This window comes from Planctomycetota bacterium (assembly GCA_018242585.1).
Lineage (GTDB): Bacteria > Planctomycetota > Planctomycetia > Pirellulales > PNKZ01 > JAFEBQ01.
Map to the genome: position 1 here is coordinate 181,033 of JAFEBQ010000009.1, position 51,080 is coordinate 232,112.

Annotated in this window: 43 protein-coding genes and 1 pseudogene (1 of these 44 running past the window's edge); 18 read left to right on the top strand and 26 right to left on the bottom strand. The window is 61.8% G+C overall.

All coding sequences use genetic code 11. From position 1 onward, the window contains the following. The 3 genes from JSS27_05030 to JSS27_05040 form a co-directional block, all read right to left on the bottom strand. Window positions 1-616 carry the 5' portion of an alpha/beta hydrolase gene (locus tag JSS27_05030; protein ID MBS0208299.1) on the bottom strand. The gene continues 296 nt to the left of window position 1, outside the view, so the window shows 616 of its 912 coding nt (coding positions 1-616); the start codon lies at window positions 614-616; its stop codon lies off the left edge, out of view. 133 nt (window positions 617-749) lie between these two features. Further along, on the bottom strand, window positions 750-1,910 hold the full coding sequence (locus JSS27_05035; GenBank protein MBS0208300.1) for a GNAT family N-acetyltransferase: 1,161 nt from the start codon (window positions 1,908-1,910) through the stop codon (window positions 750-752). Window positions 1,911-2,643: 733 nt separating this feature from the next. Beyond that, on the bottom strand, window positions 2,644-4,059 hold the full coding sequence (locus JSS27_05040; GenBank protein ID MBS0208301.1) for a DUF1501 domain-containing protein: 1,416 nt from the start codon (window positions 4,057-4,059) through the stop codon (window positions 2,644-2,646). A gap of 242 nt (window positions 4,060-4,301) precedes the next feature. Here JSS27_05040 and JSS27_05045 point away from each other — a divergent pair, with 242 nt between their 5' ends. Continuing rightward, window positions 4,302-5,393 (top strand): Gfo/Idh/MocA family oxidoreductase, encoded by a 1,092-nt coding sequence (locus JSS27_05045; protein MBS0208302.1) that lies wholly within the window; start codon window positions 4,302-4,304, stop codon window positions 5,391-5,393. 196 nt (window positions 5,394-5,589) lie between these two features. On the opposite strand, the gene JSS27_05050 is transcribed toward JSS27_05045, so the two are convergent. The 5 genes from JSS27_05050 to JSS27_05070 form a co-directional block, all read right to left on the bottom strand. Continuing rightward, a complete protein-coding gene (locus JSS27_05050) occupies window positions 5,590-6,606 on the bottom strand; it encodes an alpha/beta hydrolase (GenBank protein ID MBS0208303.1) in 1,017 nt (338 codons plus the stop codon). A 103-nt stretch (window positions 6,607-6,709) separates the two neighbouring features. Beyond that, window positions 6,710-6,955: a hypothetical protein gene (locus JSS27_05055; protein ID MBS0208304.1), complete on the bottom strand. Its 246-nt coding sequence runs from the start codon at window positions 6,953-6,955 to the stop codon at window positions 6,710-6,712. A 49-nt stretch (window positions 6,956-7,004) separates the two neighbouring features. Next, window positions 7,005-7,577: a class I SAM-dependent methyltransferase gene (locus JSS27_05060; protein MBS0208305.1), complete on the bottom strand. Its 573-nt coding sequence runs from the start codon at window positions 7,575-7,577 to the stop codon at window positions 7,005-7,007. A gap of 257 nt (window positions 7,578-7,834) precedes the next feature. Beyond that, window positions 7,835-9,163, bottom strand: coding sequence for a Gfo/Idh/MocA family oxidoreductase (locus tag JSS27_05065; protein MBS0208306.1), 1,329 nt, complete (start codon window positions 9,161-9,163; stop codon window positions 7,835-7,837). A gap of 190 nt (window positions 9,164-9,353) precedes the next feature. Beyond that, on the bottom strand, window positions 9,354-10,202 hold the full coding sequence (locus JSS27_05070; protein MBS0208307.1) for a hypothetical protein: 849 nt from the start codon (window positions 10,200-10,202) through the stop codon (window positions 9,354-9,356). A gap of 287 nt (window positions 10,203-10,489) precedes the next feature. Here JSS27_05070 and JSS27_05075 point away from each other — a divergent pair, with 287 nt between their 5' ends. Then, window positions 10,490-11,029, top strand: a complete 540-nt coding sequence (locus JSS27_05075) for a metallophosphoesterase (GenBank protein MBS0208308.1) — start codon at window positions 10,490-10,492, stop codon at window positions 11,027-11,029. 90 nt (window positions 11,030-11,119) lie between these two features. Here the strand turns inward: JSS27_05075 and JSS27_05080 are convergent, their stop codons facing one another. Further along, a complete protein-coding gene (locus JSS27_05080) occupies window positions 11,120-11,731 on the bottom strand; it encodes a superoxide dismutase (GenBank protein ID MBS0208309.1) in 612 nt (203 codons plus the stop codon). Between the two features lie 333 nt (window positions 11,732-12,064). Continuing rightward, window positions 12,065-12,463: a hypothetical protein gene (locus tag JSS27_05085; protein MBS0208310.1), complete on the bottom strand. Its 399-nt coding sequence runs from the start codon at window positions 12,461-12,463 to the stop codon at window positions 12,065-12,067. A 377-nt stretch (window positions 12,464-12,840) separates the two neighbouring features. Here JSS27_05085 and JSS27_05090 point away from each other — a divergent pair, with 377 nt between their 5' ends. The 6 genes from JSS27_05090 to JSS27_05115 all read left to right on the top strand — a co-directional run bounded on the left by JSS27_05090 (window position 12,841) and on the right by JSS27_05115 (window position 18,531). Then, window positions 12,841-13,179, top strand: coding sequence for a hypothetical protein (locus JSS27_05090; protein MBS0208311.1), 339 nt, complete (start codon window positions 12,841-12,843; stop codon window positions 13,177-13,179). Window positions 13,180-13,231: 52 nt separating this feature from the next. Then, window positions 13,232-13,531, top strand: coding sequence for a hypothetical protein (locus JSS27_05095; protein MBS0208312.1), 300 nt, complete (start codon window positions 13,232-13,234; stop codon window positions 13,529-13,531). A gap of 358 nt (window positions 13,532-13,889) precedes the next feature. Then, a complete protein-coding gene (locus JSS27_05100) occupies window positions 13,890-15,182 on the top strand; it encodes a diphosphate--fructose-6-phosphate 1-phosphotransferase (protein MBS0208313.1) in 1,293 nt (430 codons plus the stop codon). A gap of 117 nt (window positions 15,183-15,299) precedes the next feature. Further along, complete coding sequence (locus JSS27_05105; protein MBS0208314.1) at window positions 15,300-16,169, top strand: HAD hydrolase-like protein; 870 nt, start codon at window positions 15,300-15,302, stop codon at window positions 16,167-16,169. A 72-nt stretch (window positions 16,170-16,241) separates the two neighbouring features. Further along, window positions 16,242-17,702, top strand: a complete 1,461-nt coding sequence (gene gnd / locus JSS27_05110; protein ID MBS0208315.1) for a decarboxylating NADP(+)-dependent phosphogluconate dehydrogenase — start codon at window positions 16,242-16,244, stop codon at window positions 17,700-17,702. 46 nt (window positions 17,703-17,748) lie between these two features. Next, a complete protein-coding gene (locus JSS27_05115; protein ID MBS0208316.1) occupies window positions 17,749-18,531 on the top strand; it encodes an SDR family oxidoreductase in 783 nt (260 codons plus the stop codon). A gap of 123 nt (window positions 18,532-18,654) precedes the next feature. Here JSS27_05115 and JSS27_05120 read toward each other — a convergent pair whose 3' ends face one another. The 3 genes from JSS27_05120 to JSS27_05130 all read right to left on the bottom strand — a co-directional run bounded on the left by JSS27_05120 (window position 18,655) and on the right by JSS27_05130 (window position 21,032). After that, window positions 18,655-19,227, bottom strand: a complete 573-nt coding sequence (locus JSS27_05120; GenBank protein MBS0208317.1) for an RNA polymerase sigma factor — start codon at window positions 19,225-19,227, stop codon at window positions 18,655-18,657. Window positions 19,228-19,276: 49 nt separating this feature from the next. After that, window positions 19,277-20,338, bottom strand: a complete 1,062-nt coding sequence (locus JSS27_05125; protein MBS0208318.1) for a twin-arginine translocation signal domain-containing protein — start codon at window positions 20,336-20,338, stop codon at window positions 19,277-19,279. 235 nt (window positions 20,339-20,573) lie between these two features. Beyond that, window positions 20,574-21,032, bottom strand: a complete 459-nt coding sequence (locus JSS27_05130; protein MBS0208319.1) for a YhcH/YjgK/YiaL family protein — start codon at window positions 21,030-21,032, stop codon at window positions 20,574-20,576. Between the two features lie 259 nt (window positions 21,033-21,291). Between JSS27_05130 and JSS27_05135 the strand changes: the two genes are divergently transcribed. The 4 genes from JSS27_05135 to JSS27_05150 all read left to right on the top strand — a co-directional run bounded on the left by JSS27_05135 (window position 21,292) and on the right by JSS27_05150 (window position 26,921). Beyond that, window positions 21,292-22,014: a class I SAM-dependent methyltransferase gene (locus JSS27_05135; protein MBS0208320.1), complete on the top strand. Its 723-nt coding sequence runs from the start codon at window positions 21,292-21,294 to the stop codon at window positions 22,012-22,014. A 365-nt stretch (window positions 22,015-22,379) separates the two neighbouring features. Then, entirely contained in the window at window positions 22,380-23,681 is a 1,302-nt protein-coding gene (locus JSS27_05140) for a homoserine dehydrogenase (protein MBS0208321.1), read from the top strand. Between the two features lie 54 nt (window positions 23,682-23,735). Further along, window positions 23,736-24,947 (top strand): cofactor-independent phosphoglycerate mutase, encoded by a 1,212-nt coding sequence (locus JSS27_05145; protein ID MBS0208322.1) that lies wholly within the window; start codon window positions 23,736-23,738, stop codon window positions 24,945-24,947. Between the two features lie 192 nt (window positions 24,948-25,139). Next, window positions 25,140-26,921 (top strand): aspartate kinase, encoded by a 1,782-nt coding sequence (locus JSS27_05150; GenBank protein ID MBS0208323.1) that lies wholly within the window; start codon window positions 25,140-25,142, stop codon window positions 26,919-26,921. A gap of 23 nt (window positions 26,922-26,944) precedes the next feature. Here the strand turns inward: JSS27_05150 and JSS27_05155 are convergent, their stop codons facing one another. The 7 genes and pseudogenes from JSS27_05155 to JSS27_05185 all read right to left on the bottom strand — a co-directional run bounded on the left by JSS27_05155 (window position 26,945) and on the right by JSS27_05185 (window position 33,945). Further along, window positions 26,945-27,352 carry a bifunctional nuclease family protein gene (locus JSS27_05155; protein MBS0208324.1) on the bottom strand — a complete coding sequence of 136 codons (408 nt, stop codon included), beginning with the start codon at window positions 27,350-27,352 and terminating at the stop codon, window positions 26,945-26,947. Window positions 27,353-27,611: 259 nt separating this feature from the next. Continuing rightward, on the bottom strand, window positions 27,612-29,195 hold the full coding sequence (locus JSS27_05160; protein ID MBS0208325.1) for a class I tRNA ligase family protein: 1,584 nt from the start codon (window positions 29,193-29,195) through the stop codon (window positions 27,612-27,614). Next, window positions 29,187-30,974 (bottom strand): annotated as a pseudogene (locus tag JSS27_05165) (class I tRNA ligase family protein). The gene JSS27_05160 and the pseudogene JSS27_05165 overlap by 9 nt, the downstream one beginning before the upstream one ends. A gap of 47 nt (window positions 30,975-31,021) precedes the next feature. Continuing rightward, a complete protein-coding gene (locus JSS27_05170) occupies window positions 31,022-31,393 on the bottom strand; it encodes a four helix bundle protein (protein MBS0208326.1) in 372 nt (123 codons plus the stop codon). 27 nt (window positions 31,394-31,420) lie between these two features. Beyond that, a complete protein-coding gene (locus tag JSS27_05175) occupies window positions 31,421-33,013 on the bottom strand; it encodes a citramalate synthase (protein MBS0208327.1) in 1,593 nt (530 codons plus the stop codon). Between the two features lie 399 nt (window positions 33,014-33,412). Continuing rightward, window positions 33,413-33,694, bottom strand: a complete 282-nt coding sequence (locus JSS27_05180; protein MBS0208328.1) for a twin-arginine translocase TatA/TatE family subunit — start codon at window positions 33,692-33,694, stop codon at window positions 33,413-33,415. Between the two features lie 59 nt (window positions 33,695-33,753). Beyond that, entirely contained in the window at window positions 33,754-33,945 is a 192-nt protein-coding gene (locus JSS27_05185) for a twin-arginine translocase TatA/TatE family subunit (GenBank protein ID MBS0208329.1), read from the bottom strand. Between the two features lie 515 nt (window positions 33,946-34,460). On the opposite strand from JSS27_05185, the gene JSS27_05190 reads away from it, so the two are divergent. From JSS27_05190 to uvrB, 3 genes are all read left to right on the top strand, one after another. After that, window positions 34,461-35,468: a ThuA domain-containing protein gene (locus JSS27_05190; GenBank protein MBS0208330.1), complete on the top strand. Its 1,008-nt coding sequence runs from the start codon at window positions 34,461-34,463 to the stop codon at window positions 35,466-35,468. 141 nt (window positions 35,469-35,609) lie between these two features. Beyond that, entirely contained in the window at window positions 35,610-35,978 is a 369-nt protein-coding gene (locus tag JSS27_05195; protein MBS0208331.1) for a helix-hairpin-helix domain-containing protein, read from the top strand. Window positions 35,979-36,093: 115 nt separating this feature from the next. Then, window positions 36,094-38,166 carry an excinuclease ABC subunit UvrB gene (gene uvrB, locus JSS27_05200; GenBank protein MBS0208332.1) on the top strand — a complete coding sequence of 691 codons (2,073 nt, stop codon included), beginning with the start codon at window positions 36,094-36,096 and terminating at the stop codon, window positions 38,164-38,166. Window positions 38,167-38,387: 221 nt separating this feature from the next. Here uvrB and JSS27_05205 read toward each other — a convergent pair whose 3' ends face one another. The 3 genes from JSS27_05205 to JSS27_05215 form a co-directional block, all read right to left on the bottom strand. Then, a complete protein-coding gene (locus tag JSS27_05205; GenBank protein MBS0208333.1) occupies window positions 38,388-39,845 on the bottom strand; it encodes a leucyl aminopeptidase in 1,458 nt (485 codons plus the stop codon). Between the two features lie 99 nt (window positions 39,846-39,944). Beyond that, window positions 39,945-42,212 (bottom strand): DUF1080 domain-containing protein, encoded by a 2,268-nt coding sequence (locus JSS27_05210; GenBank protein ID MBS0208334.1) that lies wholly within the window; start codon window positions 42,210-42,212, stop codon window positions 39,945-39,947. A gap of 261 nt (window positions 42,213-42,473) precedes the next feature. After that, a complete protein-coding gene (locus JSS27_05215; GenBank protein MBS0208335.1) occupies window positions 42,474-44,144 on the bottom strand; it encodes a gamma-glutamyltransferase in 1,671 nt (556 codons plus the stop codon). 229 nt (window positions 44,145-44,373) lie between these two features. On the opposite strand from JSS27_05215, the gene sucC reads away from it, so the two are divergent. The 3 genes from sucC (at window position 44,374) to JSS27_05230 (ending at window position 48,377) form a co-directional block, all read left to right on the top strand. Next, the gene (gene sucC, locus JSS27_05220; GenBank protein ID MBS0208336.1) at window positions 44,374-45,558 is read left to right on the top strand and encodes an ADP-forming succinate--CoA ligase subunit beta; all 1,185 of its coding nucleotides are present in this window, start codon (window positions 44,374-44,376) and stop codon (window positions 45,556-45,558) included. A gap of 55 nt (window positions 45,559-45,613) precedes the next feature. Further along, window positions 45,614-46,495: a succinate--CoA ligase subunit alpha gene (gene sucD, locus JSS27_05225; protein MBS0208337.1), complete on the top strand. Its 882-nt coding sequence runs from the start codon at window positions 45,614-45,616 to the stop codon at window positions 46,493-46,495. Window positions 46,496-46,730: 235 nt separating this feature from the next. After that, window positions 46,731-48,377 carry an N-6 DNA methylase gene (locus JSS27_05230; protein MBS0208338.1) on the top strand — a complete coding sequence of 549 codons (1,647 nt, stop codon included), beginning with the start codon at window positions 46,731-46,733 and terminating at the stop codon, window positions 48,375-48,377. Here JSS27_05230 and JSS27_05235 read toward each other — a convergent pair. From JSS27_05235 to JSS27_05245, 3 genes are all read right to left on the bottom strand, one after another. Beyond that, window positions 48,374-49,168 carry a hypothetical protein gene (locus tag JSS27_05235; GenBank protein ID MBS0208339.1) on the bottom strand — a complete coding sequence of 265 codons (795 nt, stop codon included), beginning with the start codon at window positions 49,166-49,168 and terminating at the stop codon, window positions 48,374-48,376. The two genes, JSS27_05230 and JSS27_05235, sit on opposite strands and share 4 nt — an antisense overlap. A gap of 169 nt (window positions 49,169-49,337) precedes the next feature. After that, window positions 49,338-49,838: a hypothetical protein gene (locus JSS27_05240; protein MBS0208340.1), complete on the bottom strand. Its 501-nt coding sequence runs from the start codon at window positions 49,836-49,838 to the stop codon at window positions 49,338-49,340. 57 nt (window positions 49,839-49,895) lie between these two features. Further along, on the bottom strand, window positions 49,896-50,891 hold the full coding sequence (locus tag JSS27_05245; GenBank protein ID MBS0208341.1) for an IS630 family transposase: 996 nt from the start codon (window positions 50,889-50,891) through the stop codon (window positions 49,896-49,898). Window positions 50,892-51,080 lie beyond the last annotated feature (189 nt).

A 51,080-nucleotide genomic window follows, 5' to 3' on the forward strand; every position in this document is an offset into this window, starting at 1 on the left:
TCAGCAACGAGAAATCGGGGCGACAGTTCACCACGTCGGCCGCGTCAACCGTGGGATAGGTGCGCTGGTCATAGTTGTTCGATGCCGCCGCCGCCAGATGTCCCCCCGCCGAGAAACCAAGAATGCCGATTCGATTCGGATCGAGGCCCCACTCGCTGGCCCGTTGACGGACCAGGCCGATGGCGCGCTGGGCGTCCTGTAGCGGTGCCGCGTGACGTTCCAATCCCTTGCGCGCCGGCACGCGGTACTTGAGCACCATGCCGGTCACGCCAATCGAATTGAGCCACTCGGCGACTTCGGTTCCTTCTTTGTTGAAGGCTAGAATGTTATAGCCACCACCAGGACAGATGATCACGGTCGCGCCGGTGTCCTTGTCCTTGGCCGGGCGAAAGATCGTCAGCGTCGGTCGCGTGACATTGGCAACGCGAATCGTATTGTCGTTCGGCTTCAGCGGCTGCTCGTGCTCGTCGCCGACGTCCCCTTTCTCGCCCGGCACGTCCGCCGGCCAGACAGGAATCACCTGCGGCGCTTCGGCCGCCATGCCAAACAACGGCGCGAGCGCCAACAGGGCCGAGACCAACAGGGTATGGCGCACAAATCGCAGCGAACAGAGCATGATGATCATCCAAGTGAGCGCGATTGGGATGGCAACAGGCGGGGCAACGTGCAGCCAATGGTAACCGCACGCACCAACCAATGCCACCAACTGGGCCGGGTCGTCGGATCGACGCCGGCATACGCTCGTCAGATTACTCGGCGATGGCGGGCTCGGGCGTCTGGGACGTTGTCACGCTTGGCTGCCGCAACCGACTGGCCGCGAAGCGCCAGGCCGACTGGGCCGTTCCCTCGGCCGCGTAGCGCAGCCGCGACGAAGCGTCACGCCCAATGACCTGCACACGCATCAGCGGGCGCGGCTGCGCCTGCCACAACGCCTTGTACGGCTCGTCGCCGCGCAAGAAGTCATACGTTGTGCAGCCGGCATCGATCGATCCCCGGATGCTGGCCATGAATTGCAGCCAGCCGGGGTTCTCGTCGGCCGCCGCCGGGTCGAAGCCCCCTTGATAGTAATACATCTCGCTCGGCGAGCGCAAGCAATACTCAATGGCGATCGGCCGCCGGTTGTGTTCGATCCAGGCCAGCCGCAACCCTCCCTTGCCGAGCAGTTGCCGCATGATGTCGGCGTGGAACGAGGTAAAGCGCGCCGAGGCAAAGCAGCCCGGCTCGCCCAGGAACTCGCGCCGCTTCTGGTGCAGCTCGACCAGAATGTTGAACCCGCGGTAGAAGTCATCCATCGACTTCACTTCGCACAATTGAAAGCCGCCGTCAGCTTCCATCCGCCGTTCCAGCTTGCGGACCTTGGACCGCGGCGACCGGCCCAGACTGGCCACGTACGCGGCCCAATCACTCGGCAACGTCACGCGCCAGGTGTTGCCTTGCTGCTCGATTTCGACGGCATGGTGGCGGCGGCGCATGGCCTCGGCCAGCGCGAGCCCGGCCAGATCGTCGGCGGACTGGCCATCGAGATCGAGCCGGTCCCAGTGCGGTCGTCCCGGCCCATCGAGCCAGTCGGCGAAATTGTCGGCCACCTGTTGCTCGGCACCCGGCGCGGCGAGCAACGACGTGTAATCGGAACAGACTTCGCCGGAGCCCAGAAAGCGAACCCGCCGCCCGCGCAGCATGCTCCGCTCGACAAAGCAGGGGGCAATGCCCACGAGTTGCCGCTGGGCATCGTGCGCCAACAGGACGAACAGTTGCCGCTGGCGATCGGCGTAATGCCGCCACCAGGTGGAGTTCCATTCCCAACCGCGAAACGGCATGCCCCCGGCCAGCGCATTCCAGCGATCGGCCAACGGCCGCAGTGTTTCGAGCGAGGTAGCGCAGGTAACTTTGAGACGCCGAGAACGAGCCATCAGTCTTGCCCCGAAGCCAAACGAGAATCCAAAGTGGTCATTGACACCGCGAACGCAGGACGCGCGATCGTGCCTACGCCTGTCGGGCGGTGCGCGCTGGTTTCGCCGCCCAGCGCAATCGGCCACAATGGAACGCGGTAAATGCGAGTGGCGTGCCGATTGAACTGACCAGCGAGTCAGATTCGGCGGCTGAAGACGATTTGCCGATATTCCCGCGGTTTTCTCGGCCAATCTGGTGATCGGAATGCGATGCTAAGGTTCACGCCGTTCGCGCGGCGTGTTGCTTTTCCGCATCGCCGTCGCTAAAAGGCGACAGCAACATTTCATCAAGGTGCATTGTTCAGGGGGTAAGCATCGCCCCCCGACAGTTCGTCGATCTTTCATCCTGCAAGTGCAAAGCGCAAACTGAGGCCGGACTCACGAAGCGCTATTGGAATGCCGAAAAGATAATCCGTCATCAAAGAAAAGCGTCTGCTCGAGCAATCGAGCGGATGGCGGCCGTCGCAGGGTCCTGCCCCACCTGCGGCGGCTTTTTTTTCGCCATGCGATCGTCACGGATGACACGACCACGAATCGAGTGCCATGCCATTGCGCAAGCCGCGCAGCGGTGCGGCTGTCTTCGGCCAGAATCAAATCAGCAAGAGCATTGCTCGCTCACGCGGCGCGCAATGCAAAATGAGTTCCCATCAGAGGGGGCTGCCCGACATCTCATTCAGACATACACCTGAATGATCTACGCCTGAGCGCGGCATTCGGCAATCGGCTCGCCAAACGGCAATAGCGGCATCGGCCGACCGGTGTGATCGGGGAAGGCATGCTCGCGATCGATTCCCAAGTGGGCGAGCACCGTGGCCCACAGATCGTTCGGCGTGAACGGCCGCTCAGTCGGATACTCTCCCTTGGCATTCGTTGCGCCGATCACCTGGCCGGTGCGCATGCCGCCGCCGCTGACGATCATCGACATCGCGCCGGGCCAATGATCCCGGCCGGGCTGCATCACGCCGCTGGAAGTCCCCTTCTGGTAGCTAAGCCGCGGCGTACGGCCAAATTCACCCGTCACAACCAAGAGCACGCGCTTGTCGAGCCCGCGCGCGTACAAGTCCTCAATCAAGGCCGTCACTGCCTGGTCATAGCGCGGAAATCGCACTCGCGCGTCGTCGAACAGGTGACAGTTGACCGCGTGCGAGTCCCAGTTGTAGCTGACGTAATTCGGCAATTGCTCGCCCGGCATCGGGTTTTCCATCACCATCGTGACAAACGTGCAACCGGCCTCGACCAGCCGGCGGGCCATCAGAGCCCGCTGGCCATAGGCGTGCTGTCCGTAGCGCTCGCGGACGGCTTCGGGCTCGGCCGATAGATCGAACGCGCGGCGAGCCTTTTCGCTGGTCACCAGTTCGAGCGCGCGGCGGTTGAACTCATCAAGGCCGTCGAACACGCCGGTCTTCTCGGCGCGGCGTTGCCAATTGTCGAATTGATTGAGTAACGCCACTCGGTCTTCGAGTCGCCCCTCCAAGGCCGGCAACGGCGCCAGGTTCTCGATCTTGAAGTCCTTCGCCGCCGGGTTGCCGGCGACCATGAACGGATGCGTCGAGTTCCCCAGGTACGCGCTGCCGAACGAAAAGACGTCGATTCCTTGGCGACCGTTGTCGGCGCCGCAGACGTAATTCGGCAAGCCGCGCCGACGGCCGGCGACCATCTTGGCGATCATCGACGGGACTGCTGGATAATCGTTGACGAAGCCAGTCGGCTCTTTCGGGTCGCGGCCGGTCATGAATCGCTTGTGCCCGCCGCCGTGATCGGCGAACTTGTGGGCGACCGAGCGGATGATGTTGTATTTGTCGGCCACCTTGGCGTGCAGCGGCAACAGCTCGCCGACTTGCATGCCCGAGACGTTCGTGTTGATCGGCCGGAACTCGCCCCGGTACTCGCTGGGGGCGTTCGGCTTCAGATCGTACATCTCCATGTGGGGCGGCCCGCCGGGCATCCACACAAAGATCACCGCACGATCCGCGGCCACGGTCGACATCAAGGCCTGAGCCTGTAGGCGGAAGAAGTCCCCCATGCCCAGCCCGCCCAGAGCGGCGGTGCCGAACATCAAGGCCGAGCGTCGCGTGATCGGGCCGGCGCAGCGTTGCGGAGCACGACTCATCGGTGGGTGGTTCCTGAGCGGGAAGTTCGCACGGCCACGAGGGCCGGCACAGACCGGTCGGTGAGATGGTTCGGGCAGTCGCGGCGGGACTCTGGTATTGTGTCAGAATTGGCCAAACGGATCAAGCTTTTCCGATGCTTGGCAGAGGAAGGATTCGGTCTATAGTAGCGGTCGACCTGAGCTATTTTTCTGCCGCGAAGTCGCGGTTTTCGTGGCTTTTTGCTTTCCCAACAGGTGACACGATGATCGACCGTCGCACGTTTCAGAATTGTCTGGTGGGGGCTGCTGCCGCGGCGGCGGTGACCAGCATTGCGCCGCATGTGTCGCACGCCGCGAGCAAGAACGGCAAGATTCGCATCGGGCAAATCGGCACGTCACACGCCCACGCGGCCGGCAAACTGGAATCGTATCGCTCGATGAGCGACGTGTACGAAGTGGTCGGGGTCGTCGAGCCTGACGCGGCGCAGCGCGAGCGCGTGCAAAAGCAACGAGCTTATGCCGACTTGCCCTGGTTGACCGAAGAGCAGTTGCTGAACACGTCGGGCCTGCAAGCGGTGGCCGTCGAGACCGAAGTTTGCGACCTGGTGCCCAAGGCCACGCGATGCGTGCAGGCCGGGCTGCACGTCCACGTTGATAAGCCGGCCGGGGAATCGATGTCGGCGGTGCGGACGCTGCACGAGGAAGCCAGCCGCCGCAAGTTGACAGTGCAGATGGGCTACATGTTTCGCTATAATCCGGCGTTTCAATTCTTGTTCCAGGCGGCGCGCGACGGCTGGTTGGGAGAGGTGTTTGAAGTTCACGCCACGATGAGCAAAAAGCTCGGCGAGCGCGAACGCAAGGAGTTGCTGCCGTACAAGGGGGGCTCGATGTTCGAGCTAGGCTGTCACGTGGTCGACCAGTTGGTCACCCTGCTGGGTCCGCCCCAAAAGGTGACGCCCTATCCGCGACAGGTGCGCCCTGACTTAGACACGCTGGTCGACAATCAGCTCGCGGTGTTCGAGTACCCCAAGGCGACCGCCACGGTGCGCAGCGCCATGGTCGAACACGACGGGGGCCGGCGACGGCAGTTCGTCGCGTGCGGCACCGAAGGGACGATCGAAATCCTGCCGATCGAAGCGCCGAAGCTGATGGCCACATTCTCGAAGAAGCGTGGCGAATATGCCGCGGGTCACCGCGAAATACCGCTCCCCAAGATGACCGGCCGCTACGACGGCGAGTTTCAGGACCTGGCCGCGGTCATCCGCGGCGAGAAGCAGTTCGCCTGGAGCGCCGCCCACGACTTGGCGACGCATGAATCGATTCTTCGCGCCAGTAGCTTGCCGCTGGATACGTGAGCGATGGAAGTGATGAGTGATGAGTGATGAGTGATGAGCGATGAGCGATGAGCGCGCGGGCCTTTGGCCCTGCGGCTAAACCGCAAGCGTGCATCGAAGCGTAAACAGCGGCAAAATGTTGAACACTTCTTCCCCTGCCCTCTATTCATCAATCATCACTCAGCATTCATCACTTCCCCCTCACTCCGTGCCGTGGCTATCTTTCTTGAACGGGCATCCCGAAGTGCTTGCGGAAGAAGTTCAGCATTTCGAGCGATACGTTCCGCCGCGGCGTCTCTTCGGTGTGGACGTAGACATTCTCGATTCCTAGCTGATCCATTTCTTTCTTCAGCAGTTTGCCGAATTTCGGATGGTGGATTCCCTGCCCAAGTCGCGCGTCGGCCGGCAATGGGGCATCGGGCTCGCTATAGACCATGAACAACGGCGGATCGTCCTTGGTCAGGTGCGTGATCGCCGACGATTCGTCGTACAGCTTCTGCTTCTCGGGCGTCGGGTGAAGCGCCTCCTCGGCGCTGGTGACGCCATAGACTTTGAAGATCGACGGGTGCTCCCAGGCCCGGCCGCCGACCAGTTCCTTGATCTTGATGGGGTCGTACATCGCTTGCCCGCCCATCGTGCCGATGGCCGTGATACGCGTGGACTGTCGTAGCACCGGGTCGGAACCGCGGAGGTCGGCCAGGTCGTCGTGAAAACCGATCCACATCGAAATGCCCGCCCCCGCCGAACCGCCATAACAGGCGACACGTTTTGGGTCGATGTTCCAATCGCTGGCCTTGCTGCGCAGGAACTGCACGGCCCGCGCGCCGTCGAGTTGCGGCGCCGGGAAGATCACCTCTTTGCCGTTAACAAATCGATAGTTGATGGCCGCAATGCTGATGCCGCCACGGGTCGCCGCTTGCACCATGCCTGGCGCGATCGACGATTTATCACCAGCTACGAAGCCGCCGCCGTGAATGTAAACGATCAGCGGCGTCGGCATGTCGGACGGGGCTTGCCAGAAGTCGAGCACATTCCGCTCGGCCGGCCCGTAGGGGACGTTGGCAAACGTCGGCTTCGCGGCATCGGCCCGCTTGGCCGAAGCTTTGGTCTGGGCGCTGGCCGGGGATGCGCAGAGCAACGCTGCGATCAACACCAGCGACATCGAAATGCGATGAGTCATCAATGTTTGTCCTGATGATTTGAATGTCGTGAATGGAATGGTATTCGTGGCCATCACCCCACGGTTCGAATCTGCCCTTCTCCCCTTGTAGGGGTTTTGCCTGCAAAGCTCCGGTTTTAGATAACTTTGTGGGCAAGCAACAATTCTGCCGACAAAGTTATTTGGCCTGAAGTACCAGTTTGAACTGGGAAAGGTTACTTTGCTGGAGTGCCGACAATCCTTTGACGAAGTTCTGCCGGGCGACATTCATATTCGGCCTGCGGAACTCTTTACCGCAGCCAGGACAATTCAGGGCCGCTGTAGCAAGGCGATCCAACGAGACTTCGACTGAAGTATCGCAGTCGGCACATGCCTGCTGGAACAACGTGGCCTCGGCTGCGGGTACTCGGAGTAGCTTTCCCATGTTCGGCATTATACGAGAAGAGTACGCCGCACGGATAATCCACTTCAATTCAGACTCGCTCGAAAACGTAGCCATAATGGTAGGGCGGCAGATCGATGAGACCGGGCGGCAACGTCGCGAACCCCGCCGACTCTGCCCACGCACCACATTGTTCAGGGCGTGGCCTGATTCCTATGGTCGGTCCTCTTGGCGTATGGGCATCGTAATTCCAATGAATCACGGCGAGCTTGCCGCCCACGGTTAGCACTCGCCACGCTTCTCTCAACAACGTCATCCGTTCTTCGGCGTGAAGAATGTTGAACAACATGGCGTAGTCCATCGAACTATCGGGCAAACCTGAACCATCGGCCACGAAGTCTCGGTGATGGGCTTCGACGTTGTCAAGATCGGCGGCCGCGGCTTTGGTGTTCGTCGCCGCCACCATCTCCGGTTCAATGTCCAGGGCATACACCTTGCCGCCGATTATCTTGGCTGCGGGGATGGTGAACGTCCCATAGCCACACCCGAAGTCCACGACGGCTCGGATGTCCTTGGTAAGGCCCAATTTCTCCAATGTGGTTTTGGGGTCGAAGAAGCCTGCCCATGCTTCCTCCGGAGGCATTCCACTTTCTCTGGTTTTCATTTCTGCTTGCGAGGGTCGTCCTGCGGATTGAAGTTAGAAGCAGACTTCAGCCTTTCGAGGCAGAATCGGAGTTTGGAGGCAAAGCCCCTTGTGGGAGAAGTTGTCCGCAGGGCGGATGGTGGGAAATAAAGTTGACGATCGCGCAAGCCTGAGTCACACCCCTCCTGTTCCCTTGTAAGGGAACAGGAGGGGGCTCACCCGGTTCGCGATGCGAACCACCTTCTCCAACAAGGGGCGAGGGTTGAAGTCTCGCATGCTCACACCAACGGCGTCACGCCGGGCACGGCCACGTCGGCGTTCATGCCGGGGCCCCATTCGTACTTGGCCGGCGTCAGGTTTTCTTTCGAGTTGAATGCCTGGTCCCAGGTTAGCTTCTGGCCCGTGTAGGTCGCCATCCGGCCCATGATCGCCAACATGGTCGTGTGGGCCATGTATTCGCCGTCGGTCACTTGCTTGCCGGCGCGGAGGGCCGCGAACAGCTCATCGTGCTCGGTCTGGTGCATCACGTTCTTGGGGCCGCGGTAACGCCACAGCGACTCGCCACCGCGCGAGCGAATGGCCCCCTTCTCGATGACGGCGACTCCCTTGGTGCCGCGAACCGTTACCGAGACATCGCGCACGGTGCCGACCTGCTGCGTGCAATTGAAATGCACGCCGACGCCTGACGCGTATTCAAAGTTGACCGCGTGGTGGTCGAAGATTTGCCCGCGATCGGGGGCCGTGCGAGCCTGCAAGCCGCCGACGCCGATACACGTCTCGGGCGCGACATCGCGCAGAATCCACGAGGCTTTGTCGACGCTGTGGACCGCCTGCTCGACGATGTGATCGCCCGACAACCAGGTGAACCAGTACCAGTTGCGAATCTGGTACTCCATGTCCGACCACGCGGGATCGCGCGGCATGGGCCAAGCCTTGCCCGGCGGGGACGAATAGTAATTCGCTTCGATGGCGATCACATCGCCGATCAGCCCTTCGTTGATCTGGGCAATCGTGGCCCGGGCGGTGTTTTCATAGCGCCAGCACAGACCCGAGCAGATCGACAATCCTTTCTCTTTGGCTTGTCGTACGGTAGCGAGCACCTTACGCACGCCTTGCGCGTCGACCGCCACGGGCTTTTCGGCAAAGACGTGCTTGCCGGCGTCAACGGCCGCTTGCAGGTGCAACGGCCGGAAGTGAGGCGGCGTGCCCAGAAGAATCACGTCGACCCCTGAGTCGATCACTTTCTGGTACGCGTCGAAGCCCGAGAACTGCCGCTCCTCGGGCACATCGACCCGATCGGCGACTTCTTGCTGATCTTTCAACAGCTTCGCGGCCCGCGTGAGCTGCTCGGGAAATAAGTCCCCCATTGCCGTCAACCGCGTGTATTTGTCGGCCTTTAAAGCCTGCACGGCGGCGCCATTGCCGCGCCCGCCGCAACCGATCAAGCCAAGCCGTAACACATCGCCACCGGCCGCGTGCGCCGAGCGCGCGATCGTCAGCGGCGAACTGATGGCACCGGCGACCGCGGCGGCCGTGGTCCCCTTCAGGAAGTTGCGGCGTGAATTCTGGGGACTGGTGACGGGGTGATTCGAGGGGGCGTCCGACATAGCGAAAAACTCCAGCACAAGAATGGGCGCGCGAAAGTCGAGAGGGGTGCGTCGCGACGGGCGGGGATGTTCAGCAAGCTGCCGACACTATAACCAAGCGCTGCCGACATTCGCAAATTGCCGGCGAAAATGAGACAGAGCGGCGGTTGAATCCACCGGCTACGGAGAGGGCGTCTGGCGACGCGCGGCTTTACAGCCCTTGCACTTGCGGCTGTTGTTGCAGGCTGTTGCCGGTTCGCTCGTTGTAGAAGAATCGCTGGTTGTTGTACTGCTGCAGCCGGTCGCGCATCGGATTCGGCACTCGCAACGTCACCGCATTGGTCGAAGCGTCGAACGTGCCGTGCCCCGGTGCGACCAAGCGCGCGTGGACCAGGCCGAACATGCCCAGCCGTTGATCGAAGTCGGGTGGAATGGTCTGAAAGTCGAATCGGTACTGGTATGACTGGGGACCGAACTCACCCGCGCGCACCTGGCGCACCCAGCGACCCAAAACGGGGAATGTGCGCAACAGAGCGGTGCTCCCTTGCCCTTCGCCAATCAGTTCGACATCGATCGAGCCGTCGATCGGTACAACCTGCCCCGCGCGGTCAATGGCGTAAAGCGTGAGTAGAATCCCGTCGGCTTCGACATCGGCGTCCCAGTTAGCCACAATGGCTTCAACGGCAATCGAGGCAATGGGCAGCGTCGGCTCGGGCGCGATTATTGATTGCAGTTCGGGCCGCGGAAGTGGAGGCCCTGCTAGCTTGAACACCCGAATTGGTTGTGCCCCAGTTGCCGGAGGTACGGTTTCCACCTTGTCGATTTCCGCGCGCGCGAAGGAGCGGACGAGCGTGATGCCCGGCCGCTCGACACGCAGCCAGAGGGTTTGCTCGTCGCTGCGGCTGTCAAGTTCGCCGGTGATGCCATGCCCATTGCGCGTGTAGACGGTAACCGTTTCAGCCTGGACTGGCGCGAATGACGACCAAAGCCAAACCCCGAGCGCCGCGGTGGCGGCCCAGGGCGTGACGCGGCGACAGCGATAGCGCGCGGAGGTGCTCACAACTTGCCATGATTGGCAAACGGCGAGCCCGATCGCAACAGGCCACCGGCGCGAAATTGGGCGGGAAGTCGCTAACTGGCGGGCCGTCTTGCGCTTAATGGCGCAACAGGCTGCCGATCGTAAGTGGCCCAGCGAGACGCGATGTTGCGTTTTGGCAACACCAATGGTGGCGAAATGACAACAACGACGCGAATAGCGGGGCTCGCGCGATCTGCTGCCTGGGGCCAACGTCGGTTATGATCGAAGGCGACACCGCCGCTCATTACCTACCGGCCAAGAAGCCCACCATGCAAATTGGCATTTTCGCCGATATTCACGATCACCTCGACAACGCCCGGGCCGCGGTTGACGAGTTCAATCGTCGCGGCTGCGGGTTGGTTATCTTCGCCGGCGACTTCGTATCGACGTTCACGATTCCGGTGCTGCGGGGGCTCAACTGCCCGCTGCTCGGTTGCTTTGGCGACAACGAAGGGAACAAGCTGGGGCTGACCGGCGGGCTGCGCATTGTCGGCCAAGTCGGCGAGCCGCCGCTCGGTTTTCGCACCGCGGAAGGCTTGAAGTTCCTGGTGACGCACCAGTACGAACTGCTGCGCGGCGACTTGGACGGCGCCAACGTGGTCGTGTTTGGGCACACGCACAAGCCGAGCGTCGTACGCGACGGCGACGACCGACTGCTGATCAATCCGGGCGAAACGAGCGGCTGGACGTATCGCCGACCGACGGTGGCGGTGCTCGACACGGCGACGATGTCGGTCGAGATCGTCGAACTTCCCGGCATGCCGGCAGCCCCACCGCGTCAGATCAATCGCTCGTCCAAGGCTCGCTAGCGCGTAAAAAAACCGGGGACTTGCGTCCCCGGCTCTTGTACCTATTCCAATTCCTCGCGGCATTTCGCGAAGGATCGCAATGCCGCCGCGTTACTTGATCGCGGCGGCGTAGTATTCGGCGACCTTTGGCCAGTTGATGACGCTGAAGAACGCCTCCACGTACTTCGGCCGCAGGTTCTGATAGAGCAAATAGTACGCATGTTCCCAAACGTCGAGGCCCAGGATCGGCGTGTTGCCATGCATCAACGGGCTGTCCTGGTTCGGCGTGCTCTCGACGACCAGCTTCTTGCTCTTGTTGACGCTCAGCCAGGCCCAGCCGCTGCCAAAGCGCCCGGTAGCCGCCTTGGTCAACTCTTCCTTGAACTTGTCATAGCCGCCAATGTCGCGCTGGATGGCTTCGCCCAACGCACCGGTCGGAGCGCCACCGCCGCCGTGGGCCAGGACGGTCCAGAACAACGAGTGGTTGGCGTGGCCGCCGCCGTTGTTGCGAACGGCGGTGCGAATGTTTTCGGGCACGCTGTCGATCTTGGCGACCAGGGCTTCGATCGGCTGGTCGCCCAGGTTCGTTCCCTCGATGGCCTTGTTCAGATTGGTGATGTAGGCCTGGTGGTGCTTGTCGTGGTGAATCTCCATGGTCCGCGCGTCGATGTGCGGCTCCAAGGCGTTGAACGGATAAGCGAGTGGTGGAAGCGTGTATGCCATGGATCGATCCTCCCAAAGCCGGTCAATGATGTGTGAACGGTGACTTGCCTGCGCAAGATACCCGATGCCCCACCGACAGGCAATCGTACGGAAGCTGACGGGAAAAAGCCAAACACTTTCCCCCTTTGCCCGCTGGAAGTGGTTGCCATGAGCGCTGGCCAGCGAGAGTGTAAGCGCAAGGGGGCCGCCAACTAATCACGCCCCGAATGACCGTGGCCGCCGATCGATCAATGGCCGCCGCCCACGCAACAGCCACGGTCAATCGCCGGCCACTTGCATTGCCAGCGGCGCAATGCGACTTGCGCCGCTGGCATCGCTTTACCAACGCCGAGATTACTTCGCGTCGGAATCCTTTGGCGCGTCGGCCATTTTCCTGGCAGCTTTACGTTTGGCTTTGGCTTCGGCAAGCAATTGTTTGAGACGCTCCTTTTGCTCGGGGCGCAGCAAGGCCTCGATTTCGCCATCGCGCTTTTCGATGAGCTCTTTCAGCCGAGCCTCAAGCTCGGCGATCTTGGGACGATATGATTCCTGGATCTTATACGCTTGCTCTCGCTGCAATCCGTCGACCAGATCGCGATAGTGATCCGGCAACGGCCCGCGCGGATCAACACGCTGTTTTTTGTCCCCCTTCTCGGCCGAAGCGGCGGCGGGCTTTTCATCGGCGGCGCGCACCGAAACAGTCGAGGCCAAGAGCCCGATGCCAATCACAGCCACCAGCGTGCGAATCGTCAACAGCGCGAAACGTCGTTTCATGGATCCTGCTCCTCGGGGATAGATGGGGCGATGTTCTGCCCAGTTAGTTTGTGGCGAATCGCCATGCCAGCATTGCTGCCGTGGCCTCATCGTATCTCGTGGAAAATTGGTAAGCCAGAAAAATCCGCAAGTAGCTCCATTTGCCCAGCGTGCCATTGGGTTGTCACTGCTGGCGGCCTCAAGCAGCGTGAATCATCCCGACCTCAGGGGGCGAGCAAGCGTTTGGTTTAAGTTCGCGGCGGCCGTGATTCGATGTTTGGAAAAGGAGTTGTGCGCCAAAGCGCTGGGGTGAAAACACCAGCTATCGTCGCCGGCTCCTGACGGGGCCCCTCGGCATCAGCGGAGAACTTTGAACCATGTCGCTCCTCGGTTGGTTTTCCAAAGGGAACAGCACGCTCGACTGGATGCGGATCGCTCAAGAGTTGGCCATCACGGCCAGCGCCCTGCTGCGATCATCGATCGACGCCAGCCATTTGCCCAGCGCACGGGCCGAGGTCCGCGGCTATTTACGTGCCAAGAGCACACCGCTAGTTCGCCGCGCGTTGAACCTGCACGCCGCCACGAGCAACCGGGGCTACACCGAAGCGCAGTTGCAGTGGCTGCAAGACGAAGCCACCGAACGCACCGTCCGCATGTCGATCGACGACATGATGCGTCGGCACTTGCGCCCGGCCACCGCTCGAATCGCGGCCTAGGGCCCGCGCTGATTTTCTTGTGAGCGAACTGCCGCCGTGGTAAGGTGAAAGCATGTCACACGGGCTTTCCCCTCATAACGAGCAGTACCTCGAACAGGTCGTCTCGGCCGGCCGGTTTCCTTCGGTCGAGGCGGCCATCGACGCGGCGGTCGAAGCATTGCGCGAACGGGACCAGGGAGTGGAATACGTGCCTGACGAGCACGCGGCCCTGGTCGACGAAGCATTCGAGGCATCAGCGGCCGGTAACTCGCGTCCCATGACCAGCGAAGACTGGGCCAGCCTGCATCGATTAGTTGACGAAATAGCGGCACGCAAGGCTAAGGGCGGCCACGCTCTCTCGACAACTAATTGATTTACTTCTGCCGCAGCGATGACGGTTTTTGAGATCGTTCGCGTAACGCACGGTGCTCGGAGTCAACGTCGACTGATCTAAGCCGGTTCACAACCATCGGCTGACTGGCACGACGGCGCTGCAACCTCCCAAAACACGGCAAATTCAGCCACTTTCGCCCCGCTTTTCCGATCACGCCCAGCCATTTGCGGGGGCTGCCCAGCACCGTTACAATCGCAAGTTCTTGCAGCGCAAGCAGGCAGAATCGTCGTTCTGACCGCCCTTTCCGGCGCGGTCTCGGGGGTTGCGATCTGCCAATCGCGCAGTCGCCGACCCACCGGCTTTGCATCGACAACCATTTGACGGAAGTTAGCGCACCATGACTAAGCCTCGCAACATGATTGTTGCTCAAAGCGGCGGCCCCAGCCCGGTGATCAACAACAGCCTTCGCGGCATTCTGGACATGTCCCGCGAGATGCCCGAGATCGGCACCGTCTACGGCGGCTATCACGGCATCGAGGGCGTGTTGAAGGAAGAGCTGCTCGAGCTGTCGAGCCAGGATGCCGAAGAGATCGCCCTGCTCCGCTTTACACCGGCCGCTGGTTCGATCGGCACCTGCCGGTACAAGCTCAAGCCAAACCAGACCGAGGACTTCGAGCGTTGCATCGAGGTCTTCAAGGCCCACAACATCGGCTATCTGCTCTATATCGGCGGCAACGACTCGATGGACACCGCCCACAAGATTTCACAACTGGCCCATCAGCGCGGGCTCGACTTGGTGGCCGTCGGCGTGCCCAAGACCATCGACAACGACGTCGGCGACAGCGAGTTCAAGTTGGTCGACCACACGCCGGGCTACGGCTCGACGGCTAAGTACTGGATGCACATGGTCCAGAACGCCAACGAAGAGAATATGGGCTCGTGCCCGGCCGACCCGGTGCTGGTGCTGCAAGCCATGGGTCGCAAGATCGGCTTCATTCCGGCGGCGGCGCGACTGGCCGACCCGGAGCGCGAAATGCCGCTGCAAATCTACCTGGCCGAAAGCCCCTGCACGATCGAGCAACTGACCGACCAGGTCAACGATCAGCTCAAGCGCGACGGCCGCTGCGTCGTCGTAATCAGCGAAGGGTTCAACGTCGGCAGCCTGGGCGAGGTGAAAGACTCGTTCGGCCACACGTCGTTCAGCTCGAGCCAACAGACCGTAGCCCAGATTGTCGTCAACCACCTGAACAAGGTCGGCCTGGCAGCCAAGGGGGCCGCGCGGGGCAACGTCTCGGGAACCGATCAACGTCACTCGATGGCCTATGCCTCGACGGTCGACCTGGAAGAAGCCTACCGCAGCGGGCAAAAGGCCGCACTGCTCGCCGGCCGCAACGAAAGCGGCTTCATGTCGACCATCTTGCGCGAGTCGGGGCCGATCTATTCGGCCCGCTACGACCGGGTGCCGCTAGAAAAGGTGGCCGCCGCCGATCGCTCGTTCCCCAGCCAGTGGATCGCCAAGAACGGCTTCGACGTGACCGACGACTTTGTCCGCTATTGCCGGCCGTTGGTCGGCGAAGACATGGTGACGTTGCCGATGATCGACGGCCGCCAGCGACTCACTCGGTTCAAGCCGCTGTTCGCCCAGCAGAAGCTGGCCAAGTACGTGCCGCAGGCTGACCGCAAGAAGTAATCGACAGTAAGTAATTGCACCAGTAAGAAATCGCGCCTGCCGTCAATCGACGTGCGGCGCGCGAATTAGAATCTGAACCAATTCATCTCATCACTCTTCTCAAGCTGAATAGGACCGATGGACTACACGCCTAAGCACGAGTTTCTGGTCGGCATCGATTCCGATGGTTGCGTGTTCGATACGATGGAGATCAAGCACAAAGAGTGCTTCATCCCGAACATCATCAATCACTACAACCTGCAGGCCATCAGCAAGTACGCCCGCGAGGCGGCCGAATTCGTCAACCTGTACTCCAAGAGCCGCGGCATCAACCGCTTTCCGGCGCTGATCGAGGCGCTTGAATGGCTCGAGCGCCGCCCCGAAGTGGCCGCGCGTGGTGTGAAGATCACCCTTCCGCCCGGGCTGCTGCAATGGTTGAAGACCGAAACCAAGCTCGGCAACCCGGCGCTGAAGAAGGCTGTCGAATCGTCGGGCGACCCGGACCTGAAGCAAGCGCTCAAGTGGTCCGAAGCCGTCAATCAGATGGTCGAAGACGTGGTCCGCAACGTGCCGCCGTTCCCGTTCGTACGCCAGTCACTCGAAAAGCTAGCCGGCAAGGCGGACTGTCTAGTCGTGTCGGCCACGCCGAACGATGCTTTGAATCGCGAGTGGGAAGAGCATGACTTGCGCAAGTTCGTTGCCGCCATTTGCGGCCAGGAAGTCGGCACCAAGAAAGAAGTGCTTGGCCTGGCCAAGAAGTACAAGCCGGACCACACACTGATGATCGGCGACGCCCCCGGCGATCACCAGGCCGCCGTGGCGAACAAGGCTCTCTTCTTCCCGATCAATCCTGGCGCCGAAGAAGCGAGTTGGAAGCGATTCTTCGACGAAGGGGTCGATCGTTTCCTAAAGGGCACCTTCGCCGGCGAGTATCAGGCCAAACTGCTGGCCGAGTTCGACAAGTATCTGCCCGCCACGCCCCCCTGGCCCGTCACCGCCAAAGCCTGACGCACCCTATTCACCCGCGGCGCTAGGCGCCGCGCCTGACCGATTTTCCACACGCTTCAAGGAATATGCACCATGTCGCCACAACCGACCTCCGCCCAGGGGACTTGTGATTTTGGCCTGATTGGCCTGGCCGTGATGGGCGAGAACCTGGCTCTGAACATCGAAAGCCGCGGCTACCGCGTGGCGGTGTTCAACCGCACAACCAGCGTCGTCGACGAGTTCATCAAGGGGCGCGCCGCCGGCAAGAAGTTCGTCGGCTGTCACACGGTCGAAGACCTGGTCGAGTCGCTGGCCAAGCCGCGCAAGGTCATGCTGATGGTCAAGGCCGGCCCAGCGGTCGACGCGCTGATCGATCAGTTGATCCCGTTGCTCTCGCCGGGCGATGTGATCATCGACGGCGGCAACACCTATTACCCCGACACCGAGCGGCGGACGCAATACGTCGAGTCGAAGGGCTTGTTGTTCATCGGCACCGGCGTCTCGGGTGGTGAAGAAGGGGCGCTCAAAGGCCCCAGCATGATGCCCGGCGGCTCTCCGGCTGGCTGGCCGCTCGTGAAGCCGATCTTCCAGGCCATTGCCGCCAAGGTTGGACCGAACAACGACATTCCCTGCTGCGAGTGGGTCGGCCCGCGCGGCGCCGGACACTACGTCAAGATGGTTCACAACGGCATCGAGTACGGCGACATGCAGTTGATCTGCGAAGCCTACTACATGCTGAAGCACGCGCTCGGCTTGTCGAACGCCGAGTTGTACGACGTCTTTGCCCAATGGAACCAGGGTGAACTGGACAGCTACCTGATCGAAATCACTCGCGACATTTTCAGCGTCAAGGACGAGTTGACCGGCAAGGAGATGGTCGATGTCATCCTCGACAAGGCCGGCGCCAAGGGAACTGGCAAGTGGATGAGCCAGTTGGCGCTCGACTTGGGCGTGCCCAGCACGCTGGTCACCGAGGCCGTCTATGCTCGCTGTTTGTCGGCCCTGAAGGACGCGCGCGTCCGGGCCAGCAAAGTCCTGGCTGGCCCGCAGGAAAAATACACCGGCGACAAAAAGCAGTTTATCGAAGCCGTGCGGCACGCGCTGTACGCCTCGAAGATCTGCAGCTACGCCCAGGGCTTTGTGCAGATGCAAGCCGCCGCCGTCGAGCACAAGTGGCCGCTCGATTTCGGCAACATTGCCTTGCTGTGGCGCGGGGGGTGCATTATCCGCGCTCGGTTCCTGGAACGGATCAAGGACGCCTTCGACGCCCAGAAGGACCTGGAGAACTTGTTGCTCGCCCCGTACTTCACCAAGGCGCTGCAAGAAGCCCAGCCGGCCTGGCGGCACGTAGTGGCCACGGCGGTCCAGCTTGGGCTGCCGGTGCCGGCCTTCTCGACCGCGTTGACCTACTTTGACGGCTACCGAACCGCTTCGCTGCCGGCCAACCTGCTACAGGCCCAGCGCGACTACTTTGGCGCGCACACCTACGAGCGAACCGATCGGGCTGGCGCGTTCCACACCGATTGGCTCAAGCTGCGCCGCGAGCCGAAGTAAGCCCTCACCTTTGAAGCCCTCCCACCGCGAGACAGGCGTCTTGAACATGGCGAACGGTTATCTGGAAGAACTCTTCGGCCTTAAGGGCCAGGTGGCCGTCGTCATCGGCGGCACGGGCGTCCTGTGCGGCGCGCTGGCCGAAGGGTTGGCCAAGGCCGGCGCAACGGTGGTCGTGGCGGGGCGCGGCGAAGAAGCCGGTGCCAAGCGCGTGGCCTCGATCGAGGCGGCCGGCGGTAAGGCCTGCTTCATGACCGTGGATGTCAAGTCGCGCGAGAGCATCATGGCCCTCAAGGACGCCGTCGTGGCCAAGTTCGGCCGCGTCGACGTATTGATCAACGGCGCTGGCGTCAACTCGGCCAGCCCGTACTTCGAGGCCAAGGACGAAGACTGGAACCATGTGCTGACTTGCAACCTGACGGCCGTGCAGATCGGTTGCCAGGTCTTTGGCAAGCAGATGTCCGACCAGGGGGGCGGCTCGATCCTGAACATCGGCAGCGTGTCGAGCGACAAGCCGCTGTCGCGAGTCTATGCCTATTCGGCGTCGAAGGCCGCGGTCATTAACTTGACCCAAAACGTGGCCCGCGAGCTGGCGCCATTGAAGGTCCGCGTGAATGCGATCTGTCCTGGCTTCTTTCCGGCCGAACAGAACCGCAAGATTCTCGATCCCGAGCGCGTGACCAAGATCATGGCGCAAACGCCGATGAACCGCTTCGGCGAGCCGGAAGAACTGGTCGGCTGCGCGCTGTTGCTGTTATCGCGCAAAGGGGGCAGCTTCATCACCGGCGCGGCCTACTACGTCGACGGCGGCTTTACGGGGATGAGGCTGTAGTTGGTCAGTTGCCAGTAGTCCGTGGTCAGTTGCAGGGAACGCCTCTCGACATTTCCGTCCCCCTTGCTCCCCCTCGCCCTGTTCCGCCTCCGTGCTCAACTCCGTGTCTCAGTGCCTCCGTGGCTAGTCTTCCTTGCTATCGAGCATGCCCCGGAGCTTCTTCAGCGCCAGTTGCATTCGGGTCAGCACCGTTCCCAGCGGCAGCTTCAACTCGGCGGCGATTTCGACGAACTTCTGCTGCTCGTAGATGCGAAGCTCGACCACGCGCCGCTGATCCGGCGGCAACTGGGCCAGCGCCTCGCGCACCCGAGTGACGTCCTCCCAGCGCAGCAGCGGCACCTCCGGCGCAATCGACGTTCGCTGTTCGCTGTTAGCCAGTGCGTCGGTCGCCCGCTGATGCACCCCTTGCTTGCGACGGACAACAATCGCCTCGTGATAGGCCACGCGGAACAGCCATCCCTTGAGCGATTCCTGCCGGGCGGTGTGCCCTTGCTCGATCGCTTTGACGAAGGTGACCTGCAATGTGTCGTTGACGTGCTCGTTGTTGCGCAGCACACCGTAGAGGAACCGCTTGAGCTCGTCCCCATGCTGCACGAAGAGCGACGCCACCAGCGCCGGCGCGATGCGCTCGGGCGCAGCGCTCGGCTCGCCCAAGCTCTGCTCGGGCGTCGGCTCTGGCACGCTTGGGTCGCTCACGATCGGCTCCCACCGTCGGCCGGGCGGCTATTGCAGGACCGCCCCTGGCTCATGCCGAGGGAGTGTGACGGAACTTGCGGACGCGGCCGTAGTCGATCCACTCGACGATGTAGAAGTTCCCCTGGGAATCGACGGTCATCGCGTGGGGCGTGGTGAACTTGTCGGCCGGGATTTCTTCCTTCTTGATCCCCTTGCCGTCGCCCAGATGGGCCACCACCTTGTCGTTCGCGTCGATGATCGTCACGCGGCTGCCCAACTCGGGAATGTAGAGATGGCCGGCGTGCTGATAGAAGCAGCACGGCGCCCGCATGTCGGGAATCGTCCGCTTGTAGTCCAAATCGAGCGAGTAAACTTCCAGCCGCCCGTTCGTCCGGTCGGCGATGTAGACCTCGGGCTCTTTGCCCAACGTGCTGATCCAGACGCCGTGACAGGTCTTGAACTTACCGTGCTCGGTGCCGGGGCCACCCATCGTCTTGATCAGCTTGAAGTTCTTGTCAAAGCGGTGAACAAGTTGGCTGCCATAGCCGTCGACGACGTAGATGTCGCCGTTCGGCGCCACCGCCACGTCGGTCGGATTGACAAATTCGAACGGGGCCGAGGCCGATCCCTGCTTGACCTCCTTGCCAATCTCGTACAACACCTTGCCGCTCAGGTCGGTCTTATAGACGCGGCTGCCGGGCTTGTTCTCGGTGAAGTAGAAGAACTCGCCGTCGGGCTCCTTGCTCCAATACAAGCCGTGGGCCGTCGAGGCCACTTGCTGTGCGGTGTACCCGACCTTCTCGGCGAAATCGTTGCTCCACGTTTCGAGCAGCTTGCCGTCCCGATCGAAAATCGCCACGCAAGGGTTCACCGACCGCGAGGTGACGTAGACCCGGTCCTGGCTATCGACCACCACGGCGCAGCCCAGGCCGTACTTCATGCCGGCTGGCAGTTGCCCCCAAGTCGGGTCAAGCGTGTAGGTCCATTTCCCTTCGCCAATCTTCACCGGCTCGGCGGTGCCGTCGGCAGCATGGGCCAAGTTCGACAGCGACCAAGCCGCGCCGGCCGCGGCGCTAGTCTGCAAAAAGTCGCGACGGGTCAGGCGGCGCGGGAACAAATACTTGTCCGACATGGCTGGTGGTCCTTCGTTGGCGGGGAATGCGGAGGGCTGGCAACCGGGAAGCGAAACGCCATTTAGACTAGACCAATTGCGCGTGGGTGGCAAATTGTTTTGGGGAAGCGACTAGCGGTTAGCAATGAGCGATTAGATGCGGAAAAAGCCGTAATCTCGTAGATTCTAGCGCTCGTCATGCCGCGCGTCCCCCTTCATCACTCATCATTCATCACTCAGCATTTCCCTTCCGCGCTTATCGTTTCTCCTCGACCGCGATCTTCAGCACGACTTTCCGCACCGCCCCGTCTGTGGCCAGCGGAGCGTGGCCGTCGCAGGGCCAGAAGATGGTGAACGTCCCGGCCGGCATCACCAGCCAGGTCTCGGACGCGTCGCCGTACAGCAACAAGTCGCGCGACGCGTCATAGGCCAGCTCCACCTGCCGGCACTCGGCCGCCGGCAGCCAGCCGATCAGCTCGTCGCCGCGCACCACGTATTGAATGTCGATGTACTTGCGGTGCGATTCGAGCTTGGCTCCGGCGCGCGTCCGCCCCTGGTCATCGGAGACCAAGGCGTAAAGCCGATCGCCGCTGAGCTCATACTTCCCCGGCGCGAGCGCGTTCAGATCATTGGCCCGCAGCCAGGCGAACGCCTGGGCAAACAGCGGATGCAACGCTTCGTACTTCGCAGACTCGGTCAGTCGATCTAGAATCATCGCAGCGAACCTCGTGGGGTTGAAATTGTCATCTGGTTGAACTGTTAGTCATCGGCCAGCGTCTGGCAACGCAAACGCCCCTCCCTGCCAGGGAGGGGTTGGGGGAGGGTAGCAACGTCGCTCCAGATTGAAACGTGGCCCTCATCCGGCGGCTAGCGCCGCCACCTTCTCCCGGGGGGAGAAGGGTTGTTGGTGCGCCGCGCCAGACTGTATCGCACCCAATCTACTCGTGCTGAGTCCGGAACCCAAGGCGCTTCAAATGTCCCAACGTAAAGCCACCGTCGATGAGATTCGCCAGCGGTTCGACAACGACGTCGAGCGGTTCTCGAATCTCGAAACTGGCCAGACCGCCGCCGTCGATTCGCGCTTGGCCATCGAGCTGATCACCGAAGCCGCCGCCCTGAGCACGCCACACGCCACTCGGTTGCTCGACGTCGGCTGCGGAGCGGGCAACTTCACGCTGGCCATGCTCGACCGGCTGCCAAAACTCGCCAGCACGCTGCTCGATCTCAGCGGGCCGATGCTCGATCGAGCGCGCGAGCGCGTGTCCGCCGCCAGCGCTGCCCAGGTCGCTACCTTGCAAGCTGACATTCGCGCGCTCGACCTGGGCGTCGGGCAGTTCGACGTCATCGTCGCTGCCGCGGTGTTGCACCACCTGCGAACCGAAGCCGAGTGGCGGCAGGTTTACCGCAACTTCTACCGGGCCCTCGCGCCGGGCGGCTCGGTCTGGGTCTATGACCTGGTCGAGAGCCCGACGCCGGCGCTGCACGATCAGATGTGGCGAGCCTACGGCGAATACCTGATCGGCCTGGGGGGTGAAGCGCTGCGCGACAAGGTGTTCGCGTACGTCGATTTCGAAGACACGCCGCAAACCTTGCCGAACCAACTGCACTGGCTCCGCGAAGCCGGCTTCACAGCGATCGAAGTCCTGCACAAGCGCACGTGCTTCGCAGCGTTCGGAGCGATTAAGGACGGGAAGTGATGAATACGAAATGATGACTGATGAATGGGGCAATTCGCTCGGGCCTATGGCCCTGCGGCTAAACCGCAAGCGTTCCTCCGTCCACTTTCTACTTTCTATTTTCTCCGCTCGCGTCCCCTTTGCTTCCCATCCTTCGGTCTTCCCTTTGCGTCTTTGCGGTTCAAACTCCCCTGTATTTGGTGCTAACCAGGGGCGTTCCACCACCTTGACGGCCCCCGGCAATGCCGACTAGGCTGCATGGTTTATCGCGACCGGCCACGCTAACCCATTGGCGCAGATAGCCTTTAAGCCCTCGTCAGTGAGCCCCGGTCGGCACTCGTCGTCCCTGAAAAACATCCCGGAACCCTTGGCCCGCGCAACCTGACATGGAAAAAGTCAAAGTCGCCATCGTTGGCATGGGAACCGTGGGGACCGGCGTGGCCCGGCTGCTGTTGGATCACGGCGACCGGACGGCCCGGCATGCCGGCCGCATTCTCTGGCTCGAGGAAGTGGTCGTCGCCGATCTGAAGAAGGCCCGGCAGATCGATCTGCCCAAGGGCCTCCTGTCGGACGACTTGTCGCGCATTTGCCGCAATCCCGAGATCAAGGCCGTCGCCCATCTGGTCGGTGGTCTGGAGCCGGCCCGCACGATCATGCTCAGGCTGCTGGAAAGTGGCAAGGACGTCATCACCGCCAATAAAGCCCTGCTGGCCGAGCACGGCCCCGAGCTATTCGATCGCGCCCGCGAGTTGGGCCGCTCGATCGCTTTCGAGGCCAGCGTGGCGGGCGGCATTCCCATTGTCGCCAACGTCAGCCAGTGTCTGACGGCCAACCAGTTGCAGTCGCTGACCGCCATTCTGAACGGCACCAGCAACTACATCCTGACCCAGATGGAAGAGCAGGAGATGAGCTACGCCGAGGCGCTGGCCGAGGCCCAGCGACTGGGCTACGCCGAAGCCGACCCAACGATGGATGTCGACGGGTCCGACACGGCGCAAAAGTTGGCCATCCTGGCTCACCTGGCCTTTGGCTCGCGGACGCCGTGGCGCGAAATCTCGAAGCGCGGCATCGACACGCTCGACGTCGCCGACCTGCGCTATGCCCGCGAGCTGGGCTACCGGATCAAGCTGCTGGCCGTCGCCCAGTTGACGGGCGATGATCTGGAGCTGCACGTTTCGCCGACGCTGGTCAAGGTCGGCACGCCGTTGGCCGAGGTGCGTGGGGCGTTCAACGCGATTCAACTCGTGGGCGACGCGGTCGGTCCGCTGTTCTATCACGGCCTTGGCGCCGGCCAGATGCCCACCGCATCGGCCGTGGTGGCTGACCTGATCGATAGCGTCGTCGGCCGCACGGCGATCACGTTCAAGCTGTTGAAGCTTTGGTCGGCCGATGCGGTACACGGCGTTGCCGCCCGCGATCACGCCAAGGTCCGCTCGCGGTATTACCTACGATTCTCGGTCGACGATCGCCCAGGCGTGTTGTCGGAGATTACCGGCGTGTTGGGGAACCACGGCATCTCGATCGCCTCGGTCATCCAGCACGAGCCCAGCCCCAGCGACGCCGCGGTGGTACCGCTAGTCATCATCACGCACACCACGACCGAAGGGGCCACGCAGCAAGCCCTGGCCGAGATCGACCGGCTGAATTGCGTCCGCTCGAGCAGCGTGCGGATGGGCATTCGCCAGTAACAACGCGATCCGGCGCAACCGCCGTCGCCGATCAAACAAGTAAAAGCCACGATCATGAAATACGCCATCATCATTCCCGACGGTTGCGCCGACGAGCCGCAAGAATCGCTCGGCGGCAAGACACCGCTCGAGGCCGCCAAGACCCCCCATATGGACACCATTGCCGCGTCGGGCGTGGTGGGCCGCGCGAACCATGTGCCCCCGTCGCTACCGGCGGGATCGGATGTTGCGAATCTGAGTCTGCTGGGCTATGACCCGATGGCTCACTTCACGGGGCGCGCGCCGCTCGAAGCAGCCGCCCAGGGGATCAAGCTCGGTCCTGAAGATTGGGCCATTCGCTGCAATCTGGTCACCGTCGAAGATCAGAAGATGTGCAGTTTCACGGCCGATCATGTGACGACCGAAGAGGCTACGAAGCTGCTCGCCGCGGCGCAGGAGAAATTGGGCAGCGACCGCTTGCAGTTCATGCCCGGCGTCAGTTACCGCAACCTGCTGATCTATCGCGGCGCCGGCGTGCAGTGCCCGTTCTCGACCGACACTCGGGCCACGCCGCCGCACGATCTGACCGATAAGTCGGTGCTCGACGATTTTCCCCGCGGCCCCGGGAGCGACCTGCTGCACCAGTTGATGGACGCCAGCGTCGAACTGTTTGCCGAGCACCCGGTCAACAAAGCGCGGATCAAGGCGGGCAAATTGCCGGCCACGAACGTCTGGCTGTGGGGGCTGGGGCGCACGCCCAAGCTCGAACCGTTTCAACAGCGTTACGGCCGCCGTGGCACGATGATTACCGAAGTCGACCTGTTGCGCGGGCTGGCCGCGCTGATCGGCTGGAATCGGATCGAGGTGCCCGGCGCGACGGGCTATTACGACACTGATTACGCTGCGATGGGGCGGTATGCCATCGACGCCCTGCCCACGACCGATGTGATTTGCGTTCACGTCGAGGCGACCGACGAAGCCTCGCACGAAGGGAACGCCGTCGCGAAGATGAAGGCCCTGGAAGACATCGATCAGCACATTGTCGGGCCGCTGCACGAGGCGCTGCGCCGCTCGGGCGAGGACTACCGCATTCTCGTCACCCCGGACCATCCGACCCCACTAAGAACGAAGACCCACAGTCACGGGCTGGTGCCGTGGGCGATGAGCGGCGCCGGCGTGACGGCCGACAAGGCCCGGACCTATGACGAACCCACTGCGGCGACCGCGCCGTTGAACTTCATGGAAGGCTGGAAGCTGATGCGGTACTTCATTGATTTGAAGCAATGAGACAAAGGCACACGCCGCGAGGCGTCAACGATAAACACCCCTCCCTTACAGGGAGGGGCTGGGGGAGGGTAAGAACGTCGCGCTAGATTGAAGCGGGCCCCTCATCCGGCGGCTATCGCCGCCACCTTCTCCCGGAGGGAGAAGGGTAACGCCAGGACCACAAGATGATTCTCAGAAGCTGAAGACAAATCCATGCCCCTCATCGTGCAAAAGTTCGGCGGCACTAGCGTCGCCAACAGCGAAAAGATCCTGGCGGCCGCGCGCAAGGCGATCCGCGCTCACCAGAACGGCAACCAGGTCGTGATGGTTGTTAGCGCCATGGGGCACAGCACCGACGTGCTGGTCGATCTGGCCAACGCGATCAACGACAACCCGCCGGCGCGGGAGATGGACATGCTGCTGTCGACCGGCGAGCAGGTGAGCGTGGCATTGATGGCCATGGCCATTCACTCGCTCGGCTACCAGGCTGTCAGCATGACCGGCGCGCAAATCGGCATCGAAACCGACAGCACTCACACCAAGGCCCGCATTCGCAAGATTTCGACCGATCGGATGCGCGCGGCCCTGAACGACGGCAAGATCGTCATCGCCGCCGGCTTCCAAGGGATCGACGAGAACTACAACATCACCACGCTGGGCCGCGGCGGCAGCGACACCACGGCCGTGGCGCTGGCCGCGGTGCTGGGGGCCGACGCCTGTGAAATCTACACCGACGTCGATGGCGTCTACACCACCGATCCGCGTGTGCTGCCCGAGGCGCGAATGACGCCTCAAGTGAGCTACGACGAGATGCTCGAACTGGCCAGTCTGGGGGCCGGCGTCATGCACAGTCGGTCGATCGAGTTCGGCAAGAAGTTCAACGTGCCGATCCACGTTCGTAATAGCGCCGCCGACATTCCCGGCTCGATGATCGTGGCCGAGCCCGAGTCGCCAGATCAGCCGGTGTGCGGTTGCACGCTGGTCAAGCAAGAAGCGCGGATCACGCTGCTGGGCGTGCCCGACCGGCCGGGGACGAGTCTGACGTTGTTCTCGAAGATCGCCGCCCGCAACATCTCGGTCGACATGATCGTGCAGAACGTCGGCGCCGACTCGAAGGCGGACATTTCGTTCACCGTGTTGCACGACGACCTGAAGCCCACGCTCAAGGCGGTCGAGGAAGCGGCCAAGGAATTGGGCGCCGAGGGATTCACCTACGACGAGAACGTATCGAAGGTCTCGGTTGTGGGCCTGGGCATGGCCACTCAGACCGGCGTGGCCGAAACCATGTTCCGCGCACTGGCCGACGCCGGTATCAACATTCTGATGATCACGACCAGCGAGATCAAAATCTCGGTGCTGGTCGCCAAGGACGCCGGCTTGCAAGCCCTGCGAACGGTGCATCGCGTGTTTTCGCTCGACAAGGCCCCGCCGCAACGGACGCCCCTGGCGGCGCCGGCCAAGCACGCCGACGGCGACGCGGCCGCGGTCGTGGCCCGGCTGCAACGCCTACACGCGATGGAAGACCTGACGATCGACGACGTCGACCTGGACGAATCGCAAGCCCGAGTCACCGTGAACGACATTCCCGACACGCCCGGCCTGGCCGCGGCGGTGTTCGAAGGAGTGGCCAGCGAGCGGATCTTCGTCGATATGATCGTCCAAAGTTTCAGCGTCGAAGGCCGCGCCACGCTCAGCTTTACCGTGCCGCGCAGCGAGCTGAAGCGGGCCGTCGAAGTGGCGGGCAGGTTGTCCGCCAACTTGAAATGCGGCGCGGTCACCTCGGCCCCCAAGGTCGCCAAACTGTCGGTCTCGGGCATTGGCATGCGCAGCCACACCGGCGTGGCGATTCGGATGTTCAAGTCGCTGGCCGAGGCGGGGATCAACGTCGAGATGATCAACACCAGCGAAGTCCGCGTGAACGTCGTCGTCGATGGCGACCGGGGACAAGCGGGGCTCAAGGCGCTGCAAACAGCGTTCTCAAGCGCGGCGCGATGATTGCATTCTGATCGCTCCGCGAGCTACTCGCCGCCGAGGACGTCGTTGAGCACTTCTTCCGAGACGTAGATCGGCAGGGGCGGATCGCACGTCACGGCGACCGCAATCGCGTCGCTGGGTCGGCTGTCGATCTCGATCGTCTCACCCTCGTGCTTCACGACCAGCTTGGCGTAGTAGGTGTGATCCTTGAGTTCCGAGATGACCACGCTCTGAAACTGCGCTCCCAGATTGTCGGCCAGGCTTACCAGCAGATCGTGCGTCAGCGGGCGCTGCGAGGCGAACCCCTTCACGCGGCGGTCGATGATCGTGGCTTCAAAGATGCCGATCAAGATCGGGAACGAGCGTGTGCCGTCGACCTCTTTCAGGTAGATCACCTGCTGGTCGTTGATCTCGCTGATGATGATCCGCGACAACTCCATCTGCACCGGCATGATTCACCTTCCGAACTGACCGGCGCAAACAGCGATCGAGGCTATCGAACCTGGGTGCGCGCGAGACTGGCTACCGTTTCTGGCACGCGCCGGCGACCGGTCGTCGCTCGAGGGGCGTGCTGCGGAACCCGGACGCCATTCCCTGCCGCCGGAACCTTGGACCGCAGAGATTGATTATAGGCACTCCGCGCGGCACGCTGCCAGTGGTGGGAGATTTCGCGGAAAAAGCTCGGAGAATGGCATACTGCGCTGGCAGCAGTTACTTCTTCGCCGCGCGAAGCTTGGTCAGCGCCTCGTTCACGGCCGCGAGTTTGCGGCGCAGCTCTTCCAGGCTGGCCCGTTCGCCTTCGACCACGACCGCCGGAGCCCGCTCCACAAAGCTGGCGTTCGACAGCTTTCCTTCCTTGCCGGCGATCTGCTTGGTCAAGTTGTCCCGCTCCTTTTCCTGGCGGGCGAGTTCGGCCGCCACGTCGATCAGCCCTTCCAGGTCGACGTACACGTCGGCTTCGCCGAGCGTCACGTGGGCGCTCTGGGCCGGCGGCGTCACCTGGGGCCCCCAAGCGGTGGGCTCGGCATTGGCCAGCGACTGAAAGTAGACGCCCATCGGCTCCAGCAGTCGGGCCAGCTCGGGCGTCGAGCGGACCGAGAACTTGACCGGCGTGCGGGGGGCGATGTTCTGCCGCGCGCGGATGTCGCGCAGCGTCTTGAGCAAATCCTGGAACCGGGCAAAGCGAGTTTCGATCTCTCCGTCCTGGCGGCGCGCGTCGGCCGTCGGCCACGCGGCGATCATGATGCTCTTGTCCCCCTCGGTAGGACTGTCAATGCCGCGTTCGGGGGCGGCTTCGTTCAGCAGTTGCCAAATCTCTTCGGTCACGAACGGCACCACCGGATGCAACAACCGGAGCAGCGCGTCGAACACGTGGGCCAAGACTCGCTGGGCCACTGGCCGCGTGGCCGGGTCTTGCAGCCGGTTCTTCACCATCTCGAGATAAAAACTGCAGAACTCGTCCCAGGCGAACTCATAGAGCGCCCGGCAGCCGTCGGCAAAGCGATACTCGTCCCAGGCCGCCGTCGAAGCGGCGGCCGTCGTACTCAACCGGCTGAGAATCCAACGATCCTCGACGGCCAAGTCGGCGTCGGCCACCGGCGCGGCCGTGTACCCCTCCAGATTGCCCAGCGCGAACCGCGCGGCGTTCCAGAGCTTGTTACAGAAGTTGCGGGCCAGCTCGAACCGTTCGCTGATCACCGGCCCGCGAGGCAAGGCCTTGTCCTCGGGCTTTTCGGCCCATTGGGTGCTGAACTCCTTGCCACACTGCTTGCATGGCACGCGCGGCAGGACGCGGTTCTTGCGCGTCTGCTCGACCATCGCCTGGCAATGGGGGCACTCGAAATCGACCGGCATCCGCACGTCCTGCGTCTCGGTCGTCAGGTAGGCGAGCCCGAACCGCAACGAATCGGCGCCGAACTTATCGATCACGTCCAGCGGATCGACGCCGTTCCCTTTGCTCTTCGACATCGTGTCGCCGAAGGCATCGAGAATCTTGGGGTGGATGTAGACCTCGCGGAACGGCACGACCCCTTGCTTGTATTCGTCTTGCTTCCATTCGTCATCATCAGGCAGCGAGTCAGGCAACTTGCGAGCGGCGCGCTTCGACCCTTCTCCCCCCGGGAGAAGGTGGCCGAAGGCCGGATGAGGGTCCAGCCTGCCACCTGAATCGCGCAAGCCTGAGGCGGGACCCTCACCCGGTTCGCTGCGCTCACCACCCTCTCCCGGAGGGAGAGGGGTTTCATTTCCGGCGTCGAGATCGCGCTGCTTCACGTTAAACAAACTGGTCAGCACCATCCGCGCCACCCAAAGGGTGATGATGTCGCGGCTCGTCACCAGCGTGCTGGTCGGATAGTAGTATTTCAGCTCCGGCGTCTGCTCGGGCCAGCCCAGCGTGCTGTGCGGCCAAAGCGCCGAGCTGAACCAAGTGTCGAGAACGTCGGGGTCTTGGACGAAGCCGTCATTTACGAGTCGCTTTTCGTATTCATCTCCATGAGTACCAACGCACACTCTGACTGTTTTGCCATCAACTGAAGCAACAACATTTTCCGGTAATCGTGGCAAGGCATCGGGCTTTTCAAGCGACGGACTTAGCGGATCAACGCCCTCGCTGACAGCTAGATGCCAAATAGAATCGGCGGCAATTGATTTCGTCCATACCGGAATCCGGTGGCCCCACCAGAGTTGCCGGCTCACGGGCCAGTCGCGTTTTTCGCCCAGCCAATCCAAATAGCCGCGGGCGTAGCGAGCCGGCACGATCTTCACGCGGCCGTCGCTCACGGCGTCCATTGCCGATTGGGCCAGGCCCGGCTTGCCGTCGGCGGCGTCCCCCATCTTCACGAACCATTGATCGGCCAGATAAGGTTCGATGGGCGTCTTCGAGCGATCAGAAAACGGCAGCTCGATCTCCCGATCTTCCACCTTGTCGAGCAAGCCGGCCGCGTCGAGGTCGGCCACCACGCGTTCGCGGGCCTTGGCCATTGTCAAACCGGCGTATTGCTTGCCGACGGCGTTCACCGTGCCGTCGGGGTTCATCATGTTCAGCTTTTCGAGCCCTTGCCGCTCGCCCACCAGATAGTCGTTCGGGTCGTGCGCTGGCGTAATCTTCACCGCGCCAGTTCCCAACTCGGGCTTGGCCCATTCATCGGCCACCAGCGGAATCGGCCGATCGACCAGCGGCAGCATCACCTGACGACCGGCGCGGGCCATTTCGCGCAGCTTGAGCAATAGCGGCAACATCGTGCGACGCCGCTCGGCCAGCTCGTCGATCTGCTGCCCGACTTCGGCCTTTTGCTTCTCGGGCGCTTCGGCCAACTTCTTTTTCAGTTCGGCTTCGGCCACATCGAGCGCGCGGGCCGGGTCCGGATGGACCGCCACGGCCGTATCGCCCAGCATCGTTTCGGGACGCGTGGTGGCGATCGACACATGGGTCGGCTCGCCCGGCTGGGGATCGATCACCGGATAGCGGAGATGCCAGAAGTTCCCCTTGACCGTTTCCTGAATCACCTCGTCATCGCTGACGGCGGTTTGCAGGTACGTGTCCCAGTTGACCAGCCGCTTGCCGCGGAAGATCAGCCCGGCTTTGAACAGACTGAAAAACGTCTGTCGCACGGCCCGGGCGCATTGCTCGTCGAGCGTAAAGCGAGTCCGCTGCCAATCGCAGCTCGCGCCGATGCGCTGCAACTGGCCCAGGATGCGCTGCTCGTATTGCTGCTTCCAGTCCCAGATGCGGGCCACCAGCTTTTCGCGGCCCAAGTCGTGGCGGCTGAGCTTTTCTTCTTGCAGAATGCGGCGCTCGACGACGGCCTGGGTGGCAATGCCCGCGTGGTCGGTGCCCGGCATCCACAGGGCGTTGAAACCCTGCATGCGCTTGCTACGGATCAGAATGTCCTGCAGCGTGTTGTTCAGTGCATGCCCAAGGTGAAGCGCGCCCGTCACGTTCGGTGGCGGAATGACAATCGTGTAGGGCTTCTTCGTGGCATCTGGTGTGCTATGGAAGAATCCTTCTTTTTTCCAATAGGCATATAGGCGAGCCTCGGGCTCGGCGTGGGAATATTGTTTCGGCAATTCGTGCATGGGCGTAAGGGGCTAGAGACTAGGGACTAGAGGCTAGCAGAAACGGATCAGGACTTCGTATCGCGTCGCGTGTTCATTGACTTCTGAAGACCACGGACGACCCGCCCAAATTCGTCGAGCCGCTTCAACATGGATTGAACGCCTTCTGCAGAAACATACCCTAATCGCTCCGCGATCAGTAGATGTGTTTCAAGCTCGGCAGCCGAACCGATCGCGTAAGAAAGGTGGTGCAAGAACTCTGCTGTTGAGTCGCGCGCATGTCCTTCGGCGATATTGGCTGGGATCGAGACGGCAGCTCGACGCGTCTGGCTCGTTAGCCCATAAAGTTCATGGGACGGAAACTGTTGAACGATACGATAGACTTCGACAACTAGGTCCATACCAAGTTGCCAGGCGATCAGCTCTCGATAACTCTTCACACCAGCCCCCGTTTCTCCGGCTAGCCCCTAGCCTCTCGCCCCTAGCCTCTCTTCTTTCAGCAGTTTGTATTCAATGCTGTCAACAAGCGCCAGCCAGCTGGCTTCAATGATGTTCTCGCTGACGCCGATGGTGCCCCAGACTTCGTGCTCGTCGCGGCTTTCGATCACCACTCGTACACCGGCGGCCGTGGCGGCCTCGCTATTGATGACGCGGACCTTGTAGTCGACCAGGTGCATCTCGTCCAAGCTGGGGAAAGCCGTCCGCAGGGCCTTGCGCAAGGCCGCGTCGAGCGCGTTGACTGGGCCGTCCCCTTCGGCCACTTCGTGGCGCACCGCGTCGCCGACGCGCAGCTTGACGGTGGCCTCGGTCGTGGTGACCGGGCCGGCGCTGCTGGTTTCGGCCCCCGCCTCGACCGAGACATGAAAGTTCAAGCGCTCGAAGTGGGGCTGGAACGTGCCGGCGCACTTGCGCACCAGCAAGTCGAACGACGCTTCGGCCGACTCGAACTGGTAGCCGTCGTTTTCCAACTGCACCACGCGGGCCAAAATCTTGTCCAACAGGGCCCGATCGGTTTGCAGGTTGTGCTTGGCCGTCAGGGCTTCGATGTTCGAGCGCCCCGACAGCTCGCTGACCAACACGCGGCGTTCGTTGCCGACCAGATCGGGGCGAATGTGCTCGTAGCTTTCTGCCGCGCGGTTGACCGCGTGGACGTGCATGCCCCCTTTGTGGGCAAAGGCGCTTTGGCCGACGAAGGCCTGGTTGTTGCGATGGTTCAGATTGGCCAGTTCGTAGACATAGCGCGACAGATCGGTCAGCCGCGACAGGCTGTCCGCCGCCAGCACCTCGTACGATTTCTTCTTCAGCGCCAGGTTGGCGATCACCGAGATCAGATCGGCATTGCCGCAGCGCTCGCCCAGGCCGTTGATTGTCCCCTGCACTTGCACCGCGCCAGCGTCGATGGCGGCCAGACTGTTCGCCACGGCCAAATCGCAATCGTTGTGGCAGTGAATACCCACCGGCACCAGCAACGAATCGGCCGCCCAGCGCGTCAGTTCGGCGATCTCCTCGGGCATGCTGCCGCCGTTGGTGTCGCACAGCACAACCAGCATGGCGCCGGCCGCGGCGGCGGCGCGAATGGTCTGCTGAGCGTAATCGCGGTTGGCTTTCGTGCCGTCGAAGAAGTGCTCGGCGTCGTAGATCACTTGCCGCCCCTGGCTGCGCAGGTAGCGGATCGTTTCGTCGATCATCGCCAGGTTTTCATCGAGCGACACACGCAGCACCTCGGTCACGTGAAAGTCCGAGGTTTTGCCGACAATGGTCATCACCGGGGCGCGCGATGCGACCAGGGCCTTCATGCCAGGATCGTCCGCGGCCGCGATCCCTTTGCGGCGCGTCATGCCAAAAGCACACAGCTTCGTCGACTTGAGCGGCGCGGCGGCCAGGCGTTGAAAGAACGCGGCGTCCTTGTCGTTCGACAAGGGATAGCCCCCTTCGACGAAATCGAAGCCCAGGCTGTCGAGCCGCTGGGCCACCAACAATTTGTCCTGGAGCGAGAAGCTGACGCCTTCGCCTTGGCTGCCATCGCGAAGCGTGGTGTCGTAGATTTGAATGCGGCGCATGGGGAGAGAAGTTGCTAGAGGCTAGTTGCTGGTTGCTAGTTAAGGCAGGAACGACGTTGCTCGCTGTCCGATCTAATCGCTAGTTGCTAATGGCTAATCGCTACCAAACAAAAACACCCTGGGTGGCCTGCTTGGGCCACCAGGGCGTTGGGTGTGAATCGAATTGCCGGCGTCGAGTGCCCTGATTGTCGAATAGCCGCCGGGGCTACTCGATAATAATTCGATCTTCCTGCGCGACGCGCACCAGCCCAGTCGGTCGGACGACGACAGTTCGGTTGCTGGCCACGGGACGGTTCATCGGCAAACTCGACACGCTTGTTATATTCATTAGCCCCCGGTCAATGACCGGGGGCCTTGTGCATTGCTTCTTCAAGAAGCCTTACGCTTTGAAGGACCGCCTTAGCCCGGCGAAGGTTCGCTGGTCGGCGGCTCGAACTTCGGCGCGGTCGCTTCCTCGCGGTCGTCCAGTTCGCGTGGCCGACGGGCCACGGCCTTGGTCGACGACTGATTCTCGCTCATGGCGCTGTGGAACTCGTCCTGCAGGCCCGACATTCCCTTCTTGAACTCGGTCAAACTCTTGCCGAGCGAACGAGCGACGCTGGGCAACTTGTTGCCGAACAGCAACACGGCCAGCACGCCGATCACCAGCATTTCCATGAATCCGATTGGTCCGAATCCCATGACTCCGCTCCTCGCATCTGATGCGCCCCACAAGCATACGCTTTCGGTGCCCTGACGGTTCAAGCTTGCTTTTTCGTGTTATCGCCGTCGTCTTCGATCTCGCCCGGGTCGTTGACACCCTTCTTGAACTCGGTGACGCTGCGGCCGAGCGAACGCATCAACAGCGGCAATCGATTGCCGAACAACAACAGGATCACCGCCAGGATGACGATCAGCCCCAAGGCGTTGGTTGGCAAGGCAAACAGCGGCATGCTACTCACTCTCTTTGGATACCGGCTCTGTATGAAAACCGTCGGTTGCCCAAGTGGCGCGTCGGGGTTCGTCGCCCATCAACAGCGCGTATGTCAGATCAGGTCAATCGCGATAGGTTCATCGCAACCCGAACTGGCCGTGCCAGGGGGGCCCGTCACGCGACGGGAGCACGACCCTGCCGCGCGACCCTAACGAAACGAACCGGCTGGTCGACGGCCACAAGCTAGTTTCATTCTTACCGGGCAGGTCGGGGGTGTCAAACGAAAAGCCCGCCGGTTGGGGCCGAGGATTCGCCGTTTTTGCCGCGATTTGCGGCACTTGGCCAGCTATGCCGATTGGCGCACCTTTGCTGCCCCAGCCTACCCAGTTATGCTGACGGGCGTTGCTGAATCTCGCACCTCGGTCGTTGTCATTCAAACCCCTCGCGGCTCGCTCTCGAACGCCCCCGGTCATTGACCGAGGGCTAAAGGTCGACGCGCCGCATCCTCAATACTCGCACGTCAAGGATATCTCCATGCGTCGTTACGCCGTGATCGTTTCGTCGATACTGTTGATTGCAATCGCCGCCGTGGCCCAGGCCGCCGATCCCTGGCTGGTTTTCCCAGGGGGCGAAGGCCCCGGTGCGGGCAAGCACGTGGTGCTGATCAGCGGCGACGAAGAATATCGCTCCGAAGAGGCGCTGCCCCAGTTGGCGCGCATTCTCGCCAAGCATCACGGCTTTAAGTGTACGGTGCTGTTCGCCATTGATCCCAAGAGCGGCTACGTCGCCCCGAACATCAGCGACAACATCCCCGGACTGGCCGCGCTGGACAAAGCCGACCTGATGATCATCGCCACGCGGTTCCGCAACCTGACCGACAACCAGATGGAACATATCGTCAAGTACGTCGAGTCGGGACGGCCGATCATCGGCATGCGAACCGCGACCCACGCCTTCAAGCTGACGAGCCCGACCTATGACCAGTACGGTTACAACAGCGAGGAATGGGACGGCGGCTTCGGCCGGCAGGTGCTGGGCGAAACTTGGGTCAGCCACCACGGCAAGCATGGCACGCAAAGCACGCGCGGGCTGGTGGTGCCCGGGATGGCCAGCCACCCGATCCTGCGCGGGCTCAAGGACGGCGACATTTGGGGCCCGACCGATGTCTATGGCGTGCGCTTGCCGCTACCCGGCGACAGCCAACCGCTGGTTCTCGGTCAAATCCTGACTGGGATGAAGCCGACCGATCCGGCGCTCGATGGGGAAAAGAACAGCCCGATGATGCCGGTGGCGTGGATCAAGTCGTTTCAGGGTGCGTCGGGCGAGAAGTCGCGAGTGTTCACGACCACGATGGGCTCGTCGACCGATCTGGTGAGCGAAGGGGTGCGGCGACTGCTGGTCAATGCGTGCTACTGGGGAGTGGGCTTGGAAGAAAAGATTCCGCCCCACAGCAAGGTCGATATCGTCGGCGTTTATGAGCCGCACCCATTCAAGTTCAACGGCGCGGTGAAGAATCAGTTGCCGGAATATTTTGCTCGCTAGCGCGAGCGTCAGTTGTCAGTGGTCCGTTGTCAGTTGTAGGAGATTCTGCTGCTGGCCTTTTACAACTGACCACTGACAACGGACAACTGACCAGGAATCGTGACAAGGCGTCCACCTTCCTTAGCTTGAGAGTTAGCGGCCATGCCATTCTGGCCCCTGCGCCGACGCGATCAGGTGACGCTGGCCGGGCTGGCGGTGGTGGCTTTGGGGGCGATGGCGGTCACGTGGTGGAACCGGCGAGACACGTTGGTCGAGTTGGATCGTGCGCCGCGGGGCGAGATCGCTTACCTGATCGACGTGAACACCGCCCCTTGGATCGAGATCGCCCAGTTGCCCGGCGTGGGCGAAACCTTGGCCAAACGGATTGTCGAACATCGCCAACAACATGGACCGTTCGAGCGAGTGGAACAACTTCGCCAGGTCCGCGGCATGGGCCCCAAGACGATGGAGAAGATCGCCGGGAACCTGACCGTGAAGACCGCCGAATCGGCCCAGAACGGTGTTCCCTGAAGCGGTACAATTTGTCGACGACAAAAGGATTGGTCGAGCGATCCTCTCGGCGACTCGCCGGGGCTAATGGTTCGATCGATGCGTACGACTACCACTCATTTACCATAGGCTCCGCGTGATCTTTGATCTGGTCAGTCCGTTTCAGCCGGCCGGCGATCAGCCCCAGGCCATTGCCGCCCTGACCGACGGCGTTCGCGAAGGTCGCAAGCAGCAGGTGCTGATGGGGGTCACCGGCTCGGGCAAGACGTACACCATGGCGAACGTCATTCGCCAGTTCGATCGCCCGGCACTCGTCCTGTCGCACAATAAAACCCTGGCCGCGCAGCTTTACTCGGAGTTCAAGGAGTTCTTCCCCAACAACGCGGTCCACTACTTTGTCAGCTACTACGACTATTACCAGCCCGAGGCGTACATCCCGCAGCGCGACATTTACATCGAGAAAGACGCCTCGATCAACCAGAGCATCGATCGCTTGCGCCTCGCCGCGACGAGCGCCTTGGTCAGCCGCCGCGACGTGATCATCGTGGCCAGCGTGTCGTGCATTTACGGCTTGGGCTCGCCCGAAGACTATCGGGCAATGATGGTCAGCCTTAGCCGCGGCCAACAGGTCGACCGCGACGCCATGTTGGCCAAGCTGGTCGAGATTCAGTACGAGCGCAACGACATCGAGTTCCAGCGCAGCAGATTCCGTGTCCGCGGCGATTGCGTCGAGTTGTGGCCCAGCTACGAGGAATTCGCCTATCGCATCGAGTTCTGGGGTGACGAGATCGATCGGTTGGCCTACATCAACCCAACCAGCGGCGAAACGATCGAAGCCAAGGAAGAGTTGTTCATCTACCCGGCCAAGCACTTCGTGCTGCCCGAAGAGCGGGTGACCAACGCCATCGACAGCATTCGCAAGGAACTCGACGACCGGCTGGAAATCTTCCGCGAGCAGGGCAAGCTACTCGAAGCCCAACGGTTGAACGCCCGCACGCGGTTCGACATCGAAATGATGATGGAAGTCGGCTACTGCCCGGGCATCGAAAACTACAGCCGCCCGTTGAGCGGTCGCCCGCCAGGCTCAACGCCCGACACGCTGTTCGATTACTTTCCCAAAGATTTCCTGATGTTCGTCGACGAGTCGCACGTCACCATTCCCCAGGTCCGCGGCATGTATGCCGGCGACTATAGCCGCAAGAGCACCCTCGTCGAGCACGGCTTTCGCTTGCCCAGCGCGCTCGACAATCGGCCGCTCAAGTTCGATGAGTGGGAAGCCAAGTCACAACAGGCGATTTACGTTTCGGCCACGCCCGGCCCCTATGAACTGGAAAAGACCGGCGGCGAAGTGGTCGAGCAGGTGATCCGCCCGACGGGACTGCTGGACCCGGTGATCGAGCTTTCGCCCGCCCGTGGCCAGGTGCCACACCTGTTGGAACAAATCAAAGAACGCGCCGCCGTCAGCGAACGCGTGCTGGTCACGACGTTGACCAAACGAATGGCCGAAGACTTGTCGTACTATCTGACCGAGCACGGCGTGAAGTGCAAATGGCTGCACAGCGAACTCGACGCCTTCGAGCGGGTCGAGCTGCTGCGCGACCTGCGGGCCGGCCGGTTCGAGGCGTTGGTGGGCGTGAATCTGTTGCGCGAAGGGCTCGATCTGCCCGAGGTCTCGCTGGTGGCCATCCTGGACGCCGACAAGGAAGGTTTCTTGCGCAGCGAGACGTCGCTGATGCAGACCATTGGCCGCGCGGCCCGCAATGTGAACGCCAAGGTGCTGCTGTACGGCGATAAGGTAACCGAATCGATGCGCAAGGCGATCGAAGAAACGCGCCGTCGCCGCGCCGTGCAAGAAGCCTATAACCAGGAGCACGGCATCACGCCCGAGACGATCAAGAAGAGCATTCGCGAAGGGATCGAGTCGGCCGCCGCGGCCCATGCCCAGGCCAACGCCGCCGTCGGCCACGGGGACGAAGTGCAGTACATCACCGAGGAATACCTGAACGAACTCGAAGCCGAAATGCTGGCCGCAGCCGACCAGCTTGAGTTCGAGCGAGCGGCGGCGCTGCGCGATCGGATTGAACGGATGCGCGACTCGCTGGGCAAGCCGGTCCACACGGTCGACTGGCGCGGCGACGACAAGGAACAAGGCAAGAAGCGCGGCAAGAAAGGTGGCTCGCAGATTCCGCGCCCGAAGCGAAGCGTATAGAGCGGGACTCGCCACGTTCTATTGCCTTGGGTGGCACCGATGGCTTGGCCATCGGTGTTGCGCAGCAACAAGAAACTCGATGGGCACGCGCAACCCCAATGGAAACTCGCCACCTGCGCGGGACGGCGATCGAGGTTTCTTGTGGCCTGCGGCCACCCAGGTGCAAGCACCTGGGCCACCCTCGTGTAGCGTCCGCTGCGTTTCCTTCTACGGTCTAATCGTTAATCGCTAGCCGCCAATAGCTCCACCAGCGTCCTCACCATGCACCCCGTGCCGCCGCCGTCGGCCCAGGGTTTCGGCTTGTCAAAGAACGCCGGCCCGGCGATGTCGAGGTGAACCCAGGGGGTGCCGGCCACGAACTCTTCGAGGAACTTGGCCGCCGCGATCGCTCCGCCCCAGCGGCCGTCGCCGGTGTTCTTGATGTCGGCGACTTCGCTGCGGATCATGTCGTTGTATTCGGGGAACATCGGCAGTTGCCAGATCGGCTCGCCGACCTTGCGCGCGGCCCCCATCACCGTGTCGCACCAGGCCTGATCGTTCGCCATCGCTCCGACCACGTCGGTCCCCAGCGCCACCACGCACGCCCCGGTGAGCGTGGCCAGGTCGACGATCTTGCTCGGCTTGTAATCGAGCGCTACGTTCAACACGTCGGCCAGGACCAGGCGCCCTTCGGCGTCGGTGTTCAGGACTTCGATCGTCTTGCCGCTGCGCGCGGTCAGCACGTCCCCCAGTTTCATGGCCGCGCCGCCGGTCATGTTCTCGACCAAGCCGGCCAGCCCCACGACATTCACCGGAAGTTTCAACCGGGCGATGGCCGTCATGGTGGCCAACACCGCGGCCGCGCCGGCCATATCGCACTTCATCGTGGTCATACCATCGGTCGGCTTGAGCGACAATCCGCCCGAGTCGAACGTGACTCCTTTGCCCACCAGCGCGATCGGCGCTTCGCCGGCCTTGCCGCCGCGATGCTCCAGGATCACCAGCCGCGGCGGGCGCTCCGACCCCTTGGCCACCGCCAACAGCGAGCCGCAGCGTTCCTTCTCCAAGCGTGCTTTGTCCCACACTTCGCAGCGTAACCCGACCTCTTTCGCGGCCGTTTCGGCCGCCTTGGCGAACGACTCGGGATACATCTCCTGGGCCGGCTCGTTCACCAGTTTACGGGCCAGATTCAGCGTCTCGCCCAATACGTTGCCACGTTCAAGCTGCGTGGCCGTCGCGCCGCTGAACGTAATCTCGCCGAAGGGGAATCGCTTCTTCTCGATCCGATACAAGTCCTGTCCCTGGCAACCGACCGCGGCACCGGCCACCGAGGCGGCGGCAAACGGCGCGAACGGACCTTCGTTCAGAAACAACGCCACCTTGCCGCGCTGCTTCTGCGACAAGAATCTTGCCGCGCAAGCCGCGGCGCGATACGCCACACCGGCGTCGACCTTGGCCGCGTCACCCAAGCCGACGGTCACCACCAGCGGAGCCGCCACACCCGGCACGTCGTACAGCGCGAGCGTCTCGTACAACTTGCCGGTCAACTCCTTCCGCTCCTTGAGCCGCGTGAGCAGGCCTTGCGAAGCGTTGTCGACTTGCTGGGCAGCGCCGGTCAGCGTCCCGTCAGAATAAAACCCGACCGCCAAGGCGTCGCAAGTAGTCTTAGTTACCGATTCAGCGGCGATTGTGATGTTCATGTTGGTTGTAATCGTTCGCGTATTAATAATGCGTTCGTGTAAAGAACGAGGGACTCTCGCGGCTCAATCGTTTACGTCGTGGCGGTTGGCGTCAGGGCTCTAACGCGCTTCGCCAGTGGACGTATAATATAACACCAGCCAGTTATGCGTTGGCCACGAGTAGGGAAGCCGGACCTGACTTGCCAATGGTTGCGTCGTCAGCCACCACCGCCATGACAGGCCGTGATAACTGCCCACAAAGGTCTCGCGCAGTTCTGGTTGCCCGATTGGCAGGCGGAACATCAATTCATTCGGCGGCGAGGCATTTGGCTCAATGGACTTACTGCCGTTTTCCGCCGCGATCAGGCCGACAATTCGAGCGTCGGGCGACGGTAGCTGGTGCGCCAGTTCGCCACCCCGCTGAAAGAACCCCCGCAGTGGCAGCCTGATTCCATCGCTTAGTCGGTACGATTCATCGTACGCGACCTGCAACTGCACTTCCTTGTGCGCACGCTTGGCACGATTGACCACGGCAAACGAGATTCCCTGCACATAGGGCATGGCCAACCGATTGAACAACCCGTCTTTGTTCAGCACGACAAGATTCTGATAGTTCTTCCCCTGATCGAGTCCCGGGAAGAAATACCGCACCGGCGCGGCGATCGTCGGCGCGCTTTCCCCGTCGGCCGTGATTTCCAGCCATAGGTCTTCGGCTTGGAGCGTCTTGGTGGGCACGCGCAAACGAAACCAATGCACGACGCCTGTGCCGTCGAGTTCCACCAGCTTGATGCGCGCGCCGGGCTCGATGGTCAGTTGTTCGCTTTCCGCCTTGCGCAGTCGGTCGTGTTGTCGAATGCCGCCATGACCATGCTGCTCCCAACGATAGGACAGGGCCGGCAGCAATTGCCGCGTCAACTCGGGTTCGGCGGCGGCAACGGTCTCGAGCTTGGTTGGTTCGTCGATCGCCACGACTTCGATGTCATGCTCGGGCACTCGTTCGGCTTCCATGGTGACGACGAGCTGATGCGCGAACGGGAAATAAACGAGCGGGCCATTGAGATCCTCACGAATCGTCGGTACATGCTTCAGCAATTCGTTCGCCACGCAATCAATCGTCGGCTGCTTGACGCCATCGACGTACATGCGCAGACGGGCCGAACTGTGCTGCAAGCCACTGATCGACAGCAGCGCCCCCCGCCCTTCAAACACCCCCATCAGCCGGCCGTTATCGAGCTTGGGATAAGTCTCGAATGGATCAATGCTCTTCGGCTGCATTGGTCGTAACACGTCACGGCGCGAGAGCGCCTCGGTGTTCATCAGTTGATTCACCAGCGTTTGCGCGCCGGTCATGCGCCGTGGTTGATACCACTGGTCCAAACCTGGCGACGACGCTCCTTCCAAGACGTAGATGTTGCGAAACTCGGTTCGGGCGCCGTGGTCTTGCAGGCCGATCCAACCATTCAGGAACCGATGCTTCAACTCGGGGGACCAGAACGTGTTGACCTGCTGGACCAACTCGCCGTTCATCCAGGCCGAGATCATGTACCCCTCGGCTTTGACCACGACCCGGTTCCACTCCTCGGATCGGTCATTGCGTCGCAGCGGCGGCACGTTGCCATAAATGCTCATCGTCGAATGCCGCGTGATCGGCATTTCGGCGGGCTCGTCCATCAACTGTAATTCCATCCCCTCGGTGCTGGGCCAGGCGGCCCGCGGCGTGCGAATGCCGACGCCCGAGTTACCCCCTTTGGCCATCTTGTATTCGAACGACAGGGTAAAGTTGCCGTATTCCTTCTCGGTTCGCAGATAGTCTCCTTTGTCGTTGATGCAGACGATCTTGCCGTCGATCACTGGCCACGAACCAATGTTCCCCGGCGTCCACCATCCCGTCAGGTCGCGACCGTTGAATAGCGGCTTCCCGCGAGGTTCGGTGACACTCAACTCGGTGATCTGGACTGCCTTGCCGGTACTCGCGAACCGGAACGCGACACGTTCCGTAGGATCCCATTCGCCGGTGGCCGAGCCGCTTCCCCTCAATTCAGCCCATTCGATTCGCTTGCCCTGCCGCTTGCCCTGGATGGTGCGAGTGCCGTCTACCTCCTCCCCCTCGACCCCGGAGTAAATCACTTCACCATCGCTCGCTCCGACGAAGCTCAACTCAAGCGGCGCACCACGCCAGCTCAGTGTGAATTCAAACTCGCCGAACGTCCAAGCACTGGTGATCGGCGAACACCCCTTCTCGCAGTGCAGAACGCCGTTCTTCACGCTCCAGCCGCGCGGCGCCTCGGGTCCGGCGTCCCAACCGGCCAGAGAGTCGCGGGCAATCAGACTGACACCGGGCGATTCGTCCTCGGCCCGGACGACACCGCACAACCCTGCCACAAGCACCCAAATTGCTGCGCAAGCAGCAACACCTCTCCCTCTCAGGGAGAAGTCGCGAGCGCAGCGAGCGGGTGAGGGTAAACACGTTGCCAGCCTGAAGACATCGTGACAGGAGTGGACGAGCCGTCCCCAGGGCCGTTTGGCGTGCGACGTCTTTACCCTCCCCCCTGCCCCTCCCTGGAAGGGAGGGGTGTTTGCCGGTTGGCTTGCGACGTTTGGATTCGTAGACATGGCGGTAACATTGATCTAAAGCAAAAGGAGAAGAGCCTACCAAGCTGCGGCGTGACGCCCCGCCGACGGATCGCCGGCGGCGCGAATCGTGCCGTCACGCGGATCGATGGCAATCATCACGGGCGACGCCGATGGCCCGCGCTGTTGTTTGACGCGATGCCCCAATCGTTTCAACTCGGCGATCGTCTTTTCGTCCACGGTGTCATAAGCCGTCAAACTTCCCAGCTTGGCCGGCGTCTGACCGAACGAGCCCAGGTGATGATCCGTGGCAAACCGCTCGGCGGTCACCGCCTGGGCCGGCAACATACCGAAGTCAACCGCGTTCAACAGCACCTGCAAGCCGGTCTGATCCTGACGATCGCCGCCGGCCACGCTGATGGCCAGCGTCGGCTTGTTGTCCTTTAGCACAATCGTCGGCGTCAGGGTGATCCGCGGCCGCTTGCCCGGCTCGATGCAGTTGGGGTGATCTTTCCAGATGTTGAAACTTTGCAACCGCGTGCCCAGCCAGATGCCGGTCTTGCCGGCCAGCACGCCGCTCCAACCGCTGGGCGTCGCCGCGACCATGTTCCCCGCCGCGTCGGCCGTCACGCAGGTAGTTGTGTCACGATTCGGCCCCCCCAGGCCGACGCGCTTGTTTGCCTCGTCGAGCAAGGGGCGTCCCTGGCGTGGATCGCCGGGGCGCTGTTCGAGCGAGGCTTTTTGCGGATCGATCAACGCGCGGCGGGCCTCGGCATAGCTGGGAGCCAGCAACTGTTCGAGCGGCACGTCGGCATACAACGGGTCAGCGTAGTAAATGTCCCGATCGGCCAGCGCCAGCTTCATCGCCTCGAAGGTCAGGTGGACCGTTTGGGCCTGGTTGTGTCCCAGCGGCGACAGCTCGAAACCTGACAGCAATTGCAATGTTTGCAGCGCCATCGGCCCCTGGGACCAGACGCCGCACTTGTAAACCTGATACCCGCGGTACTCGACGCTGACCGGTTCTTCGACGCGTGTCACGTGCCGCGCCAGATCGTGATAGCGAATCAACCCGCCGTTGGCTTCGCACCAGGCCGACAGTTCCCGCGCGAGCGGGCCGCGATAAAAAAAATCGTCGACCAGTCGCAAGCCGCGCCGCCGGTCGCCGGCGCCCGACTCTTCGGCCTCGATCAACCGGCGCAAGGTGGCGGCCAGGTCGGCATGCCACGGCTCGGCGTGTCGATCCAAGATCGCTAGCGCCGGCGCGGCCACGTCGGCAAACCGCAACGTGCCAAACCGGTCGAGCACCGTGACGCACGCCCCCAGCACGGCCGGCACCGCCGCCGGCTCGAGCCCCGACAGGGGAATCCCTCCGCGCGCGGAAAAGTGCTCGCGAGTTGCCAACCGCGGCGCGGCCCCTTGGCCGCAGACCACTTCGACGACGCCGCGCTTGGCATCGTAGAGGACGAACGGCACCTCGCCGCCAAAGCAGAACTGATCGCTGTCGGTCACGCTCAGGGCCAGCACCGTGGCGACGGCCGCGTCGGCCGCGTTGCCTCGCGCTTGCAGAATCTGCATCCCCGCCGCGACTGCCTCGGCGCCGCCGGCGGCAACCGCCCCTTGCTTCCCTTCGGCTCGCCAGTCCCCCGCCGAACGCGCCTTTGCGTCGGCCGGTTGAGCCAAGACCAGAGTCGGCAACATGCCCAGCAGGCTAGCGCAAATCAAATGGGCAGCCCAAGGCGAGATGTTCATGTGGGGAACCTGCGACGAAGGTAGGAGGCGAACTCGACCAGTTTACTGCCGGTCCACGCCCCGCAATACGCGCGGTGGCCGCGAAATCGGCGAGCGGCATGACAATTTCTCCCCCGGCCACTTGTCCACCGACCCGGCAAAAGGGAATATAAACCGTCCCGCCGGGCCCCACGGGGCGCGAATGTTCACCGGCGGCGAAACTTTTGACGGCTCACGACGCGACAACCATATGAAAATTCACGAGTTCCAGGCCAAGGGCATTTTGCGACAAGCCGGCGTGCCGGTCCCAGCGGGCGAAGTGGCCCGTTCGGGCGAAGAAGCGGCCGCCGCGTTTACCAAGCTGGGGGGCGCGCTGGCCGTTGTGAAGGCCCAGATCCATGCCGGCGGCCGCGGCAAGGGAACCATCAAGACCAATCAGGCCCAGCGCGGCGTGCAACTGGTCCGCAGCCCTGACGAGGCCAAGCAAGTCGCCGCCAACCTGATCGGCAACGAGCTGGTCACCATTCAAACCGGCGCTGCCGGTCAACAGGTGAGCCAGGTACTGGTCGAAGCCGGCTGTAAGATCGCTCGCGAGTTGTACCTGGGCATTGTCGTCGACCGGGGCAGCAAAGCGCCGGTCCTGATGGTGTCGAACCAGGGTGGCATGGACATCGAAGAAGTCGCCGCCCACACGCCCGAGTTGATCTTCAAAGAAGCGTTCGACCCCGAGGCGGGCCTGCGACCCTATCAGGCTCGCAAGCTGGCCGTGTTGCTAGGACTGCGCGGCGCGAGCCTGGGTCATGCCGAGAAGTTCATGCGCGGCTTGTGCCAGGTCTTCTTGAAGCAGGATTGCAGTCTGCTGGAAATCAATCCGCTGGTCGTCACCGACAACGGCGAGCTGATCGCGCTCGACGCCAAGATGACGTTCGACGACAACGCCCTGTATCGCCACAAAGACCTGTTGGAACTACGCGACTTGGCCGAAGAAAACCCCGACGAAGTCCGGGCGGCCGCCGCGGGGCTCAGCTTTGTGAAGCTCGATGGCAACATCGGTTGTCTGGTCAACGGCGCTGGTTTGGCCATGAGCACGATGGACCTGATCAAGCTGCACGGCGGCTCGCCGGCCAACTTCTTGGACGTCGGCGGCGGCGCCAACGTCGAGCAAGTGACCGAAGCGTTCCGCATCCTGCTGTCAGACAAGCTGGTGAAGGCCGTGCTGGTGAATATCTTCGGCGGCATCATGCGCTGCACGACGATCGCCACGGCCGTGGTCGAGGCGTACAAGACCGTGGGCTTCAACGTGCCGCTGGTCGTACGTCTGGAAGGGACCGAAGTCGAAGAAGGTCGCAAGATCCTGGCCGGTAGCGGCGTGAACATCATTGCCGCCACCGACTTGACCGACGCTGCCAAAAAGGTCGTGGCCGCCGCTAAGTAACGCCCACTGAACCCGAACACATCATTCCACAATTAGCCTGCCGAGCGCGTAACCGATGAGCATTCTGATCAACAAAGACACCCGCGTCATTTGCCAAGGCATCACGGGCAAAGTGGGCCAGTTCCACACCAAGGGCTGTTTGGCCTACGGCACCAAGATGGTTGGCGGCGTCACGCCGGGCAAAGGTGGCGAGAAGGTCGAAGGCCTGCCGGTCTTTGACACCGTCGTGGAAGCGGTCAAGGAGACCGGCGCGAACGCCACGATGATCTTCGTGCCGCCGGCCTTCACGGCCGATGCCATCCTGGAAGCGGTCGATGCCGGCATTGGCGTGATCATTGCCATCACCGAAGGCGTCCCGGTCATCGACATGGCCAAGGTCTATCCGATCGTCAAGCGGAGCAAGTCGGTGCTGATTGGCCCGAACTGCCCCGGCGTGATCACGCCGGACGAATGCAAGATCGGCATCATGCCGGGCTATATCCACAAAAAGGGCCCGATCGGCGTGATGAGCCGCTCGGGCACGCTGACCTATGAAGCGGTCTGGCAGTTGTCGAACCTGGGTCTGGGTCAGAGCACGTGCGTCGGCATTGGCGGCGACCCGATCGTCGGCACGTCGCAGATCGACCTGTTCAAGCTGTACCAGGCCGACCCCGCCACGGAAGCGATCTTGATGATCGGTGAAATCGGCGGCACGGCCGAAGAAGAAGCGGCCGCGTTCGTCAAAGAACACGTCACCAAGCCGGTGGCGGCGTTCATCGCCGGGCGCGCGGCCCCTCCGGGCAAGCGGATGGGTCATGCCGGCGCGATCATCTCGGGTGGCAAAGGAACCGCCGCCGAAAAGGTGGCGGCCCTGGAAGCGGCTGGCATCTCGGTGGCCGAAAGCCCGGCCGACATGGGGGCCGCGATCCAGCGCGCCCTCAAGCGCAAGGGGAAGTAGGACGTCGCGTTCGTTCGTGACGCACCCTCGAAAGAGCGGGAGCTAGGGACGGTCGCCGCATTGAACGAGTGCGGTTCCCAAGGAAGCAGGGGATCATGAAGTCCGAGTCACCCAGCACTTGACGGACAACATTGAAAAGGCAGAAAATGGCATGCTGCTGAGCGATTGCGCTAGAATGACACGAGTTCGGCGTCGGTCACTCAAGGAAGCCTAATCTCCGAGGCAAGGATGGCCCATGAGTACAGTCCAGTCGAGTGAAAAGAAGCTGCGGGGTGGATACTACACACCGGCAGCCGTTGCCAAGTGGCTGGCTAAATGGGCGATCCGTTCGAGCAGCGATCGAGTTCTCGAGCCGAGTTGTGGGGATGGCGTATTCCTCGAATGCGCGTCGTCTGCATTAGATTCGTTACGAAAGCGCGGCTCGAAACTTCAGCGTCAGATCGTTGGTATTGAACTTATCCCTGACGAAGCAAGCGCGGCCAAGCAACGTGCTGTTGCGACATCTGAGGTCATCTCGGGAGATTTCTTTGCTTGGCTCGAGCAACACGGAAGCGGCGAACGATTCGATGCGGTGATTGGAAACCCTCCGTTCATCCGCTACCAGAACTTCCCTGAACCAGCTCGAACCCTAGCAATGGACTTCATGCAGTCGCAGGGGTTGCGTCCAAATCGCCTGACGAACATTTGGGTTCCATTTGTAGTCGCGGGCATTTCGTTGCTTAAGGAGGACGGTCGGCTCGCAATGGTTGTTCCGGCAGAACTTTTACAGGTTACTTATGCGGGTCAGTTGCGTCAGTACTTGTCGGATTCGTTTAAGCGCATCACAATTTACGCTTGTAATGAGATGTTTTTTCCGAACGCCGAGCAGGAAGTAGTTTTGCTTCTCGCGGAAGGAAAGCTCGGTAATGCTGACCCTAGAAATAAATGTGACATTTCGCTCGTAGAAACGGCTTCGGTTGCGCAGCTATTGCGACGGAACGCTCGCTCGCAGACGAGGAAGGCCCGCCCAAAATTTTTGCAACACGAGAGCGAAAAGTGGCTGAAATACTTTCTCGATGCCGAAGAGATTGATTTCATGCGGGCGCTACGCGAGCATACTGCAATTGGCCCACTTAGCGCGCATTGCACTGTGGACGTTGGAGTTGTCACTGGAAAAAACGATTTCTTTGTACTCGATCAACAACAGCTTACCGAGTACGAAGCGCATGATTATGTCGTTCCACTCGTAGGGCGATCCGCACAACTGGCTGGGACGCTCCTCAAGCCTGGTGAATTTCGTCGCATGGCAGACGACGGTAAACGTGTTTGGCTTTTACATCTTACCGGTCACGCACCTGCGGGATTCACTCGCGGGCTTCGTCAGTGGATTGCTGCGGGAGAGGCCGATGGGGTACACCGTGGCTACAAATGTAGCATTCGGACTCCCTGGTATCAGGTGCCGTCTGTGTGGGAGCCAGATTGTTTCATCTTTCGACAGATTTATGATTTTCCGCGAGTCGTCGTGAACAAGGCAAAGGCCACCTCGACTGATACCATCCATCGCGTTCGATGCGCCTCCAATCCTGAGCGGATTGCATCAAACATTTACACTCACCTAACAGCAGCTTCAGCGGAAATCGAAGGACGAAGTTATGGTGGAGGAGTACTTGAGCTTGAGCCAACAGAGGCGGAAAGAGTGCTTGTTCCTCGCACCTTGAACGGCGCGATGCCAATTGCCGAGGCAGACCAACTTGTTCGCGCTGGCAGGCTTGATCAGGTGCTCGAGCACAACGACAACGTCGTGCTTCGCGAATCACTTGGTCTCAGTAAGGGCGAATGCGCGATGTTGAAGCGCATCTGGGTCAAGATGCGAGACCGCCGCAAGTCTCGTCGACGCGCTTAGGCGTCATCGTCGTCGTTCTCGACGCCGTCGTCCTGGTCTGGCTCAATTAGTTCCTCCCCAGCCTCCTCCATCGCTCGTTTCTGAGCTGCTGATGGCTTGTCGTGGGGAGCCATGCCGTCGTATCGAGCGTGGTACGCTGCCTGAACTTGCTCGGAAAAATGTTCGATTCGAAGCGGCGAACCTACGGGAGGCCAGTTTGCTTCGATGGTACCATCGTTCGGGTTCCACAGAACCAAAGTCATTGCCTCGGCCTTGTGAGGAACATCGATGGGAGAGCTTCGGCCTACGAGTCGGTCTAGCATTCGCGTGAATCGGTCGCGAGTCTGCCCCGTAAAGCATGGTGATGGAATGATGACCACAAAGCCGACGACCGCGTAAGGGAACCGAATGTGAACGGTTGTCGCTTCGGTGCCAAGGTCATTCACCATATTCTGGAAATTCTTGCCGACGCTCTTTGTGTCATTGAGCGTTTTGCTGTCGGAAACAAATCTCACCCCATCAGGTCGATATCCGACATCGTAGTTCTGCGGCCTGATTCCGCCGATTACCCGGACTGGGCCAACTTCAACCGCGTCTGCGCTAGCGGGAAGAAGGGCTTGCTGGCTTGGAGCGGTCACTTCAATTCCACCCAGCATTACTGCAAGCGCTTCGCCAATCCGCTTGTCGAATACTTTCCCAAAGTCCATGCCCTCTTTCTTGTTCAGCGCCTGATTTACGAGCCACTTTTGACCCCATACCCGCAATTCTGCAGTAGGGATTTGGATCCTCGGCATTGGCGCAAGAAGCGGCATTTCGGTAGCTTAGCGGGGGCCGGGTATTCAGGACAATACCCGGCGCGGCCTCCAATGGCTACAAATGCTTCTCGCCGGTGCTGAAATCGCCCAGAACCAAAATATTCGCTGACAATCGCTTACGCCCCGGCTCTCGTCAAGATTATCGCAATACAATCGCCGTGTGCTCTCAACCGAAAATGCCGCGGAAGAACCGCTCGGCTTCGATCGCCGCGCCGCGCGCGTCCCAGACGTGGTTGCCAAAGCCGACCTGCGCGAGGACGTAGTTTCCGATCGCGAATTGGCCGACGCTGACGTAGCCAGTGGCCAATTGTCCCACGCCAAACACCATGCCCAGCGCAAGTTGACCCACGCAAAACGCGCCGGTCGTGGCCTGTCCCAGCCCGACTAGGATGCCGAGCCCCAGTTGCCCCACGGCCACGGCGCCAATCGCCGCCTGGCCAATCGCCAAGATGCCGACCGCCACGCGGCCAACCGCGACGATGCCTTTGGCGACGACCAACGAGCCGGTCTCGGGGGACTTGCCGCTGGTGTAATGCAGCAGCGGAATGCCTGACCACTCGCGGTGCGAGCGGAACTCGGCGAACAACTTGCCGTCGGGGTACAAGAACCGCCGCCAGACGCCCCAGGCCGTCTCTTCAAACTTGTATTCGATCGGCTCAAGCAGCAGGTTCGTCGGGCTCATGGGCTCCCCCCTAAATAGCTTTCCGTGATTTCGGGAGGGTTCTTACGCGGCTTTTTTTTGGGCGGGCTGTCGTCGGGCGATTTGACGGCGGCGATGCAGATAAGCTCGGACCTCGCTCATCAGTTCCTGCATCGTAGAGCACCGATGATTGCGGGTCACGTTGTCATGCAAGTCTTTCCACACGCGTTCGATCCGATTGTGGTCCGGACAATACGGCGGGAGGAACTGTAGTCGGACGCGTCCGCCGAGCGTCGCCAACGCCAAGCGGGTCTGCCGACTGTCATGAATGCGGTAGTTGTCCAGAACGACGTGAATGCGTCGGGCGCGCGGGTAGACTTGAATCAACTTCCACAGCAACAAGATGAACAAGTCGCTGTTCTTCCGTTCCGCTTCGACCCAAATCAAGTCGCCGGTCCGGGCGTCGAGCGCACCGGCCAAGTAGCGTTTTTCGTTTTGGCCCGGCGTGAGCACCGCCTTCTGCGTGCCGCAACGCATCCAGTCCGGACCGATTTTGGGGTTCAAGTGAACGTCCACTTCATCGACGTACACGACGACCGTCCCTTTGCGCGATCCCTTCATCAACCGCCGGAGCTCGTTCAAACGCCGCGTTTTCCGGGCTTTGCTCCAAGGACAGCCCACCGTCGGCTTGGGACGGCCGTGTCGCACTTTCAGCCTCTTCAACAAGCGGCTCATGGTGGTCCGGCCAATCTTCGTGCCGGTCTGCTTCTGAAGTACTCGAATGAACAACTCTTGCGTCCAAGTCGGTCGCCGATAGCCGAAGTCGCTCGGCCGTCGATCGACCAATTCCAGCAACGCCGCCGCATATTCTTCCGTCACCTTCGCCGCGCCGTTGTCCTCGCGGCGGTCGCTCAAGCCCGGCAGGCCCGCCTTGGTAAACCCCTCGGCGACACGATACACTTGAGACGCCGAAGCTTGTCCACTCGCGGCGATCTCGGTCGGCGACCGGCCCTGAACGAAACCGAGCACGATCTTCGAGCGGCCGCGGATGACCGCATCCGGAGAACTCTTGGCGAACATTCGAACTAACCGCCGTTCGCGAACAGGCAGTTTTTTCCAATACGCAACGACCTTCTCTGATACCTTGACTTTCATGAGGAACTCCAGGCACGAGTGGGTTCTGTAACAACACGCAAGTGCTTGCGAGTTCCTCTTTTACTTCCATCTCCCAGAATCGCGCAAGGCTAGTCAGCAACCACCGGCAGAGCC

Coding starts and splice junctions, on each gene's coding strand:
- JSS27_05175 (MBS0208327.1), bottom strand. CDS start 33,013: ATGCGCCGCATTCAAATCTACGACACCACGCTTCGCGATGGCAGCCAA.
- JSS27_05045 (MBS0208302.1), top strand. CDS start 4,302: ATGATCGACCGTCGCACGTTTCAGAATTGTCTGGTGGGGGCTGCTGCC.
- JSS27_05090 (MBS0208311.1), top strand. CDS start 12,841: ATGTCGCTCCTCGGTTGGTTTTCCAAAGGGAACAGCACGCTCGACTGG.
- JSS27_05115 (MBS0208316.1), top strand. CDS start 17,749: ATGGCGAACGGTTATCTGGAAGAACTCTTCGGCCTTAAGGGCCAGGTG.
- JSS27_05075 (MBS0208308.1), top strand. CDS start 10,490: ATGCAAATTGGCATTTTCGCCGATATTCACGATCACCTCGACAACGCC.
- JSS27_05095 (MBS0208312.1), top strand. CDS start 13,232: ATGTCACACGGGCTTTCCCCTCATAACGAGCAGTACCTCGAACAGGTC.
- JSS27_05130 (MBS0208319.1), bottom strand. CDS start 21,032: ATGATTCTAGATCGACTGACCGAGTCTGCGAAGTACGAAGCGTTGCAT.
- JSS27_05055 (MBS0208304.1), bottom strand. CDS start 6,955: ATGGGAAAGCTACTCCGAGTACCCGCAGCCGAGGCCACGTTGTTCCAG.
- JSS27_05145 (MBS0208322.1), top strand. CDS start 23,736: ATGAAATACGCCATCATCATTCCCGACGGTTGCGCCGACGAGCCGCAA.
- JSS27_05195 (MBS0208331.1), top strand. CDS start 35,610: ATGCCATTCTGGCCCCTGCGCCGACGCGATCAGGTGACGCTGGCCGGG.
- JSS27_05185 (MBS0208329.1), bottom strand. CDS start 33,945: ATGCCGCTGTTTGCCTTGCCAACCAACGCCTTGGGGCTGATCGTCATC.
- sucD (MBS0208337.1), top strand. CDS start 45,614: ATGAGCATTCTGATCAACAAAGACACCCGCGTCATTTGCCAAGGCATC.
- gnd (MBS0208315.1), top strand. CDS start 16,242: ATGTCGCCACAACCGACCTCCGCCCAGGGGACTTGTGATTTTGGCCTG.
- JSS27_05100 (MBS0208313.1), top strand. CDS start 13,890: ATGACTAAGCCTCGCAACATGATTGTTGCTCAAAGCGGCGGCCCCAGC.
- sucC (MBS0208336.1), top strand. CDS start 44,374: ATGAAAATTCACGAGTTCCAGGCCAAGGGCATTTTGCGACAAGCCGGC.
- JSS27_05040 (MBS0208301.1), bottom strand. CDS start 4,059: ATGAGTCGTGCTCCGCAACGCTGCGCCGGCCCGATCACGCGACGCTCG.
- JSS27_05105 (MBS0208314.1), top strand. CDS start 15,300: ATGGACTACACGCCTAAGCACGAGTTTCTGGTCGGCATCGATTCCGAT.
- JSS27_05150 (MBS0208323.1), top strand. CDS start 25,140: ATGCCCCTCATCGTGCAAAAGTTCGGCGGCACTAGCGTCGCCAACAGC.
- JSS27_05080 (MBS0208309.1), bottom strand. CDS start 11,731: ATGGCATACACGCTTCCACCACTCGCTTATCCGTTCAACGCCTTGGAG.
- JSS27_05205 (MBS0208333.1), bottom strand. CDS start 39,845: ATGAACATCACAATCGCCGCTGAATCGGTAACTAAGACTACTTGCGAC.
- JSS27_05050 (MBS0208303.1), bottom strand. CDS start 6,606: ATGGCCACGAATACCATTCCATTCACGACATTCAAATCATCAGGACAA.
- JSS27_05125 (MBS0208318.1), bottom strand. CDS start 20,338: ATGTCGGACAAGTATTTGTTCCCGCGCCGCCTGACCCGTCGCGACTTT.
- JSS27_05230 (MBS0208338.1), top strand. CDS start 46,731: ATGAGTACAGTCCAGTCGAGTGAAAAGAAGCTGCGGGGTGGATACTAC.
- JSS27_05190 (MBS0208330.1), top strand. CDS start 34,461: ATGCGTCGTTACGCCGTGATCGTTTCGTCGATACTGTTGATTGCAATC.
- JSS27_05215 (MBS0208335.1), bottom strand. CDS start 44,144: ATGAACATCTCGCCTTGGGCTGCCCATTTGATTTGCGCTAGCCTGCTG.
- JSS27_05245 (MBS0208341.1), bottom strand. CDS start 50,891: ATGTTCGCCAAGAGTTCTCCGGATGCGGTCATCCGCGGCCGCTCGAAG.
- JSS27_05060 (MBS0208305.1), bottom strand. CDS start 7,577: ATGAAAACCAGAGAAAGTGGAATGCCTCCGGAGGAAGCATGGGCAGGC.
- JSS27_05035 (MBS0208300.1), bottom strand. CDS start 1,910: ATGGCTCGTTCTCGGCGTCTCAAAGTTACCTGCGCTACCTCGCTCGAA.
- JSS27_05135 (MBS0208320.1), top strand. CDS start 21,292: ATGTCCCAACGTAAAGCCACCGTCGATGAGATTCGCCAGCGGTTCGAC.
- JSS27_05235 (MBS0208339.1), bottom strand. CDS start 49,168: ATGCCGCTTCTTGCGCCAATGCCGAGGATCCAAATCCCTACTGCAGAA.
- JSS27_05140 (MBS0208321.1), top strand. CDS start 22,380: ATGGAAAAAGTCAAAGTCGCCATCGTTGGCATGGGAACCGTGGGGACC.
- JSS27_05155 (MBS0208324.1), bottom strand. CDS start 27,352: ATGCCGGTGCAGATGGAGTTGTCGCGGATCATCATCAGCGAGATCAAC.
- JSS27_05160 (MBS0208325.1), bottom strand. CDS start 29,195: ATGGTGCTGACCAGTTTGTTTAACGTGAAGCAGCGCGATCTCGACGCC.
- JSS27_05065 (MBS0208306.1), bottom strand. CDS start 9,163: ATGTCGGACGCCCCCTCGAATCACCCCGTCACCAGTCCCCAGAATTCA.
- JSS27_05180 (MBS0208328.1), bottom strand. CDS start 33,694: ATGGGATTCGGACCAATCGGATTCATGGAAATGCTGGTGATCGGCGTG.